Genomic DNA, 56,224 nt, shown 5'->3' with positions numbered 1-56,224 from the left:
TCCGACGATGGCGACGACTTGTCCGCGCTCGATCACGATGGAAGCATCGTTGAGGATGCTTTTTCCGCCGGCGCGGTAGTGGATGTTGTCGGCGCGATACATTTCAGTGACCGAGCAAGCTGCGGTCGCGGCGCAGCAACCAGATGAAGAACGGCGCACCGAGGAAAGCGGTCACGACACCCAGCGGCAATTCGGCCGGTGTCGCGACCGTGCGCGCGAAGATGTCGGACGCCGTGAGAAGTGCCGCACCAAGAAGCGCGCTACCGATCAGCAAACGGCGGTGTGCTGGTCCGGCAGTCAGCCGCAATAAATGCGGCACCACCAGTCCGACGAAACCGATCACGCCTGCCACGGCGACGGCCGCGCCGACACCTGCTGCTACGATCACGATAGCGAAGCGTTTGAGCCGTTCCACATCGATACCGGCGTGGAACGCTTCTGCCTCGCCGAGCGCAAGAGCATCCAGTCCGCGCGCGAGCCGCAACGTGCCGAGAAACAGCAGAATGGCAAACGGCAAGGCCAGCATCACGCGCGTCCAGGTGGAGCCGCCGAGACTGCCTAGTGTCCAGAAGGTGAACTCGCGCAACTGCTGGTCGCTCGCGACGAAGATGATGAGGCCAGTACCCGCGCTCGCCAGTGCACCAAGGGCGATACCTGCGAAGAGCAGGTTCGCAACCGGCGTGCGGCCATTCACAGTCGCCAGACGATGCAGGAGCAATGTCGAAATCAGGCTACCGAGAAAGGCAGCCAGCGGCAGCGCATAGCTGAACAGAACGCCCGGCAGAAACGGCAGCGCGAACGCGCCGAAAACGATCCACGCAACCGCGGCCAGCGCCGCACCGGGTGAAACACCGACGAGGCCGGGATCTGCCAATGGATTGCGGAATATCCCCTGCAACACCGCGCCCGCCATTGCGAGCGTGGCGCCTACGATAGCTGCAAGGATGGTCCGCGGCAGGCGGATGTCGAGGACGACAATCGCGTCGCGCATGTCTATGCCGCTCTGCGCGCGGACACCCCATAGCGCGTCGTAGAGTATGCCGAGGATTCTTTGCGGCGCGATCACGACCGGGCCGATCGCAAGCGAAGCAATCAGCGCGACGAGCAGAAAGCCGGCGCAGCCAAGCAGAACCCATCTGCCGGGTGGCAGCGCGCGACGAGAGTCGCGCAGCGCAATGTCGCCACCGCTCATTGCGTCGTGGTAGCGCCTGTCCAGGACCGTGGCGGCAGCTGCGGCAGTTTGAGTTCGGGATAAACGGCTGCGGCGAGATCGCGCGCGGCGTGCGCAGTACGCGGGCCGAAGCTGAGATAGTAGGACGGCACGGAAACGAGACGCTTGTCTTTCGCGGCCGGCGTTCCGTTGAATGCGGGCAAGGCGAACAGAACTTCAGGGCCGAGGCCGTGCCCGCGCTCCAGCATCGTCACGACAGTCTGCGGGTGCGATGCGAGTGTCGCTTCCACCGTCGCTGGTTTATAGCCGTGCAGACCCTTGATCGCGTTATCGACGCCACCGAGAGCGAAGATGCCTTCCGCGCTGGTATGTTCGCCCGCTACCGTCGGCGTGCCATTGCCGACTGCAAGCACGAAGATCGCGTTGCGGCGTGCAGTAATCTTTGCACGCAAGGCAGTTAGTGCCGCGAAGTCTTCCGCGACCAGTTTCGCAAGTTCTTCGCCTTTTGCGGGAACACCTAGTGCCGCCGCCACGAAGCGGATTTTCTTCAATACGGCTTCCTCAGTGTATCCTTCGGGAACAAGCGCGAACGGCACCGATGCGCGGGTCAGCACTTCGATTGCATCGGGCGGTCCCGAGCCTTCGATCGCGAGGACAACGGTCGGCGCAAGCGACAATACGCCTTCCGGCGAAAGCGCGCGCATATAGCCGACGCTGGGACGCTGCTTCACTTCCGGCGGATACGTGCTGGTTAGATCGATGGCGACAACCTTGTCGCCAAAACCGAGCGCGTAAACGATTTCGGTCACCGCGCCGCCGATCGTCACGATGCGCGAAGTATCCGAGATTTCAACTTGTCTGTTGCTGGCGTCCTTGACGCTCCATCCGCCCGCAAGCGCGGAATGGCTCACCACGCCAATCAATACGGCGGCAAAAACGAGAACGCGCTTCATTTCGTAAGGATCAACTTGTTCAGGGCGGTCAGGCGCAGGCGATACACGTCGCCTTCGTGGCCGATCGTAACTTCTTTCGTGCCGACAAAAATGTCACGGCTTTCAATTCTATTTCCGGATACCGGAATTTTACGCGATGCGGCATCTGTCTCGCTAGAGCGCGCTCCCGCGATTTCTTCCGATTTTCCCGCCATTCCCCGGCCTTCCATGCGCACTCGCTGCCCAGTTTTGAATAATTCTTAGAAGCTGCAGTTTAGAACTGTTTTTATCTAGGAATATCAACAACTTGACCCTAGTACGCCCGAACAGTACGAATAGCAACTAATTCGCGGAACCGGGCTGGTTTTGCGAAATGCCTGCCAGCAAGCTGTCGCGTTCTTCTCTCCGCGTATGCCCGCAAGCTCCGGCAAAAAAAGAAAAAGTGGGGCTTCAAATGGCTGTTAATTCCGCGCAATCACGCGCGCTGTTTCTTGGACTTTCCGTCTCCACGGTTTTGGTTAGCACCGCTTTAATTCCGGCGCGCGCGCAAACCGTTTATCTGGATCCCATCACCATCGTTGCGACGCGAACCGAAGAACTCGCGATCAATTCACTGGCTGCGGTCAGCACGATTCGTGCCGATGAAATCGAACGGACGCGCCCTGATCGCGTATCCGATCTTTTCGTTGCCACGCCTGGCGTGACTTTCCAGGATCGCGCGGACGAACCGGGCAATGCCGTTAACATCCGCGGCTTGCAGGACTTCGGCCGTGTCGCGGTGCTGATCGATGGTGCGCGCCAGAACGCGTCGCGCACGGGTCACTTTGCGCAAGGCTTCTTCTATCTCGAACCGGAAATGATCGGCGGCGTGGACGTGGTCCGCGGTCCGGTCGCCAACATCTATGGTTCCGGCGCGATCGGCGGTGTGGTTTCGATCCGCACCAAGGAAGCAGGCGACATTCTCGCTCCCGGCCAGCGCTGGGTGATCGAAACGCAGGGCACCCTCGGCAACAACACCGGCAGCGGTGTACTTTCGTCATTCGGTGCATACCGTGAAGCGAACTACGAATTCATCGCTGGTGTGGTTCACCGCGATCAGTCGAAGTATGCCGACGGCACCGGCTATGTGATTGCAAATAGCTGGCAGCAATCGACCAGCGGCCTGCTGAAGGCTACGTTCCGACCTGCCGATGGCCACTCCATCACGGCAGGCGTGGTTATGCTCGACACCGAATACAATTTCGGTCAGCCGACCCGTCCCCCGCTTGCGCTCAATCAGGGCACTTCGATTTACGCAACCGACACCAAGAACTACACCACGAACATTCGCTGGAGATACGAGCGGCCGGACGACAACATCTTCAACTGGGATGCCAACGTCTACTGGAACCGCACCGACAGCAACCAGCTTAAGATCGCGCATAACAGCACGACACCGGCGGCTTATTGCGGCGGCCTGGTGCCGGGCAACAACATCACGGGCTGCGTCGGCGATCTTCGCGGCTTCCAGACCGATACGGTCGGTTTCGACGTCAACAACACCAGCCGTTTCCAGACCGGTAACTGGAAGCACGCCTTCACCTACGGCGGCGACTATTTCAACGACAGCGTTTCGACCTTCGACCCGCGTGGCACCGGCGACCTGACGACGCCGGGCGGACGCCGCGAAGTGTTCGGCGGCTTCCTGCAGTGGAAGGGTAACTACCTTAGCTGGCTCGAGGTGATCGGCGCCGTGCGCTACGATCAGTACATCTTCAATGCTGCCGGTCAGGAGAACAACAAAAGCCGCTTCTCGCCGAAGATCACGATTGGCGTGACACCCGTTACGGGCGTGCAGCCCTACGTTAGCTACGCCGAAGGTTATCGTTCGCCGACCCTCACGGAAACGCTGGTTATCGGCGCGCATCCGACCGGCGGCGGCCCGGGCGCTTTCGTCTGCCCGGACGGCAACCCCGGTTTCTTCTGCTTCGCGCAGAACCTGAACCTTCGGCCCGAAATCGGCCGGAACAAGGAAATCGGCGTCAACTTCAAATATGACAGCGTGCTGCGTCCGGGCGATGCGTTCCGCGCGAAGCTCAACGTGTTCCGCAACGACATCGATGACTTCATCGAGCTGACCGGCTTCGGCGCGTTCAACGGAATGTACGGTACGTTCAACTTCTACCAGTACCAGAACATTTCGCAGGCGCGCATCGAAGGTGCCGAGTTCGAGAGCACCTACGATGCAGGCGACTGGTTCGCGGGACTCGCAGCGCAGTACCAGCGCGGCAAGAACCTCGACACCAATGTCGGCCTCGTGAACGTGCAGCCGAATAAGGTCGTCACCACCCTCGGCTTCCGCTTCTTCGAGCGCAAGTTGACGGCATCCATCCGCTGGGCGGCTGTCGCTTCGCATGACGATCTGCCTGCGAACTACATCCCCACGGACAGCTATCACCTCGTGAACGTGTATATGTCCTACAAGGTGAGCGAGTTTGTTCAGCTTGGCTTCAATATCGACAACCTGTTGAACGAGAACTATCACCTCTACCCGATCATCCGTTCGACGCCGACCGACAACCAGAACGACTCGCTTTGGGCGAGCGCGGCGCCGGGAATCACATTCAAGGGTTCGCTGAAGATCCGCTATGGCGACACGAACCCGCCGTTGGGATCGCTGGCCCAGCGTTAAGAAATCAGGGAGCGCGGTTCGCCGCGCTCCCGCCGAGTTTGGCTCTAGCGAGCCGCGAGTTCAGGCCATTCGCTCCGGAGATTTCCGGAGCGGTGGCTGGCGCTTTTGACAAGACCGTCGGAAGTGTGTCCAACCCAGCCAAAATGCGAGGTATTGGCCATGTATATCGCTATGAACCGCTTCAAGGTCACCAAGGGGCAAGAATCGGAGTTCGAGCGCGTTTGGCGCGAACGCGACTCTTACCTGAACACGTTGCCGGGCTTTCTTGAGTTCCATTTGCTGAAAGGTCCTGAGCGCGAAGATCACACGCTCTACTCCAGCCACACAGCCTGGGCGACCAAAGCGGATTTCGAAAACTGGACGAAGTCCGACGCCTTCAAGATTGCCCACGCGCGTGCCAATGAATTGAAACCCGCCGTACCGCTCTATCTCGGTCATCCCGAATTCGAAGGGTTCGAATCCGTGCTGGTGCAACGCATGCCGGGTAAAGCCGCCTAACGCGCGCTATGCAAAGCGCTCCGCAGCCATCGAAACGGCACGACGAGGCGCCGCACAGCGCCGAAATCCTGCCGTTTCCGCTGCGGGCGTCACGCGACGAAAAAGGCGGCGCAAACGACAATCGCGCAGCACCTGAAGTTTCGATTACGCCGCTTCCGTCCGCCAAACGACGCAAAAGCAAGAAGAATTCCGAGCCGGAACTAAGCACGGCCGAACGGCCTTCGCTGGAGCCGCTACGCATCCGCGAATGGCTCAAGCAAGCAGCGATTGCCGCTGTGATCCTTCATCTTGTGGCATTCGCGGCGCTACAGGTTCAGTTTTCAAACGACCTCGAGCGCGCGGCGGCCAATGCCTCCGCTAATGCAGATGGTACCGTAACGCTCGATGTAGAGATCGTTGCCGACAAGATGCTTCCGGTTGCGCCGAAGAAAACCAATATGACGGCGCCGGACGCGAAGACGTTCACCGACACGACGCCGCAGGTCGAACAGCAGAAACAGCAGGCGCAGCCGAAAGCGCCGCCCGCGCCCAAGGAAGGTCCGGTATTCGCGCTCCCGCAGGAGCAATCCGCGCCGCCGCAGAAGAAAGCGGAAGAAGCCAAGGAAGCCCAATCTCCGAACCAGGAAAAGGTCGAGGAGCAAAAGCCCGAGCCGGTGGTTCAGAAAAAGAAAACAGCCGACCCGAAAAAGAACCAGGCCAAGGCGCCGCCGAGCGCCGCTGCTTCACCAAATCGCGCGGCGCCGAACCAGCCGCGTCAGGGTGTCGGAGGTACCGCGAATGCCTCGAGCTATCACGCGCAGGTGCTGGCGCATTTGCAGCGCTTTCGCACTTATCCGCCCGGCGCGCGCGAGCGCGGCATTACGGGTGTCAGTACAGTGACGTTCACTCTTTCCGCTAGCGGTGCCGTGATTTCCGCTTCGCTTAGCGGCAGCAGCGGTCAGGGCATTCTCGACCAGACCGCACTCGCAATCGTGCGCCGCGCCTCGCCGTTTCCGCCGATCCCGCCGGGACTGGGCCGCTCCAGCATGACCTTCGCGGCGCCGCTTCGTTTCAACCTGCGCTAGCTTTACTTACGCTGCTTCCGCTTCGCTTTCGCGCCAGCCGGCCTGCGTTTCGGCGGCAAAGTCCGCGAACGTGCCGTTCGCGATCGCCGCGCGCATTCCCGCCATCAGCGACTGGTAATAAGCAACGTTCGCCCATGACAGGAGCATGGAGCCGAGCAACTCATTCGCTTTGATGAGATGATGCAGATATGCGCGCGAGTAATCCCGTGCAGCCGGACAATCGCTGGCTTCGTCAAGCGGGCGCGTATCCTCGGCGTGACGCGCATTCTTCAGGTTGAGTTTGCCGAAGCGTGTAAACGCCATCGCGTGACGCCCCGCCCGCGTCGGCATCACGCAATCGAACATGTCGATTCCTGCACCGACCGCCTTGAGCAAATCGTCCGGAGTGCCAACACCCATCAGGTAGCGCGGTCTATCCTTCGGCAATTCCGGAATGGTCTCGCCGATCATCGCCAGCATGACTTCCTGTGGCTCGCCGACCGCAAGACCGCCGATGGCGTAGCCGTCGAAGCCGATGCGGCCGAGTTCGCGCGCAGACTCCTTGCGGAGCGCGGACAGCGCGCCGCCTTGCACGATGCCGAACAACGCACGATCCTGCGGCACGCCGAAGGCACGCTTCGAGCGCTCGGCCCAGCGAAGCGAAAGCCGCATGGCGCGTTCCGTATCGGCATCGCTGCATGGCAGCCGGACACATTCGTCGAGCTGCATGGAAATATCCGTGCCGAGCAAGTGCTGGATCTCGATGGCGCGTTCCGGCGTCAGCTCGTACATGGTGCCGTCGATGTGGGAACGGAATTTCACGCCGTTCTCGTTAAGCGTGCGCAGCGAGGCCAGCGACATCACCTGGAAACCGCCGGAGTCAGTCAGGATAGGCCCGTCCCAGTTCATGAATTTGTGCAACCCGCCGAGCTTGGCGATGCGTTCCGCGCCGGGACGCAGCATCAGGTGGTAGACGTTGCCGAGGATGATGTCCGCGCCGGTAGCGCGCACGTCGTCGAGGAACATCGCCTTCACGGTCGCTGCCGTGCCGACCGGCATGAAGGCCGGCGTGCGCACGACGCCGCGCGCGGTTTCAAGCGCGCCGGTACGAGCCGTTCCATCGGAAGCCGATACGGAAAACTTCATGGCCGCGTTCTATCGCGGCTGCTGCGGAAACAGCAAACAGGCATCGCCATACGAATAGAAACGATAGCCGTTCGCAATCGCGTGCGCATAGGCGCGCTTCATGCGCTCAAGCCCGGAAAAAGCGCTGACCAGCATGAACAGGGTCGAACGCGGCAGGTGGAAGTTGGTCATCAATACATCGGCCGCGCGGAAGCGATAACCGGGCGTGATGAAAATGCTGGTCTCGCCCGACCATGGAGCGAACTGGCCGTCTTCGTTTGCCGCGGATTCCAGCAGGCGAAGCGCCGTGGTGCCGACTGCCACGATCCGGCCGCTGCGCGCGCGAGTTTCGTTCAGCGCTGCCGCGGTTTCCGCGCCGATCTCGCCCCATTCGGGATGCATCTTGTGCTCGGCCACGTCCTCGCTTTTCACGGGAAGAAACGTGCCCGCACCGACATGCATGGTCAGCCTGTGCAGCGAAATGTCCGACTGCTTCAGTTTTGCCAGCAATGCATCGGTGAAATGCAAACCGGCTGTGGGTGCAGCGACCGAGCCTTCATGCTTCGCGAACAGGGTCTGATAGTCGGCGCGGTCCTGCTCGTCGTCCTGCCGTTTTGAAGCAATGTAGGGCGGAAGCGGGATGTGACCGAGCGCTTCGATGGCGTCGTCGAGGGTCGGCCCGTGAAAATCGAAACGCAGACCGATTTCTCCGCCCTCGCCTTTACTCTCCACGGTCGCATCCAGCGCGCCGAGCAGACAGACGCGGGACTCGTGACCAAAGCGGATGCGGTCGCCGACCTCGATCCGCTTTCCCGGTTTTGCGAGCGCCTGCCAGCGTTCCGGGCCGGTGCGGCGGATCAGCGTCGCCTCCACGCGCACCTGGTTGCCGTCACGGTCGCGCACGCCGTTCAGCCGCGCAGGGATGACCTTGGTGTCGTTGACGACCAGCGCATCGCCTGCGCGCAGAAACGACGGCAAGCTACCAACGCTGCTGTCTTCGAGTTCCGGCCGCACATCGGGGCGAACGACCAGCAACCGCGCGCTGTCGCGCGGTTGCGCCGGCCGTAACGCGATGGCCTCATGGGGAAGTTCGAAATCGAAGTCGCCGGTTTTCATCGCTGGCGCGCCCGCGCCCGCGGATCACGCCGCCATCTTGGCGGAGATGATCTTGTCGGGGTTCTGCACGGGTTCGCCGCGCTTGATCTTGTCCACGTTCTCCATGCCCGACGTCACCTCGCCCCAGACGGTGTACTGGCCGTCGAGGAAGCGCGCATCGTCGAAGCAGATGAAGAACTGGCTGTCGCCGGAATCCGGGTTCTGTGCGCGCGCCATCGAGACGGTGCCACGCACATGCGGCTGGTTGTTGAACTCGGCCTTGAGCTTCTTGCCGGAGCCGCCGGTGCCGGTGCCGTGCGGGCAACCGGTCTGCGCCATGAAGCCGTCAATCACGCGGTGAAACACTATGCCGTCGTAGAAGCCCGACTTCACCAGTTCCCTGATGCGGGCGACGTGACCCGGCGCAAGATCGGGCCGCATCTTGATCGTGACGGGGCCTTGCGTGGTTTCGAGCAGCAATGTGTTCTCGTCGGACATTTCCGTACTCCTTGTATTTGTTTGTCGGCGCGATCAGTTCGCGATGGCGCGGACGATTTTGTCGGGCGTGCGCGGCGGCTCGCCGCGGTTGATCTTGTCCACCACATCCATGCCCTGCACGACCTCGCCAATCACGGTATACTGACCGTTGAGGCTGGATTGCTCGGCGAACATAATGAAAAACTGGCTGTTGGCGGAATTGTTGTCGCCGCCCTTGCGCGCCATGCCGACGATGCCGCGACGGAACGGAACGTTCGAAAACTCCGCCTTGAGGTCCGGATAACGCGAGCCGCCGGTACCGTTGCCGTTCTGGCCGTCGCCGGTCTGCGCCATGAAGCCTTCGATCACGCGGTGGAACGGCACATTGTTATAGAAGCCTTCGCCGGCAAGCTGCCGCAGGCGCTTGGCATGGCCGGGGGCGAGATCGGTGCGCAGGCGAATGACGATGGTGCCCTTGGTGGTTTCCAGCGTCAGGGTGTTGCTGCCGGCCTGCGCGGTTTTCGTGTTCTTCTTGTCGCCCTTGGTCGCGGCTTTTGCCTTCTGTTCTTCCTTCGAAGGCGTGATGCTCTTCCACGGATCGATGCCCTGCGCAGTCGCCGTAAGCGGCGGGCAAAACGCAAACAGGAACGCGAAGGCTTGAAGGACGCGCATAACTCTCTCCCTAACGGCTTATTTTCGCGGAAACTTCGCCGCGAGTTTTTTTACGATGAAATCCGGCACGAACTTCGAGACATCGCCGCCCATTGCCGCGATTTGCCGTACCAGTGTGCCGGTAACATGGCGCGTTGCAGGCGTCGCGGGAATGAATACGGTCTGGATCGCCGGCGCCATTTCGCCGTTCATTCCGCTCATCTGCATTTCGTAGTCGAAATCGGTGCCGTCGCGCAGCCCGCGGATCAGGAGCGTGGCCTTGGATTTCTTGGCGGCGGCAATCACCAGCCCGTCGAACGTAATCGTCTCGACCTTCACCTTGTAGGCGCGCGAGATCGAGGCGGTCGCCTTTTCGATCATCGCCCTGCGGTCTTCCGTCTCGAAAAGCGGCTTCTTGCCGGGATGAATGCCGATTGCCACCACGACGCGGTCGCACATGCGCGCGGCCGCTTCGAGCACGTCAAGATGCCCGTTCGTGATCGGGTCGAAACTGCCCGCGTAGAGCCCGACACGTTCCACGACATTTGCCATGACGATTGGTACCCCGTCTTTCCTGCGCGCGGCAAGCAGCGCGCTAGCTGCCGTTTCCGGCCTCTTCTTCCTCGCGGATACGCTCGACGGAGACAACCTTCTCGTCTTCGCCGGTATCGAACACGGTCACGCCCTGCGTGGAGCGGCCCGCAATGCGGATGCCCTCGACATGGGTGCGGATCAGCTTGCCGCCGTCGGTGACCAGCATGATCTGATCGCCTTCCTCGACCGGGAACGACGCGACCAGCGGGCCGTTGCGCTTGTTCACGGTCATGGCGACGATGCCTTTGCCGCCGCGGCCGGTGATGCGGTACTCGAACGACGAGGTGCGCTTGCCGTAGCCATGTTCGGTCAGCGTCAGGATGAACTGCTCGGCCGCGCCCATCTCCGCGTAGCGCTGCTGCGAAAGTTCGATCGCGCCGACCTTCTCCTCGTCGTCGCTACTGTCGTCAGCCTCGTCGCCGCGCCGTACCGCATTCGCCATCTTGAGATAAGCGATGCGCTCCTCGCTGCTCGCTTCGATATGGCGGATGATCGCCATGGAAATCAGCTTGTCGTCGTCCAGCTTGATGCCGCGCACGCCGGTAGAGTCGCGGCCCTTGAATACGCGCACGTCGCTGACGGGGAAGCGGATGCACTGTCCGCCCGCGGTGGAGAGCAGGATGTCGTCGGCGTCGGTGCAGAGCGCGACGTCGGCGATGGACTCGCCTTCCGCCAGCTTCATCGCGATGATGCCGGAGCGGCGAATATCGACGAAATCCGAGAGCGCGTTCCGGCGCACGGTGCCGCCGGTGGTCGCGAACATAATGTTGAGCTTGTCGCGCTCCGCGTTGTCGGACGGCATGGTGATGATCGAGGTGATCGCCTCGTCCGGCTGGATCGGCAGCAGGTTCACGAACGCCTTGCCGCGCGCCTGCGGAGCCGCGAGCGGCAGCTTCCAGACTTTCAGCGTGTAGGCGCGGCCTTTCGAGGAGAAGAACAAAACCTCGTCTAACGTGCTCGCGACGAACAGGCGGCTGACGAAATCCTCCTCGCGCGTCTGCATGCCGGCGCGGCCCTTGCCGCCACGGCGCTGCGCGCGATAGGTCGAGAGCGGAACGCGCTTCACGTAGCCGGCGTGCGAGACGGTCACGACCATGTCTTCCGGCGCGATCAGCGCTTCTTCGTCGATCTCGCCCAGTTCCTCGCCGGAGATTTCGGTTTTGCGCGGCGTCGCGAACTCGTTCTTGATCTCGGTCAGTTCGCCCTTGATGATCGACTGGATGCGCGCACGCGAACGCAGGATTTCGAGATAATCCGCGATCTGCTTGCCGAGTTCGTCGAGTTCGGCAGCGATCTCGTCGCGGCCGAGCGCGGTCAGGCGTTGCAGGCGCAGGTCGAGGATGGCGCGGGCCTGTTCTTCCGACAGCTTGTAAGTGCCCTTGGCGGAAACCTTGTGGCGCGGGTCGTCGATCAATTCGACCAGCGCCTTCACGTCCTTCGCCTGCCATTCGCGCGACATGAGTTCGTCGCGCGCGGTCTGTGGGTCCTTCGCGCTACGGATGACCTTGATGACTTCGTCGATGTTGGCGACAGCTATCGCAAGACCGACAAGGATGTGAGCGCGGTCGCGCGCCTTGTTCAGCAGGAACTTGGTGCGCTTGCCGATAACATCTTCGCGGAACGCGACGAAGGACGACACCAGGTCATGCAGGTTCATCGTGGCCGGGCGGCCGCCGGTCAATGCGACGATATTGGCCGGGAACGAAGACTGCAGCGCGGTGAAGCGGTAAAGCTGGTTCAGTACGATGTCGGCAATCGCCTCGCGCTTCAGTTCGACCACGACGCGCATGCCGTCGCGGCTCGACTCGTCGCGGATGTCGCCGATGCCGTCGATCTTCTTGTCGCGCACAAGCTCAGCGATGCGCTCGATCATCGACGACTTGTTCACCTGATATGGAATTTCGCTGACGATGATGGACTCGCGGTCGCGCTTGTCCTTCTCGATGGCGACGCGGCCGCGCACCATGATCGAGCCGCGGCCTGTGTGATAGGCCTGCCGGATACCGTTCTTGCCGAGGATGATGCCGCCGGTCGGGAAATCCGGACCCGGCACGATCTCGGCCAGTTCGTCGAGCGTGATGTCAGGCTTGTCGATCAGCGCGATACAGGCGTCGATCACCTCGCCGAGATTGTGCGGCGGGATGTTCGTCGCCATGCCGACCGCGATGCCGCCCGCACCATTGACCAACAGATTGGGAAAGCGCGCGGGCAACACGACCGGCTCTTTTTCCGAGCCGTCGTAGTTGTCCTGGAAATCGACCGTCTGCTTGTCGAGGTCGTCGACCAGCGCATTCGCGATTTTTTCGAGGCGCACTTCCGTGTAGCGCATCGCCGCCGGAGGATCGCCGTCGACCGAGCCGAAGTTGCCCTGCCCGTCCACCAGTTCGACGCGCATGGAAAAGTCCTGCGCCATGCGAACGAGCGCGTCGTAGACCGACTGGTCGCCGTGCGGGTGGTATTTACCGATGACGTCGCCGACCACGCGCGCGGATTTGCGGTAAGGCTTGTTCCACTCGTAGCCCTGCTCGTGCATCGAATAGAGGATGCGCCGATGCACCGGCTTCAAACCGTCGCGTACGTCCGGCAGCGCGCGCGCCACGATCACGCTCATCGCGTAATCGAGATAGGAGCGGCTCAGCTCGTCGGTGATCGAAACGGGCTTGATGTCCGAGGGCGGCAAATCCCCCGGATTGGGTGTCTTTTCGTCGGCCACTTGGTTCGGATGATCCGGCTGAAATCAGTGCCCTTTTTCTAGCCGATTCCAACATGGAAGGCCAGCAAACAGGGCCTCCGGACGTGGATGATTTAATAGGTATTTCATATACTTAGCAGGGTTCATCCACCGAACAGGACGCCATGCATGATGCGCCCCGGCACAAAGGTGAAAATACCTGCGATCACCAGCGCGCCCGCGAAGAGTCCAAGCATCCACTTGCTATGCAGCCGCACTTGATGACGCCGCGCGAGCCACACCGCAATCGGCAGGTTGATCAGCGTGAAGATGGCGAGCAAATGAATCGGACTCCAGATTCGCCACAGCCTGATGTGATGAATCCAGAACGAGCTGATTGCCACAACCAGCATCAGGATCACCCAGATCCAGCCGAAGGTGCGGTGCGAGAAAATGCCCTTGGGCCGCGCGAACTGCACGAGACCAAGCACGAAGGCCGCCATCGCTGCGAAGGCATGGAGCTGGACCGCCGGAGAAGCGTCCAGTAGCGGCGCGAGTGACAGACAGTTTCTCCGCTATCCAGCCTTGCGGCTTTCCGCGTTGCCTTGTGATGCGACAATCGTCTCCCCAGAGACGTTATCGACGATGACCGGCGTCTCGAACCATTGCACTACCGGCGCAACGCCATAGAGACTGGTTACAAATGCACGCCATTCGTCGTTGTACATCCGCTCCGCATCGGCACGCGATTTCCAGTGATAGATGCCGCCCGCGACCTTGCCGTCCTCCGACACGATGTAGTGTTTCCGGATCAGGCCGGGTTTGTCCTTGTATTTAGGCGCGCTGCCCTGGAACCGCTTCGATGCTTCCGCGCAGGAAATCGCGGAAGGCAGATGAAATTGCACGACCGTGGTGAACATTTCCGCTCCTGTTATTTCTCTATGAAGGCGGCGATCTGGTCTTTCGCCTGTGCGATACCGACGACGCCGTTCAGGTGGCCGTTCGGGCCGTCTAGCTTCACGGTCTGTACCGGCGTGCCGTTGGCCGCGATTTTCTTCGCACCCGCTTCGACTATTTCGGCTGTGAAGACGAGATCGCTTGGTGCGTAGATCATCAAGGTCGGCGCCTTGATCTTCGCCGGATCGACACTGAACGCCTGATTGGCTTTCACGAGATACAGGAAATGATTGGCGTCGGCGGTCTTCGCGCGTGCCGCGCCTGCGACATCCAGCGTTGCCTCAACTTTGTACTTCGCGTTCCAGATCTTCGCTGGATCCTTGCCTTCTTCCGCAACTGCGACACCGAACGCCTTGTCCGCCCACTGCCACTGGTTCGCGTGGAGCGAAACGATCTTGAGCGCGGCAGCAAGGCCTTCATTCGGCGCTTCCTTGCCGTAGTAGTCGCCGCCGTTCCATTTCGGATCGAGCAGGATCGGCTGTGCCCAGACATTCAGCCAGCCGATCAGGAACGCTCCCGGTTCGACGGCCGAGATCACGGGAATGATCCGGTCCACCATTTCGGGATAGCTCGCGGCCCATTCATAGACCTGCAAGCCGCCCATTGAAGCGCCCATCACCACTTTCAGCTTCTTGATGCCGAGGCTTTCGACGAGTGCCTTCTGCACGTTCACGAAGTCCTTGATGGTCACGACAGGAAACGTGAGGCCATATGGTTTGCCGGTATCCGGGTTGATGCTCGCGGGGCCAGTCGTGATTACGTTCGGCGCATTCTGGTTGAGGTTCACCAGCGTATCGACCGAGATCACGTAGTACTTGTTGGTGTCGATGGTCTTGCCGGGACCGATGATCGAGTCCCAGTAACCTGCGACCTTGTCTTCCGGCGTGTATTTTCCGAAAGCATGACTGGTGCCGGAGAAGAAATGCGTAATCAGGATGACGTTGGACTTGTCCGCGTTGAGCGTGCCGGCTGCCTGCCATCCGACCTTCACGTTCTTGATCGTCTGCCCGCCTGCCGTTGTGTAGGACGGCATTTCGAAAACCTGCTTCTTGACGATGAGGTCGTTCGTCTGCGCCACGGAGAATTGTGACAGCAACGCAACGGCAAGGATCGCGGCAAGGCGAAGAACGGATTTCATGGCGTGCTCCCTGATGCCGCTTACGGTGCGGCGTTACCATTGATGCAACGCCAATCCGCGTGGAAGCGCAAGCGCCAACTCACCAAAGTTTGGGACGCGCGATCATCAGCCAAAGAATGAGCATGATCGAAAAGAAGGCAGGAAATCCGAACGCAAACCAGATTCTGTAATACCAATGATACTCCGGCGGCAGTGGCTTCTTTTCGCTCGCCGCCTTCGTTGCGAGGTTGCGCATCTGCATCTGGAAATAGACGACCGGAACCCAGAACGCGCCAATCACCACATAGAGGATTACGGATGCAACGATCCAACTTGCGCTCAGCGCGTAATTTTGCACCTGCGCCAACAGCAATCCGGTTATGGGCTGCACGATCACCGCGCTTGCAGTGAAAACGAAATCCGCGATCACAACGATACGCGCGACCGCAGCGACGGCAGCGGCATCTCTGGTCCGGTGCGCCATCACCATGAAGAAGGCGATGCCCGCGCCGGTGCCGATGAGCACGACCGCGCCAAGGATGTGCAGAAACTTCAGGTCGAGATAGCCCATCAGCGATCGTCGAGGATGGCGAGCGCTGCGGAAGACGCAAGTAAAGCCGGGATAATCTTTGCCAGCGGTCCAAGCGGATCGGCCCATAGCTGCGGCAGCAACAACGAGCCGAGCGCCAGATAGCCTGCCGCGAACGCAATCGTGCCCCACAATGCGAGGCGCGTGGTTTTGCGAAGTGCAATGCCGATGCCGAGCGCAATGTCGAGAAGCGAAGTCGCGACCGTCATTGCCAGCGCCGCGCTGCCTGTCAGTCCCGCTTTCGTCAGCCACAGAACAGCGCTCTCCCGCGCGGGACCGAGTGCGATCAGACCGGAGATGATCCAGAAAAACGCCAGCCCGCCGAGCAGCGCCGGTTTCAAGAGGAAAAGACGCGCGAACCAGCGCTCCTGTACCGAAGCGGGGTCGCGGGCGAGCGCATCCTGCAGACGCGACGGCGTGATGCCGGTGATCGCTGCCCACTCCTTCGCGTCGCCGGTGACGTCGCGCGAAAGCTGGCGAAGTGCGGTGGTGCGCACCGGTGGCCGCCAGCCGAGCAGGCTAATCCAGTCGCCTATGCGAAATAGCGCCGCCTGCAAGGCATCGGGGATGCGTAGCAATCGCGCCGGTTTGAATCCGAGCCAGCGGCGGTAGGTTCCGGCAAGTTCCGTCAGCGTCATGCGATCCGGACCCGCTACTTCCAGCAACCGTTTCGCGGCTCTGTCCGGGTTGATGAAGAACGCCACTGCTTCCGCTACGTCGCTCACCTGTACCGGCTGGAATACGGCGTCTCGCGGCCCTATCGGCAGCACCGGAAGCGCGGCGAGCGCGCGGATCAGCGCCGTGCCGCCGTAAACATTGCGGCCGACCACAATGGAGGGGCGAAGTACGACCCAGTCGAGTCCGCTTTTCATCAGCGCTTCGTCAGCCTGCGCTTTCGTGCGCGCGAAGTCTGTTTCGCCGGTGGCATCCGCGCCGATTGCCGAGACGTGAACCACACGCCGCACGTTCATGCGCTTGCAGGCATCGAACAGCGCAAGCGTGCCGTCGAGATGCACGCCTTTCACGTCGTCGCCGGGCGCGTCCTGCAACACGCCCGCGCAATTCACGACCGCTTCCATGCCTTGCAGATGCGGCAGCCAGTCTTCGGGAGATTTTGCGCGGCCGATGTCGAGTGCGATCCAGCGAATATCGGGGCGCCTTGTTCGCGCTTCCGCGATCCTTCGCCCTACGCCGATGATTTCATGTCCGTCCGCGGATAGCCGTGCCGTCACCGCGGAGCCGATGAAACCATAGGCGCCGGTGACGAGGATTTTCATGAAAGCGCGATGGCGTCAGAACGGAATATCGTCGTCCATGCTAGAGCGTTTGCCGCCGGCGGCGGCCACGCGCGGACGCTGCATCGGGCCGCTCGCGCCGAAGTTTGAGCCGCCATCATCGGACAGACCGGCCCCACCGCTACGGCCATCGAGCATGGTCAGCGTGGAATTGAAATTCTGCAGCACGACTTCAGTGCTGTAGCGGTCCTGCCCGGTTTCCTTGTCCTGCCATTTGCGCGTCTGGAGCTGGCCTTCGATGTAAACCTTGGCGCCCTTCTTCAGATATTGCTCGGCGATCTTCGCGAGGCCCTCGGCAAAAATCACGACACGGTGCCACTCGGTCTTTTCCTTGCGCTCGCCGGTGGCCTTGTCGCGCCAGGATTCCGAGGTCGCGATGCGCAGATTGGCGATCTTGCGGCCGTCGTTGGTGGTCCGGATTTCCGGATCGGCTCCCAGATTGCCGATCAGAATGACCTTGTTGACGCTGCCTGCCATCACCACACCTCTGCCGTTCCCGAAAAATACCGCTTCAAGCGGCCCGCCACCCTACTCGCGATTGCCTTCCCGCGCGCCGCGTTAAGACATTTTCCACAGGGGTGGAGCCGGATAGGGGTAATTCTCATGTTCCTGTTATGTTCTAATGCATGAAAAGCCTTGCCGCAAGGGCACAACCGGCACTTTCCCGCAGATCGTTATGGAGCGTGATGAAGTTCATGCGGAGCCTCAATGTTCCAGCTCCGTTCCTATACTTATCCAGCCCGATTTTTAACAATTATGGCAGCCGGACAACGGTTTAGCTGCGGAGTCTTGCGCTCTGGAGTTTCTGCGCGATGTTCGTGTAACCCTGCGGTTATCGCCCGGCAGCACGCGCTCCCGGCAGCGAAGCGTGTCGATTGCCGGACGATTACTTGCGCTTCTACTTGCGCTTCTTCGCTGCCGCTTTCTTCGCCGTAGTCTTCGGTGCTGCGCGGCCAGTTCGCGGGTTGCGCCGTGGCGACGCTTTCTTTTTGGCGCCGCGCAGACGCTTTACGTCCTTCACGGCCGGTTCGCTGGAAGGCAACTCCACCTTGGCGGAAGCAATCTCGTCCATCGAGCGGCCGGCTTCGATGCCGGTCAGCATGCTCTCGACGAAATCCCCGCCTTCACCGGCACGCGCGTATTCATCCTTCTCCTTCACAAGCAGCCAATTCTCCTTGCCCTGCTTGCGGCCTTCGTCGGAGCGCAAGCGGAGCAACGTGAAGCCGCCGTTGATGCGTTTGCCGCGCAGGAAAAACTTCAGTTTCCCTTCCTTCAAACCCTCGTCGAAATTTTCGAGCGGTTCCCATGTGCCTGTGTCCCACAGCGTCACGGAAGCATCGTCGTGTTCGACCGGGTGATCTTCGGTGCGAACCGCGAGCCGCTTCTCGAACGGGTCCATGCTAGGCCCGCGCGGCACGGCCCAACTCACCAGCACGCCGCCATGCTGCAGACGGAAATCGAAATGCTGATGGCTCGCTTCGTGTTTCTGGAGGAGATAGGCATGACCGTTGCGCGATGTATGTGCGCGGCCTTCCGGTTCGCTCTTATCCGAGAAGTCCCGTTTGGCGCGGTGGGTTTCGAGACGGTCGGCTACCATGATTCACCTGTGCGGCCTTTCCCGCATGCAATCGCGGACAGTTTGTTACCCCGGTTGCATAAACACCCCCGCGGGGATGAAACGCAGCAGGCGCTACTTCGTTCCTTTCATTGCGAAAATTGACGGGACCCCAACTACTTACGCACAACTGGCGGCCATGCGCGGGCGCTACTAGCGCAGCGCACCCGTTCTCACTATGTTCGCTTTCAGCTTTCCCAGATTCAACGTCCGCGCCGCCACGATCTGCGCGCGCCAGCCGGATATTTGCCCCCGCCGATGACCGAAAAATCCGACAGGAAAACCGCGCGTCCCGACAGCCGCTTCATCACCATCCGCGGTGCGCGCGAGCACAACCTCAAGAACGTCGATCTCGAATTGCCGCGCGACAAGCTCGTGGTGTTCACGGGCCTTTCGGGTTCGGGCAAGTCCTCGCTTGCGTTCGATACGATCTATGCCGAAGGCCAGCGGCGCTATGTGGAGTCGCTCTCCGCATATGCGCGGCAATTTTTGGAGATGATGCAGAAGCCTGACGTCGACCAGATCGACGGCTTGTCGCCCGCCATCTCCATCGAGCAGAAGACGACTTCCAAGAACCCGCGCTCGACCGTCGGCACCGTCACCGAGATCTACGACTACATGCGCCTGTTATGGGCGCGCATCGGCATTCCCTATTCGCCGGCGACCGGACTGCCCATCGAAAGCCAGACCGTCTCGCAGATGGTAGACCGCGTACTCGCGCTGCCCGAAGGCACCAAGCTCTATCTGCTCGCGCCTGTCGCGCGCGGCCGCAAGGGTGAGTACAAAAAGGAATTCGCGGAATATCTCAAGAAGGGATTCCAGCGCGTCAAGGTGGACGGCAAGTTCTATGAAATCTCGGATGTACCGCCGCTCGACAAGAAGCTGAACCACGATATCGACGTGGTGGTCGATCGCGTCGTGGTGCGCGAGGAGATCAAGCAGCGGCTCGCGGAGTCTTTCGAGACTGCGCTGAAACTCGCGGAAGGTCTTGCGGTCGCCGAACTCGCTGAGCCGGTCGCGCTTTCGGCGAAAGAAAAGACCGAAGGCATGAAGCGCGGGACGCAGGACGACCCGAACCGCATCCTGTTCTCGGAAAAGTTCGCCTGCCCCGTTTCCGGCTTCACGATTGCCGAAATCGAGCCGCGCCTCTTTTCCTTCAACTCGCCGCATGGCGCGTGCCCGGAATGCGACGGCCTCGGCGTCGAGAAGCAGATCGACGCGGACCTCGTCATTCCCGATCCGAAGAAGTCGTTGCGCGAGGGCGCGGTCGCGCCGTGGTCGCGCTCGTCGTCGCCGTACTACACGCAGACGCTGGAAGCGCTCGCGCGTAAATACAAGTTCTCGATGCAGGCGCCGTGGAAGGAGCTTGCGAAAAAGAACCGCGACATCATCCTGCATGGCTCCGGCGAAGACGAAGTGAAGTTCGTCTATGACGACGGCGCGCGGACCTTCGAGACGCGCAAGCCCTTCGAGGGCGTCGTGAACAACCTGGAGCGCCGCTACCGCGAGACCGACAGCGACTGGGCGCGCGAAGACATCGAGCGTTTCTTCTCGACCGTGCCGTGCGAAGCCTGCCACGGCAATCGCCTGAAGCCCGAAGCGCTCGCCGTCAAAATCTCGAAGAAGCACATCGGCGAAGTCACCGAGCTTTCGGTGCGCGCGGCGCAGGAATGGTTCGAAGCGCTGCCCGCGAAACTCAACAAGAAACAGAACGACATCGCCGTCCGCGTGCTGAAGGAAATCCGCGAGCGGCTGACCTTTCTTGTCGATGTGGGTCTCGATTATCTGACGCTCTCGCGTGCGTCGGGTACGCTCTCCGGCGGCGAGAGCCAGCGCATCCGCCTCGCCTCGCAGATCGGCTCCGGCCTGACCGGCGTGCTCTACGTGCTCGACGAGCCGAGTATCGGCCTGCACCAGCGCGATAACGCGCGGCTGCTCGAAACGCTCAGGCGGCTCCGCGACATCGGCAATACCGTGATCGTGGTCGAGCACGACGAGGACGCGATCCGCACCGCCGACTACCTGATTGACGTCGGCCCCGGCGCAGGCGTGCACGGCGGACGCATTGTCGCGCGCGGCACCACGCAGGACATCGTCGACGAGCCGGAAAGCATCACGGGGAAATACCTCTCCGGCGAACTGAACGTCGAGACACCGCACGAGCGCCGCAAGCCTGAGCGCCGCTCGCTGAAAATCGTCGGCGCGACCGGCAATAATCTCAAGAACGTCTCGGCGGAAATTCCGCTCGGCCTCTTCACCTGCATTACCGGCGTTTCCGGCGGCGGGAAATCGACGTTGCTCATCGACACGCTCTACAAGGCGCTGTCTCGCCGGCTCAACAATTCGTCCGAGCATCCGGCGCCGCACAAGGCCATCGAGGGCGTCGAGCACATCGACAAGATCATCGACATCGACCAGTCGCCGATCGGCCGCACGCCGCGCTCGAACCCCGCGACCTACACGGGCGCGTTCACGCCGATCCGCGACTGGTACGCGGGCCTGCCGGAAGCCAAAGCGCGCGGCTACGGGCCGGGCCGCTTCTCGTTCAACGTCAAGGGCGGCCGCTGCGAGGCGTGCCAGGGCGACGGCGTCATCAAGATCGAGATGCACTTCCTGCCGGACGTCTACGTCACCTGCGAGGAATGCAAGGGTAAGCGCTACAACCGCGAGACGCTCGATGTCCTGTTCAAGGGCAAGTCGATCGCGGACGTGCTTGACATGACGGTCGAGGAAGCGCGCGACCTGTTTCAGGCGGTGCCGACTGTACGGGATAAGCTGGAGACGCTTTCGCGCGTCGGCCTCTCCTACATCAAGGTCGGCCAGCAGGCGACGACGCTATCGGGTGGCGAAGCGCAGCGCGTGAAGCTCGCGAAAGAACTGTCGAAGCGCGCCACGGGCCGCACGCTCTACATTCTCGACGAGCCGACCACGGGCCTGCATTTCCACGACGTCGCGAAGCTGCTCGAAGTGCTGCATGAGCTGGTGGACAGCGGCAACACGGTCGCGGTGATCGAGCACAATCTCGAGGTGATCAAGACCGCCGACTACATCGTGGACATGGGCCCCGAAGGCGGCGACGGCGGCGGCGAAGTGGTCGCGACCGGCACGCCGGAAGAAATCGTGAAAGAGAAGCGCTCTTATACCGGGCAGTTCCTGAAGCCGGTGCTGGAACGCGACAAGGTACTGCGGGCGAAGCGGCCCAAGGTGAAAGCGGCGGAGTAGCTAGCGCGATACACTATGCCGCTCGTGAAAGACTTTCCTCCTGATCTCTATCATTTGCGCCCCGGTGAAAAGCCGCTGTACGGGGACTTTCCCGACCTAAAGACGGGCGTCGAATGGTTTAAGAGCTTAATGAGCGAGGAGGAATGGAAAGCTCGACGAGACGCCCAAGGCAAGAGATTCTATCAGGCTCTTACGGGTGAGCTTCAAGACCCGAGTGGCGTAGGCCGCTTCTTTGAAAATAACGATAGAATGGGCTGGTACCTTTTCTTGGGCGAGTCTTTCACCGACCATCCTTGGAATTATGAAGTAAATTTTGGTTGTCGCGTCCTGCCAGTATTTGCCGCGATAGGAAGGAATCTCGACCTTCTGAAGAAGATCGACGGCTTTCGCGAGCGCTGCATAAAGGTTCTTAAATCCGAGAAGGCCCAGCCGAACGGAATCCTTTTTGAGCTTGTAGTAGCTGCCAGATATGCTCGCGCCGGCGGGACTGTTTCATTTCGAAATGAGAAAGCCGGTTTAGCAAAAAGCTATGATCTTGATGTCGATCTCGATGGAAAGCGTTGGACGGTAGAGTGCAAGCGGATCGAGCTCGGCGAATACGCAGACAAAGAACGAACTCGGATGAGGGAATTGTGGGTCCCTGCTAGTATGCAGCTCGCAATGGCTGATCGCAACGCATTGGCCAACATTACTTTGGACATCGAGTTACAGGATGTTCCCGACGACTATCTCATTTCTAAAGCGCAGCGCTTTTTGAGCGCGAAGAAGGCTTCGATAACATGGTCCGACGAAATTGGGTCGGGAATAATTTCCGACTTGGATTTACGGCCTATCCAAGAAGCTATGGAGAATTCCCATTGGCTTTTTCCGGGCCCGCAATACATGAAACTGCTGACTGGCAAATATATACGCTACGACAACTCATTGGTCATTCAGAAGGTCAAGTACGCTTCGAACCCGCACTACATTGACGACATCGGTCTAGCCGTTGTTGCCAGATGGGAGTGCACTTCAGAGCGATCTATCGAAAAGCGAGCGAGAGATATTTTAAATAAGCTCGCCGAAGCCAATGAACAGCTACCTCACGACGTAGCAGGTGTTGTGCACATTGGGTTCGAAGCGTTGGGTACGGACGTGGTGGAGCAACGCAGGTACGAAAAGATCCTATCGACCGTACAGCAGTTCGACCGGGAGAAAAGCGCTCTCGAGTACGTCTACTGTCATTATTTTGCACCCGAGGCTTCACCAGAAGATACTTGGGCAATAGACGAAACAGTGCAGTGGATCGGTATTAGTCCGACCAAGAGGCCGCTAGATAAAGGACATGTGCTGTTACCAGAGCACGCAATTAGTAGCCGTAGTGGCGTACACTGGATACCTGAACCGGCACAGCAGTAGCTCGCAAGTGGGGAAATTGAATTTTCGTCACACGACTTCCTCCTTAACTTCCAACCACTTCCCCGATTCCTTCAAAAAGTTTCTCCCCACCCCTTCACACGCCCTTATGTTCGGCGCGTCTCGGCCCATGAGGGGCGCGTCGCGAAGCGTACCGATGTCGCGGGCCGGGAGCGGTGGCTGTGTGCGAGGCGTAACGCACCTCGTTATGCGCGAATGGGGCAAGCCCCAAGTGCGTTACACAGCGGCTGAAGTCGCTTGGATTCCGGCGCGCCTGCCGCGCGTCACTGGGCCTTACTTGGCGGCTTTGTCTGGAACGCGTGCCAACGCAAGTACGGCAAAGCCGAGAAAGCCCGCAAGCGGAGGTAGGTCAGTCCTCCGGGGATCGAAGCGAACGAAGCTGAAACCCATCGCGTGAAGTTCTTTACTTGGCACGAATGGGGCAAGCCCCAAGCGTGCTGGGACGCCGGAGGAGAGTCAGCCTTCGCGGTGACGACAATTCATCTGCACTTTTTCCTACTCGTGCAGATGGCCGTGGAGGACGGAAATCCTCCGGCGTCCCCGCCGCCCTTCTCAATTTCAGGGCGGATGCTAGCGCGCTTGACCTTCGAGTCATTCGCGCAAAAACAAAAGGAAACTCCGGCTCGACCGAGCGCGGCATCGCACACGCTCGTCCACATTCCCTCAAAATTTCACCAATCTGTTCTCAATTATGAAATAGCCCGCTGCTAGGCAGAATGGCCGCATTGCCGCGGCCCCGGAGCTTCGCATGTCCGTGCAACGTGTCGCGCTCGTTCGAACGCTGGTGGGCCTGCTGCAGGGCGTGATCCTCTACCGGCTCTACCTCGCCTTCGCGGAACGGCTCTGGCCCGCGACCGATGGCCTGGTGTTCGCGCCGCTGGTGCTGGCCGCGTTCTTAGTCCCGCTCGTCTTCATCGCCGGGATCGGCAATCTCAAGCTGCGCACGCTCGCGCTCTGGACCGCAGGCGCGCTGCTGCTCTCGCTGGCGCTCGGCTATTATGACCTGTGGCGCGAGCCGTTCGAGCAATACAGCCCGCGCCCGCGCCTCACTCCCTCGCCGTGGATCTGGGTGGTGCTGCCCGCGATCCTGTTCATCCTGCACGCGCTGGTCGCGGCCGGAGACGGCGACCGCAAATATCTCGCCTCCTACCTCTCCTATTTCGAGCAGTCGTGGAAACAGGGCGTGCAGCTTCTGTTGACCATCCTGTTCGTCGGCGTGTTGTGGCTGCTCCTGTGGCTCGGCGCTTCGCTGTTCGGGCTGATCCGTATCAGCTTCTTCGCGCAACTGTTGTGGAAGCCATGGTTCTCGATTCCCGTGACCGCGCTGGCCACCGCCTGCGCCGTCCACATTACCGATGTGCGCACTGCGCTGATCAGCGGCGCGCGCACGGTGAAGCTCACGCTGCTGAGCTGGCTGCTGCCGGTAATTGCCTTCTTCGTGGTGCTGTTCCTGCTCGCGCTGTTCACGACCGGGCTGGAACCGCTCTGGAGCACCCGGCGCGCAGGCACCATCCTGCTTTCCACCGCGGCGGCACTCGTATTCCTCATTAACGCGGCCTATCACGATGGCCTGCCGGAAACGCATGTACCGCTCCTGCTGCGGCAGACGCGCTTCATCGCAGCACTGACGATCCTGCCAGTCGTCGCCCTCGCCGCCTATGCGCTGTGGCTACGCATCGGACAATACGGCCTCACGCCGCCGCGCGTATTTGCCAGCGCGGCGACGATCATCATGTCTTTCTATGCGGTGGGCTATGCCTATGCCGCGATGCGCGCCCGGCTTTCGTTGAAGCCGCTGGAAGTCACCAATGTAGTGACGGCTTATGCCATCGTCGCAACGGCGGTGGCGCTGTTCTCTCCGATTGCCGATCCATGGAAGATCGCGGCCAACAATCAGGTACATCGCCTCGCCACCGGCGTCATTCCGCCGGAGAAATTCGATTTCACTTTCCTGCGTTTCGACGCCGGGCGTTACGGACGTGAAGCGCTCGCACAGCTCGCGAGCAAAACGCAAGGTCCACAGGCGGAAGCAATCATGGAGCGCGCAAAGAAGGCGCTCGCCGCCAAGTCACGATACCAGACCACGCCGCAGGCCGTGACACCGCCACCCACGCCCGCAGCAAAAGAAGCGAACATCACGCTCCTCGCGGCCGGCACGAAGACGCTGCCAAAGGATTTCCTGGAGCAGACCTGGGAGAAACATCCGCGTCAATATCAAATCCCGCGCTGCCTTTACGCCGACACGAAATGCGAAGCCATCCTGATCGATGCGGATGGCGACGGCACGGAGGAGATCGTGGTCTGGCAGGTGCCGAGAGGATTTGCCGCCGTGTTCGGCAAGGAAGACAACCAGTGGATCTTCCTCGGACAACTCGAAAACTCGGGCTGCCCCGGCGTTCGTGAATCGCTTCGCGAGGGCCAGTTCAGGTACGCCGCGCCGCGCTACCGCGAGCTTACGGTCGGCGAAAACCGGATGCGCATTGTCACGCAACGCAGTTGCGCGCCGCAGGTCAAGCGCGAGCAGAAGAAAGAGTAAGCACGATGACCCTTCAGATCATCGGCATGCTCGTCATGCTTTCCGTGCCGGGATATTTCGTCCTGCAATACTGGACGTTCCGGAACTGGGATGGCGGCTGGCAGGTCGCGGCGCTGGTGCCGCTCGCGCTCATGGTACCCGTCGTGTTGTTCACGATCGGCGCCTTCGCCGCGCAATCCAACCTCTGGCCGATGGTACTGATCCTTACCTCGCCAATCGCCTGCCTGTATTTCCTCGGCGCGGGTCTGGTGAAGTCGCTACGCTAAAGACCGCGGCGCTTGCGCTCCGCGTCATCCCATGCGGTCAGTGCCTGATAGTCCGGCACGAAGCCGAGGCCCTTTTGCGCGTCGGATGAGATCACGGTCTGCGAAGTGACGACATCGACCAGCGCGGGCGCGTTCTTCAATGCGCGCTCGATGGCGGGTTTCAGTTCCTCCGGCTTGGTCACGCGCTCGGCATGCAGGCCTAGCGCTTTCGCCATGGCTGCATAATCGGAATGGCGCAGCGTGGTGCCGACGACACGGCCGCCGTAGTTCATCTCCTGATCGAGCCGTTCGATATTCCACGCGGCATTGTTAGAGACGATGAACACGCATTTCGCGCCGTGGCGCACGGCAGTGTCGATTTCCATGGCGTTGATGCCATAGGCGCCATCGCCGTTCACGGAAATTACCTGCCGCTCCGGCATCGCCAGCGCAGCCGCGATGGCAAATGGCACGCCGACGCCAAGGCAGCCAAACGCGCCTGCATCCATATAGGTTCGCGCCTGCAAGCCCGTACGCGCGAAGCTGAGCAGGTCGCCGCCATCGGCGATTGCGATGTAATCCGGGTCTGCCAGTTCGGCGAGCGCATCGAAGATCACCTGCGGGTGGATTTTTCCGTCATCGCCGGTTTGCGGACCTTTGTTAGCCTTCGCCTTGGCGACGCGATCCTTGTGCTTGTTGCGCAGTCCGTCCGCCCATTGCTTGTCGATGGAAGACTCGCGGTTGCCGGCGATGTCGCACATTGCTTTCAACGCAAGCGGAACACTCGCAAGGATTTCCGGCTGGCCGCGGCGGTTGTCGATCAGTTCGCCAGCGGCATCGGACAGGCGAATAAACCGCGCATGTGGGAACACCGCAGGCGAGCCGTAACCGGTCTGGTAGTCCAGCTTACGGCCGATCAGCAGCACGACGTCGGCATCCTGCATTGCCTGTGCGCGCACTGCAGCGGCCGTGGAAGGATGATCGGCGGGAACAAGACCACGGCTCTCCTGCGTGTCGAGGTAGAGCGCACCCGTTGCGTCGAGCAATCGCACCAATTCCTTGTCCGCGCCGCGCGCGCCGCGGCCCGTGAAGACCAGCGGACGTTTTGCGCCCCAGAGAACGTCAACGGCCTCTTTGATCGCGTTCGGATCGGGAACGATGGTGCGCGGTTTCTTCGCTGCCATCCATTCATCCAGCACAAGGTTCTTAGGCACGCTGGTACGCAGGACATCGGTGGGGATTTCGAGATAGACCGGTCCTGGTTCGCCGTTGTCGCCCATCGCGCGCGCGACGCCCTCGTCGAACTCGCGGATCACCTGATCGGCCACGCGCAATGTGCGCGCCGTACGGCAGACAGGCTTCAACAGATCGACGTGCGGAATGTCCTGCAACGGCCCCATGTTCGCCTGTGGGCGCGATGTGCAGCCGCCGATCAGAAGCACTGGGATACGCGCGAGGTGAGCGTTGCACATCGCCGTCACGGTGTTGGTGACGCCCGGCCCTGCCGTCACCATGGCGACGCCAAAGCCACCCATCAGCTCTGCATGGGCATGCGCCATGTGCACGGCGGCCCCTTCGTCGCGCACGTCGATGATGCGGATACCCTGCCGCGCCACATGATCCCAGATCGGCTGGATATGGCCGCCCTGCAAACCGAAGATACGGTCGATGCCGCGCGTTTTCAGGAAACGCGCAATCCAGGCGGCGCAAGCGTTATCGTCGGCGTTGAGATCGAGCGTCGGCGTCTTGTTGTTCATGTTCGCTCCTTAAACCTTGCCGGAGAACCGCTCGCGCAAAACGCGATGCAGAATCTTGCCGGTAGCCGTGCGCGGCATTTCGTTATCGCCGATGACACTGATCGAGCGCGGGCGTTTGTAACCCGCGATCTTGTCACGGCTCCATTCGATGATCTCTGTTTCCGTCAGCGTCGCACCATCATGCGCGATGACTACTGCATGAACGCGCTCGCCCCACTTCGGATCGGCAACGCCAATGACCGCAACATCCTTTACCTTGGGATGGCCGCCAAGCATGGCCTCGACCTCCGACGGATAGACGTTCTCGCCGCCGGAAATCACCATGTTGCTCTTGCGGTCGACCAGATGAATGAACCCGTCCTCGTCGCGGCGCGCAAGATCGCCGACCGTGCAGTAGTCCCCGCGAAACGCTTCGCTGGTTTTTTCGGGCAGCTTCCAGTAGCCGTCGAAGGTCTGCGCATTGCAGGAATAAAGTTCGCCCGGCTCGCCGTCCGGCACTTCGTTGCCCTGCGGGTCGAGGATCCTGATCCGCTGCGAACCTACCGTTTCGCGCCCGACCGAACCGAGCTTCGAGAATTGCTCCTCCGGATGCAGCATCGTTACCCAGCCGCATTCCGTCGAGCCGTAAAGTTCGAACAACCCGGTATTGCGGAAATACTCCATGACCTCGCGCTTGGTGTCGGCACGCGCGGGAGCGGACGAGATCATCATTTTGGTGAGCGCGTCGACGTTGTATTTGGCGCGAACCGCTACCGGCAGTCCGAGCATCATGATGTAATGCGTCGGCACCAGCGAGGTGAAGGTCGAACCGTTCTCGGAGAGCGTGCGAACCAGTTCCTCAGGGTCTATGCTTTTCCGGTTGTAGACGGTCACGCGCGCACCACAGCCCTGAAACGCGCCGAAGAAAAACAGCGAGTTCGCGTGGCACATCGGCATGACGAGCAGCGCAGAATCGTCGGTGCGCACGCTCAATTCGGATTGCGTGACCAGCGCTATCATGGTGCTTGCGCGGTGTGAGCGGATCGCACCCTTGGGCTTTCCGGTGGTGCCCGAGGTATACATGAAGGCCCACGGGTCGGTGACGGCAACCTTCACGTCCGGAATGCTGTCGCGCGAGCCAGCGATCAAGTCTTCGTACTCGCGGTAATTTCCCTCGGCCTTGCGGCTACCGAATTTGATGAAATTCGCGGCCGGAATATCGAGTTCGAAACGTACGGACTCGATCACGCCCGTCAGTTCGTCCTGCACGATGAAGGCGCGCGCTTCGCAATTCTCGGCGATATATCTGATCTCGGAACCGACGAGCCGGAAATTGACCGGAACCATGACCAGTCCTGAGAAGGCCATGGCTGCGTAAATCTCCAGCCACTCGACGCAGTTATAAGCGAGAACGCAGACACGATCGCCCTTCTTCAATCCGAAACCGAGAAGGACATTCGCGAGCCGCGCAGAACGATCGCGCCACTGGCGGAATGTCATCGCGCGATCTAGGTCGCGCGCGCCGATCTTGTCCGGAAATATGCTGGCGTAGAGACGCAGGGCGTCGCCAACGTTCGCGAGCTGGTTCACGCGCGCTTCCTTGCGTACATTCCTTCCGGATACGCCGCCGGTTTACCCGACTTGTCCCGCATCCGCTCCCGCTACGATACTGCCCGCCGCAACGAATCCTGACAATATCGGCAAATGCATGAACCCAGAGGTTGCCATGAGTGAAGTTCGCGACAATCCGGAAAAGCATCAGTTCGAGATGATCGTCGACGACCACACCGCACTCGCCGCCTACCGGCTGAAGCCCGGTGTCATCACTTTCACGCATACGGAAGTGCCAAAAGAACTGGGCGGCCGCGGTATCGGCTCGCAGCTTGCCAAGGGAGCGCTCGATCAGGCGCGCGCGCGCAGCCTGAAAGTGATACCGCTCTGTCCGTTCATCAAGGCATATATCGAGAAGCATCCCGAATACGCCGATCTCGTAACCGGCAATTAGCGGCGCAATGCTGCCATTCCGTCGCAGCCTTGCTTTACGCTACAGAATACCGACATTGTCTGCATGTCATTGATCCGCGACAATAAGGCCCTGAGCCGCTACGAGTTCGATGTCGAAGGCGGCACCGCTTTCGCCAATTACCGGCTGTCACCCGGCGTCGTGACCGTAACCTATACGGAAGTGCCGGTAGCGCTTCGCGGGCGCGGCATTGGGGCAAAACTTTCCACCGCCGTGCTTGAACATATCCGCGTACAAGGAATGAAAGTCATTCCACGTTGCGGATATTTCGCCGGCTTCATCCGCGATCATCCCGAATATCACGATCTGCTCGCCCAATGATCCCCTTCTCGGTTCTTGACCTTGCACCCGTTACCGAAGGCGGCACGGCAGCCGACGCCTTCCGCAACTCGCTCGATCTTGCGCGGCATGTGGAGGCGCTCGACTACAAGCGCTACTGGCTGGCCGAACATCATAACATGCCGGGTATTGCGAGCGCCGCCACCTCGGTCGTGATCGGACATATCGCGGGCGGCACGAAGTCCATTCGCGTTGGCGCGGGCGGCGTCATGCTGCCGAACCATTCGCCGCTGGTCATCGCCGAACAGTTCGGCACACTGGCCTCGCTCTATCCGGATCGCATCGATCTGGGCCTTGGACGTGCACCCGGCACGGACCAGCGCACCATGCACGCGCTACGGCGCAACAAGACCGACGAAGATACTTTTCCGGACGATGTCGTCGAACTTGCGCACTATTTCATGCCGCCACAACCGGGCCAGACCGTGCATGCCTATCCCGGCGCGGGGCTGAAAGTGCCGCTATGGATTCTCGGATCGAGTGCATATGGCGCGCAGCTCGCGGCCCTGCTCGGCCTGCCTTATGCCTTCGCTTCGCATTTCGCGCCTGACTACCTGATGACTGCAATCGAGCTGTACCGGAAGAACTTCCGGCCTTCGCAATTTCTGGACAAGCCCTACTTCATGCCTTGCATCGGCGTGTTCGCCGCCGATAGCGACGAAGAGGCGAAGATGCTGTTCACTTCGCAGCAACGCCAGTTCGTCAACCTGCGCCGCGGCTCGCCGGGTCTTTTGCAACCGCCGGCCAGCCTCGAAAACTACTGGTCGCCCGCGGAGAAAGCGGGCGTCGAACACGCGCTGCAATATGCCGTCGTCGGCTCGAAGAAAACCGTACGCGACGGAATCAATCGCTTCATTGAGATGACGGGCGCGGACGAATTGATGATTGCGGCACAAATCTACGACCACGTAGCGCGGAAACGGTCCTACGCAATCCTGGCCGAAATCCGCGCCTGACTATTTGACGCCGAAGCGCTCCGGCTGGGACTTCTTCTCCGCAATAAGCTGTTTGATTTGTTCGATTGCTCTCGCCTGCGGCGATTCAGGTTTCAGTTCGGAAACCGGCAAGCCAGCAAGCCGCGCCGACGATTGCTCGAAACGGCCGAGATTGCGTTCCAGTTCGGCGGCGACAATTGCCGCGGTCCACCAGCGTGTATCGTGGTTCTTGTTGTCCTTCAGAAACGCATCGAAACGTGCAATCGCCAGTTCGCGATAAAGGCTGATGCGATCCGGGCTAGCGTCGTGCTCAACCTGCCATGACGCGCGAAGATAGACATGCGCAAGCTGATATGGCTCGACGCCGTTCTTCTCCATAAGCAGGGCCGCCAGATAATAGGTGCTGTGCTGCTTCCGTGCCGCCTGATATTCAGGCGACAGCAGCACCGGGGTCAGCGCCGCGACCTCGTCCTGCGTGAACCTCTGCTTGAACATAACGAAGCCGTTGGGACAGACCGGAAGCGGATGCGGCGCCGCCAGCGCTCCAACAGGCTTCAGGTCCAAACGCTGCCCGAAACGCGTCTCGCTCGCGACGACTTTCGACTTGAACCGCTCGCCGCCAATCGGGCAGACGAATTCCTGTTCTGCAAAGGTAAGCGCTACGGCGTTATGCGGTAGCGTGGAAGCCATCAGGGCCAGTGCCGCAAGCCTCGTAAAAACACGCATCCGGATTCCCTCCATACCGCTTCTGGCCGCTAAATCGCGGCCAGAATACGGCTGGCGGGTCACAAGCCCTTGAGGAGTGCCGGAATGACGATGTCTTCCTCGTCTTCGAGATGCCGCGTCAGGATACGGTCCAGCTTGCGCGCGTCTTCGAGCACGGCTGTGATCTCGTCACGCCCCGCTTTCTCGGCGAAGAGCGTGCGGACGTGCCCTTCGACAGCGTCCAGGGTCTCCTCGAGCACGCGATGATCGCAATCGAGCAAATCGATGGGCTTGCCGAGTTGGGGGAACACTTCCTTGAAACGCGGAAAGTAATGATCGTCCTCGACGTGATGGTGCACATGCGCGTGGCCCACGAGATGCCCGCCGAGATGGCGCATGTCCGCCAACCGAAGCGCGGTATCCATTTCGCTTTTCGGCATATCGAGCAGCTTTTCCAGCCCACTCACGAACAGGCCGGACTCGTGGAGCAATGAGCGGTGGATGCCCTGCCACATATCGGCACCGCGCCAGTAATTGTTGTGACTGCCCCACTGCTCTTTCGGCGTGTCGAACAAAAGCTTGCGCAGCTCTCCGGTAAGTCCGGGGCGCTTCGCGAGATGGTGCTCTGGCGAGTCGTAATTCGGAAACATCGTTCCACTCGTTTTCGGAGGATATGTCGCATATAGGGCGGCGGCGGCACTTCGCAAGCGCCCCATAGAGTCATCGCCCGGCCATTACCTGCGGTCGATCAGGACGTCGGAAGACTCCGGCAGCAGCCAGTTTCTCAGGTCTGCAAGCACATTCGAGCGATCCGGCTCTCGCTCGTTATATATTTCGTGCCAAAGCCCTTCGTAGATCTTCAAGGTGCAGAGCTTCGGCTTCATGCGTTCCGCAAACAATCTCGCGCCTTTGACATCCACCAGTTGGTCGGCACCAGCTGCCTGAACCAGAACAGGAATGTCGAGGCTTCCGGCGTCGCGTATGGCGCGCTCGCCTGCGTCGAGAATGAAGGCCGCGAGGCGTGGTGTAATCTGCGCATGGTTCAGCGGATCGGCTTTGGCATCCGCCAGCACGGCTTCGTCGTGCGAAATTTTGTCGAGCGGCAAGCCGTGCGGGATCGCGAGGTTCGGCAGAACCATCGCCGCAGCGCGCGTGAAAACTTGCATGAACCCGCCAAGCCGGGAGAGCAATCCCGGCGAAGAAAGGATCAAGGCGCCCGGAGAAACCCATCCGCCGGTCGCGGCGCGCGCCACGATAGCACCGCCCATACTGTGACCCAGTAACAGCGGCCTTCTCGCCTCACCTTGGACGCGTTGTTCTTCAGTCAGCGCTTCGAATACGAGTTTCAGATCATCCAGAAGCGCATCCGTATGAGGGATCGCTGCACGCTTCCCGCCGGACAGACCGAAGCCACGATGATCGTAGGCCCAGACATCGAAACCGATTTCAGTTAGCAGCTTCGCGACGTGAGTATAGCGGCCGCCATGCTCGCCAAGACCATGAACGAGCAGGATCGAGTGCCTGATGATCTGGCTTTCCTTGCGCAACCACTTGCGCAGGTGGAGCAGAGTACCGTCTGCAGCCTTGATTTCCATCGGGCTTACCCTTCAGCGCCGTTAGTTCCGCGTAAGGAACCCGACTCAAGGGTTCCGCGTTTAGGTACCGAACCCGATGCCTTTTCCTATTCCGCGCAGACATCGTGCTGCCGGTATGAGTGATTTCCAGTTTGTCCGCTAGCGGACCGACGGCAATTCTTCGTGCCCGCTAGTATTTCCCTGTCTTCACGGATTCGAAGACAGCCCTGCCCGCTTCAAACGAAGGGGCACCCCGGGACGGTCGGTCATCACTCAGGGTCAAGGCTCAACGCGACACGAGTCAGGAACCCATTGATGCTGAAATCCCGCGCTGAAGCGCGAAACTATTTGCTCGAAAGTATTCCGCAACAGGAATACGCGCTGCTTGAACCGCATTTGAAGGAAGTCCCGCTCAAACAGGGACTGATCCTCCATGAGCAAGGCGACGAGATCGAGCAGGTCTATTTCCCGAACAGCGGTATGGTTTCGGTCGTTATCGTGCTGGCCGACGGCGAACAAAGTGTCGAGACGGCGACCGTAGGCCGCGAAGGCGCGGTCGGCGCAATTGCCGGCCTAGGACCGCGCAAGTCTACCGCCCGCGCCATCGTACAGGTCGCTGGCAACGCGGTGCGTTTGCCGGCGCGGCAATTGCAGAATGCGGTTACGCGCAGTCCTTTCCTCCGCGATTTCATCGTACGCTATCAGGAAATGCTGCTGCATCAGGCGCAGCAATCGACGGCCTGCAACGCATTGCACGAAGCGCGGCCGCGTCTTTGCCGCTGGCTGCTGCAGACCCATGACCGTCTGGACAGCGACGTGATCGCGCTTACCCAGGAGTTCCTCGCACAAATGCTCGGCGTGCGCCGCACGACCGTAACCGAGTTGGCGAGAGGACTGCAAAAGAACGGACTGGTCCGCTACAAGCGCGGGAAGATCGAGGTGCTCGACCGCGATGGGCTGGAGGAATGTGCCTGCGAATGCTACGGCGCGATCCGCAAGCAAACCGCGCATTACTTTCCGCGCGTACCGCAGGGCTAAATCCCTTTCCGTAACGTCACGCTTCCGCACCGCCATACCTGCGGTGTAGGAAGCAATCATGTTCGATGCCATCTGTTTCGCCGGGGGCGGCAATCGCTGCTACTGGCAGGGCGGCTTTTACGAGGCCGCCAGCGAGAAGATCGACCTCAAGGCACCGTTGGCGACCGCGGCCAGCGCCGGCTCGTTTGCGCTATGTTATTCGCTGCTCGGTCTAGGCCCGAAAGTGCGCGAGCTGATCGTTGCCGGTTGCGGACCGCATGTGAAAACCATCGACTTCCGCAACTGGCGTGTGGGCAAGCCGCTGTTCTCGGTCGGCCCGATGTATCTCGATCTTTTGCGTAGCGTGCTGGACGATGCCGTGCTCGCAAGATTGCAGGAAATCTCCGACATCCGGATCGCGGTGGCGCGTCTCCCGCGCGGCGTGCCGCCTATCCTCGGCGCCATGGCAGGAATTGGCGCCTACCAGATCGAGAAGAAGCTGTTTCACCCCGTACACCCGACCTTCGGGCGCAAGCTCGGCATCCGGCAGGAGTTCGTCGCGGTCCGCAACCTGAAACGCGCCAGCGAATTGCACGACCTCATCATCGCCAGCGGCGGCGTGCCGCCGTTCATGCCGGTGACCAAGATTGGAGAGCGCCCCGCGTTCGACGGCGGGCTGGTCGACAACGTCCCGGTACTGCCGCTCGGACCGGTCGAATCTGCGGGCGGCAAGACGCTCGTGCTGTTGACGCGGCAATATAAAACGCTGCCGCAGGTGAAGGGCCGCCGTTACGTGCAGCCGTCGGAGCCGATCAAGGTCAAGCAGTTCGACGTCCGCAATCCCCGCGGCATCCTTGCCGCCTACGAACTCGGTCGCAAGGATGGCGCAGCGTTCGCCGCGTCGCTCTAGACTTTCACGATCTTCAAGGAGAGATCAGGCAAGCCCGCAATCCGCGCGGTGAGCGTATCGCCTGGCACCACTGCGCCGACATTCTCCGGCGTGCCTGACAGCAGCAGGTCGCCCGGCATCAACTCGAAATACTCGGAGAGCTTCGCGATCTGTTCCGCTACGCTCCAGGTCATTTGCGAAAGATCGGCGCGCTGCTTCACCTCGCCATTCACGCTCAGCGAGATTTCACCCTTGAGAAACGGACCGGTTTCGCTTGCCGGATGGATCGGGCCGATAGGCGCGCCAAAATCGAAGCCCTTGCCGATGTCCCACGGCTTCTTCTGGTCCTTCATGTCGCTTTGCAGGTCGCGCCGCGTCATGTCGAGGCCGACCGCGTAGCCGAACACGCAATCGAGCGCTTTCTCAGCAGGGATATTCTTGCCGCCCTTGTGGAGTGCTGCGACGAGTTCGACCTCGTAGTGATAGTTCTTCGTCAGCGTCGGGTACGGGTGGTCCGCCACCTGCCCCGGCATCACGACCTGTACGGCATCGCTCGGCTTCTGGAAAAAGAACGGTGGTTCCCGATTTGGGTCCGATCCCATTTCGCGGGCATGAGCCGCGTAATTCCGGCCGATGCAGTAGATGCGGCGAACGGGGAAAAATTCAGCACGGCCTGCGACCGGCACGGCCGGGCGCGGAATATCGAACAGAAACTTGGACATAGAGGAATAATCCGGTGCGTTGCGCTGCCTGCCTATCGCGCTATCGCGCCGGACACCAGCCAGCGCCGCATCGCAGCCTTGCTGTTTTCACATTTCGGTAATGATGGCATGCAGTTATCGCATTGCAGCAATGAACAGGTTCCTCTTACGCAGGTGCAGCAATCGCATTAGCTTCTTTTCACGAACAGACGCGATTCACCTGCGCAAATGCACAGGAACGGGTCGTGAATAGGAGACCATCATGCTGCTCGGTTATCTTCTTCGCCAATACCGCCGCTGGCGGGAATACCGCCGCGCTTACAACGAGCTGGCTTCGCTCGACGACCGTATGCTGCGCGACATTCACATCAACCGCAGCGAAATTCCGGGCATCGCCCGTCAGGCCGCGCTGACCATCAACTAAGCGCCACCTAAGCCTACTCTCTCAAGACAATGATGCCCCGGCGTTCCTCCCCGCCGGGGCTTTTCTTTTGCCCCCATCAGATCGTCTCGAACCGCGCGGTACGCCACAGCACGAACTGCTTCCGCAACTGGGAAAGCTCGATGCGTGACGTGAAGGGTTCATAACCGGGCTTTTCCATCTGGCGCAGATAAAGCGGAATGAAAGGCGCGCGCAGCAACGCTGCGCGAACGGGACCGCGAACGAATTCGAGTTTCAGCGCATCGTAATCCGTCGAGATTTTCTTTCGTAGCGCAGCGAGCGCGTTTTTGATCGCGTCCGTGCCATTCCCGGCGAGAACGTCGGCGACTGCGCCGCCATTCCTTTCAAGGATATCAACCGGAATGAAGACACGGCCCTGCGATGCGTCCTTGGCCACCGTGCGAAGCTTTTGCATCAGGCCGCTGGCACGACCGAACAGGAAGGCGGCGCGGGCTTCTCTTGCGGCGGCCTGTGCATCAAGAATCCGCATAGCGAGACCAGCGATAGCGCCAGTAGTCGCATCGAGAAACTGATCGAGCGCCGAGAGAGACGGCATCGGCTCTCCCGAAAGATCGAATTCGTGCGCATCGACAAAACTGGCCAGCACGTCGCGCGGCAAGCTGTGTTTTTCGATTGCCGCTGTAAGCGCCTCCAGCACCGGATGCTCGGCAGGTGCGTTCTTTCCTTCGAGCGCATCTCGCCACCATTGCAGCCGGATCTGTCCCACCATCGGCTCGCTGACGGCATCGGCGACGTGACCAATCTCTTCGGCGAAAGCATACAACGCGAACAAATGCGGACGCGCTTCCGCGGGTACGAACAGGGTTGCCAGAAACAGGTCGTGGTCGCGCTGGCGGATGACTTCTTCGCAGAAAGCGAACGGGCCGTTCATCGCCTAATGAGCCGCGATCAAAGCGGCGGCAACACGGCGGCCTTCGTCGAGCAGAACGTTATACGTCGAGGCCGCGCCGCCGGTCGGCTGCATGTCTACGGAAATCTTCGCTTCGTTCAGCCGCAAACGCAGCGCCGGCGAAAGGAACGCGGGGTCGCGGCCGGAACCGATCATCAGGAGGTCGATCTCGTCCTGCTCGGCGAATAGGCGGGCGAGGCTCGCGGCGTCGATTTGTGCCGCATCCGTTACCGGCCAGGCGTAGATGCCACTGGGCACGATCAGCAGCGAACCGCGATGCGACATTCCGGCAAAGCGGAAGCCGCCCTGCCCGTAGGCGTCGATGGGCGCACGGCCCGGATAGTGCGGTTGGTCGCGGCTGACGCTCACGGGCGCGCGGGCGCGCCCGCAACAGAGGGAGACGCAACCTTGTCGCCCGCTTCCCGGCCATGCCCAACGCCGAGGTACATCAGCATCGGCGCAGCAATGAAGATCGACGTATAGGTGCCGACCAGCACGACGCCAAAGGTCATCACGGCAGCGAAGCCGTGGATCGCGCGCCCGCCCCAGATCAGCAGCGCGATCAGCGCGAGCGTCACGGTGACGTGGGTGATGACGGAGCGCGAAAGCGTCTGGTTGACACCTTCGTTGATGAGTTGCGCGATCGGCATGCGCTTATACTTGCGCAGCAATTCGCGGATGCGGTCGTAGATCACGACGGTATCGTTCAGCGAGTAGCCGAGAATGGTCAGCAGCGCGGCCATCGAGGTCAGGTCGAAGTCGATCTGCGTCACCGCCATGAAGCCGATGGTGAGTGCAATGTCGTGCACGTTTGCGATCATCGCGCCGAGCGCGAACTGCCATTCGAACCGGAACCAGAGATAAATCAGGATGCCAATGATCGCGACGCCGAGGCCGACGATACCGTAGCCGAGCAACTCGCCGGATACGCGGGGACCGACCACCTCGACGCGGCGATATTCGACAGTATCGCCGAGCGCGGCGCGCACCTTTTGCACTACGGCCTGCTGGGCTTCGTCGCCGCCGGGTTGCTGGGCAACACGGATCAGCGCTTCGTTATCGCCGAACTGCTGGATCTGCACTTCGCCGATGCCGAGCTTTTCCAGCGTAGCGCGCATCGGCGCGATATCGACCTTGCCGGACTTCGCCTGCACCTCGATCAGCGTGCCGCCCTTGAAGTCGATGCCCAGATTGAGGCCGTAGTGGAAATAGGCCAGCACAGCCAAGATCGACAGCAGCGCCGAAATCGGAAAGCTGAAGCGGCGGAACTGAAAGAAGTTGAACTTGGTGTCGTCCGGAACGAGACGAAGCAGCGGAATGCGCACGAGTTTTTCTCCGCCTAGATCGGCAGCGTCTTCGGCCGCCACCAGTGATACCACAGGGCGACGAGCAGACGGGTAAAGGTGAAAGCGGTGAACAGCGTGGTCAGGATGCCAAGACCGAAGGTGACGGCGAAGCCGCGCACCGGGCCGGTGCCGATCATGAACAGCACCACCGCGGCGATGAAGGTAGTGATGTTCGAGTCGAGAATGGTCGCGAGCGCGCGATCAAACCCAGCGTTCAGTGCGGCCAGCGCGGTTCTTCCCGCGCGCACTTCTTCGCGGATGCGCTCGTAGATCAGAACGTTGGAGTCGACCGCGATGCCGACGGTCAGCACGATGCCCGCGATGCCGGGCAATGTCAGCGTCGCGCCAAGCAGCGAAAGGATACCGATGATCATGCCGACGTTGATGGCAACCGCGATGTTCGCAAAGATACCGAACAGGCCATAAGTCGCGAGCATGAACACGATGACCGCGATCGAGCCGATCCATGACGCGGTAATGCCCGCGCTGATCGAGTCCTGACCGAGACCCGGACCCACGGTGCGTTCCTCGATCACGGTCAGCGGCGCCGGCAGCGCGCCGGAGCGCAACAGGATGGCAAGGTCGCTCGCCGACTGCGCGTTGAAGCTGCCGGAAATCTGGCCCTGCCCGCCGGGAATGTGCTGGCGGATCACGGGAGCCGAAACAACCTTGTTATCGAGCACGATGGCGAACGGACGGCCGACGTTGTCGCGCGTCGCGTTACCGAAGCGGCGTGCGCCGTTCGAGTTGAATCGGAAGTTGACGACCCACTCGCTGGTCTGCGGATCGCGGCCCGGCTGCGCATCGACCAGATCATCGCCGGTCACGATGACACGGCGTTCGATGACGTAAGCCTGCGGCGGGTTATCGGTGGAGAGCAGCACTTCGGCATCCGGCGGCGGGTTTTGCTGCGCCTGTTCCGGCGAAGTAGTGACGTCCACCATCCGGAATTGCAGCTTCGCGGTACGGCCGATCAGATCGATCAGGCGCTTCGGGTTATCGAGGCCCGGCACCTGCACGAGAATACGGTCGAGGCCCTGACGCTGGATCGACGGCTCGACGGTACCGACTTCGTCGACGCGCTTGCGAACGATCTCGATGGAGCGCTCGACGGCAGTGCCGATGTATTGCTTGATGCCCGCATCCGTCACGGTCAGGCGGATCAGGCCGCCGTTTTCGGCGACTTCGATATCCTGCACGTTGCTGCCGGCAAACACGCCAGTCAGCGGCGACGCGAGTTCGCGCAGTTTCTTCAGCGCTTCCGGAACGTCCTTCGGCTCGCGGATGCGAACCGAGACGACCATGTTCTGGAACGCGAGGTTGCTGTAGCCGATCTTGGCTTCGCGCAGCACGCGGCGGGTTTCGTTGTAGAGGTTCTCGACCTTTTCCTTGCGCACGCTGTCGGAGTCGACCTGCATCAGCAGATGCGAGCCGCCCTGCAGGTCGAGGCCCAGCACCATCTTGTGCTGGAGGATTTTCGGCAGCGCGTTGTAAGCCGCGGGCGAAAGCAGGTTCGGGATCGTGAGCGCGCAAATCGCGAGCGACAGCACGATGATCGCGAAGGCGCGCGTTCTAGAAAAATGCATCGGCGTTTCCCGAACTTATTTCGTCTGCGGCTAAGCTGCCGCAAATTATCTCAAGCGTCGTTGGCCGCAGGCTCGCCCTTGGCGCGCACTTCCGCGATCATCTGCTTGATCTGGCGAATCTTGGTGCCCTCGGCGATCTGGATTTCGACTTCGAAGTTGTCGACCACCTTGGTCACTTTGCCGATGATACCGCCATTGGTGACGATGGTGTCGCCGCGGCGGACGTTGTTGACCATTTCCTGATGCTGCTTGGCGCGCTTCTGCTGCGGGCGGATCAGCAGGAAATAAAAGATGATGAGAATGCCAATGAACGGCAGGAACTGGAGGATCGCATCGCTGCCGGAAGGGGCAGCGGCCTGGGCGTAAGCGGGGGTAATGAACATGGTTCCTCGGCGGTGAAAGGGAGCGGACCGTCAGGAGGAGGCCGCCAAATCGGGCGGGACTATACTTGCGAAAGCCCGGATTGCAACGGAATCAGCCCCTTTCCCGGCATTTCCGGCCTCCCAGAGCGAGGTATTTCCGGTTCTTGCCCGCGGCAAAGCCGCCCGCTATGCCGCCCGGAAAGGAAACAGCCCATGAACCGCCCCGCCTCCTCTGACACCGTCCTCGGCATGCTGGCAGACGCCCTCAGCAGAATTGCGGAGGCCGTGGAACGCTGGGCGCCGCCGGCCCCGTATAAACCCGATTTCGACGCCGCCGAGGCCTTCGTCTGGAACGCCGCGGCGAAGCGGCTGGATCCGGTGGCGAAGATCAACCGGGTGCAGATGAACCTGCTCAAGGGAATCGACCGGATGCGCGACACGCTGGTCGAGAATACCGAGCGTTTCGCCAAGGGCCTGCCCGCCAACAACGCCCTGCTCTGGGGCGCGCGCGGCATGGGCAAGTCCTCGCTGGTGAAGGCAGTCCATGCAGGCGTGAACGCGGAAACCAAGAACCTCAAGCTGATCGAGATTCACCGCGAGGATATCGAGTCACTGCCCTACCTGATGAACCTGCTTCGCGGCGCGAAAGAGCGCTTCATCGTGTTCTGCGACGACCTCTCCTTCGACGCCGACGACACCTCGTACAAATCGCTGAAGGCCGTGCTCGAAGGCGGCATCGAGGGACGACCCGACAACGTCATTCTTTATGCCACCTCGAACCGCCGCCACCTGCTCGCGCGCGAGATGGTGGAGAACGAGCGCTCGACAGCAATCAATCCCGGCGAAGCGGTGGAAGAAAAGGTTTCGCTCTCCGACCGTTTCGGCCTGTGGCTTGGCTTCCATCGCTGCTCGCAGGACGAATTCCTCGCGATGGTGAACGGCTACGTCTCGCATTTCAAAATCCCAATCGAGCCGGAAACCTTGCGCAGCGAGGCGCTGGAATGGTCGACTACGCGCGGTTCGCGTTCGGGGCGCGTGGCGTGGCAGTTTGTGCAGGATCTTGCCGGCCGTCTCGGCGTGAAAATCGGGTGACGCAATGACCAATCGCCAAATCCTTCTCGCCGAGACGCCGAAAGGCAAACTCGGCAGCGAACATTTCAAGCTGCAGAACGGCACAGTGCCGACGCCGAAGGACGGCGAAGTGCTGCTGAAAATTCGCCTGATCTCGCTCGATGCCGCGAACCGCGCATGGATGCAGGGCGCGACCTATCGCGAAGCAGTCGGCGCCGGCACGGTCATGGCTGGCGGCGCAATCGCGGAAGTGGTCGAGAGCAATGCGCCCGGCTTTTCGCACGGCGATCTCGTGTTCGCGGATACGGGCTGGCAGGAATATGCCGCCCTGCCCGCGAAGAAACTGCTCAAGGTCCCGAACATCCATCCGATGTCGCATCTCCTGAGCGTCTATGGCGTCGCCGGCCTTACCGCTTATTTCGGGCTACTCGACATCGGCAAGCCGAAAGAAGGCGAAACCGTCGTCGTCTCTGCAGCCGCCGGTTCGGTCGGATCGCTGGTCGGGCAGATCGCGAAGATCAAGGGCTGCAAGGTCATCGGCATCGCGGGCGGCAAGGAGAAGTGCGACTGGGTGAAGTCGCATCTCGGTTTCGACGAATGCGTCGATTACAAATCCGGTCCTGTGTTCAAGGCGCTGAAAACCGCCGCGCCGGACGGCATCGACGTCTATTTCGATAACGTCGGCGGCGAGATTTTCGAAGCCTGCCTTTCGCAGATGAAGTTGCACGGACGCATCGCCTGCTGTGGCGCGGTGTCGGCCTATGATGGCGCCGCTCCGGCGAGCGGCCCGCGGGGCATCCCCGGCCTGATCGTCGTCAAGCGGCTGCGCATCGAAGGCTTCATCGTGATGGATTATTATTCGCAGGCGATGAAAGCGATCGGGGAATTGCAAGGCTGGGTCGCGAGCGGAAAGCTCAAGGTCTACGAGGACATCCTCGAAGGCATCGAGAACACACCCAAAGCGCTGATCGGTTTGCTCGCGGGCGACAATCTCGGCAAGCGCATGGTGCGCGTGTCGTAAGCGAGGCCCCTACTTTTAAAACAGTCTAAAAAAGCAAGCGCGATAAGTCGCACTTCCGAACTTCGTCATTGCTACGGCTGCACGGCGGTATAAAAATGCCGTTACAGCCAGCCACGCCCGTCGTCGCCAGCAATAACAAATACCAAACGGGGGCGATGATGGGGCTCATCGGCTACCGCAAGCTGATGCTTGCGGGATGTACGGCTATATTTTCGGTACTGGCGATTCCCGCGCATGCGCAGATTGCGCTGCCTGAAATCACGATTTTCGGTGAAAAAGTCGATCGTCCGAGTATCGACGTCACGACCAGCGTCGGCGTGATCACCAGCGAACGCATCCAGCAAGAACAGATATTCGATTTTCACGACGCGCTGAATGCCGCAGCGAATACGCTTTCAACCCGCGCGAGCAGCAACAATGGCGGCATCACAATTCGCGGAGTCAATTCGGAAGGGCTATCGGGCAACCAGAACGCGGGCGCGGCTCCCGTCATCGCCGTCGTCGTAGACGGCGCTTTGCAAAACGCGGAAGCCGTTCGTCGTGGTCTGCGTTCCGTATGGGACGTCGAACAGGTCGAGGTGCTTCGTGGTCCGCAGTCAACGCTGCAAGGACGCAATGCAACCGCTGGCGCCGTTTTCATCAAGACGAAAGACCCGACCTTCAATTATGAAGCCATGATGGAACTGACTGCCGGCTCGCATAGCCTGTTCACGACCGGCTTCATGTGGTCCGGCCCGATCCTTCCGAACGAGCTGGCGTTTCGTGTTGCGGGGCAGCTCTATCGCTCGAATAACGACATCGACTATGTCGACCCCGCCAACAACGTGCTCGGCCAGGATCGCTTCGGCAACATTCGTGGCAAGCTGTTGTGGACACCATCCTCGCTGCCGGGCTTCCGCGCCCTATTCACGGTGGCGCATACCAACGACAAGCCGAGCGTGAATACGGTTTCAGGTCCCGACTATTTCGCGCGTATTTACGACACTCCCTCCACGCTACTCGATTATCGCTCCATCAAGACCAACAACTACATCTCAGATCTGTCGTACTCTTTCGGCCTGAACTACAAGCTGCGCAGCATCACGTCCTTCGCAGCGACCGACACGACGATAAACTCCGCGCCGGGCAACGCCTTTTATCTGCGCGACGATCTTCGCAAAGGCGGCGATTTTACCCAGGACTTCCGCCTGGAAATCGACAACAACGGAAACGGTCTCTCCGGCGTGCTCGGCCTGTTCTACGGGAAGTTCACGACCAAGCTGGACTCGCGCATCGAAATTGATCCGGCGCTGCTCGGCGGGCCGCCGCTCGGTCTTATCCCCTACCAGAACCTTGTCAGCGACTACGAAACGAAGAGCCTCGCCGCTTATGCCGATCTCCGTTACCGGATCGACCGGTGGGTTGTGATCGCAGGCGGACGCGCGCTCCGCGACGAAGTCGTGAGCACCGCAACGGGCGCACAGCTCGACCCGATCGGCTTCACCTACGTTCCCATCAACACGACCACCGACGACACCTTTAACGCATTCCTTCCTAAGGCTGGCCTTACCTATGACCTTACGCCGAAACAGACGATCGGCTTTACGTATTCGCCAGGCTATCGTGCGGGCTTCAGCGACGTGTTCATCTTTACGCCCGGGGCGCGCTACAACGTTCTGCCTGAAAGACTACACGCTTACGAAATCAGCTATCGCTCGCAATGGCTGAACGACCGCCTCGCATTCAATGCGAACTTTTTCTACTACGATTACAAGAACCAGCAGTTTGCATACGAACCCGGCCCACTTCCTGGCCTTGCGGTCATAACAAATGCGAACAGGTCTCACGCCTATGGTGCCGAGTTCGAAACGCGGTTCAAGGCAACTGACCGGATTACGGTCTATTCCTCGCTCGGCCTGCTGTTTACGCGCTTCGACGACTTCACGGTCCCGGCAATTGGTGGCGTCTATACCGGCAATCAATTCCCGGAAGCGCCCAGCTTCACACTCAACCTTGGCGGTCTTTATAAAGACCCGAACGGCTTCTTCACCGGCGCGAACGTCCGCTTTATCGACGGCTATTACAGCAACACCGACGTCGCCAATTCACCGCTTCGTTATGTCGGCAGCGCAACCATTCTTGACGCACGGCTGGGCTGGGAGTTCGCCAACAAGAGCACATTCACGCTGTTCGCGAAGAACCTGCTTAACGAGCGGTATTTGACCTACCTCTCGACCGGAGGGACGAACGCAGGCGTCGGTGACTCGCGCCAATTCGGCGTCTCCTGGGCGCTGAGGTACTGAGAGGCCGTGAATTTTCTCACACGCCTGATCTGGGGCACTCGCGGCGGCTGGCGCAGGCTGCTGCGGGTAACTCTGGTTCTATTGCTGACGGCGGCGCTTACCTACGGAACGCTATTCGCGATCAGTTGGTCACGGCTCCAGCACATCTTTGCGGCCAACAACGCTGCGATGCTGTGCGCCGGTATCTTCATCAGCGGACGTAGCGCGGAAGAAGTCGACCGGCAGTCGATCATCAAGGAAGGCTTCCGGAAGCGCATCTATGACGCCTTCAGCGTAAACATAGACAGGCAGAATGGTACGGTTACAGTCGGCGGTTCGCTGATCGCGCCGATTGTTGCAAGTTATCAAGGTGAACGCGGCTGCATACTTTCGCAGAAGGCCTTTCCTCCGGTAAAATTGCCGGTGCTTCAGCCTAAGCGCTTCGACAGCTTCACGGTCATCACGCGCGCAGAGCTTCCTGATGAAGCGGCGAATAAGCTCGACGCGGAGGTAGCGCGAAACTTTGCCGATCCCACGCACGCAACTCATGCGCTTCTCATCTACAAGAACAATATCCTGCTACGCGAGGCTTATGCGGCTGGGGGCGGCCCCGATTATCTTGCGGAGAACTGGTCGTTCGGGAAAACGCTGGTTGGCACGCTGGTCGGCCGCCTCATCGCGGAAGGAAAGCTTTCACTCGACGAGCCTATTGCAATCCAGCAATGGCCTGCAGGCAATCCGCGCCGTGGCATTCGGGTTCGCGATGCGATGGGCATGGCGGGCGGCCTGCGATTTACAACCGGCTACAAAACTTTCCCGTTGTTCGTGCAGGCCGATCACGGACTCGTCTACACCGATCTGGAAGATGCAGTGCGTTTCGTTGTCGATCGTCCGTTGCAACATAAGCCGAGCACGGCCGGAAGCTACAACAACGCCGACCCGCTTCTGCTTCTCGAATTCATCCGCCAGAAGCTAAACCTTTCGAATGACGGTTTACGCGAACTGATCCGTGAGAAAGTGTTTGCGCCAGTCGGCATGAACGTCGCGGTATCGACCGACCCAAAGGGTTTTCCCATCATCACCGGCTACGTCTTCGGTACGGCGCGTTCCTGGGGCAACCTCGGCCTTCTCTACGCCAACAAGGGGCGCCTGAACGGCCAGCAATACCTCGCCGAAGGTTTCGTGGACTTCGTCGGCACGCCCTCGCCCGGCTATCCCGGCGAGGCTTATGGCGGCATGGTCTGGCTCAACCGGCATGGCTTCTACAAATTTCCAAAGGAAGCACTCGTCATTTCCGGCGCAGGCGACCAGATCGTGATGATCCTTCCGGCGGATGGAATCGTGATCGTGCGGTTAGGCCATCGCAACAAATCCGCCACGACCCGTCAGACCTTCGACGACAGCTTCAAGAACATCGTCGAAATTCTTAAATCCTATTGAGCAAAGAAAAAGCGCCGGAAGTTTCCTTCCGGCGCTTCGTCATGAAAACGAAAAGTCAGCTTAACCGCCGACCGAGTCCTTCACGCACTTGTTGGTGAAGCTGGTCTTGGCTGCGCCAGCAAGCTTCTTGTCGGTCGCCTGCTTGTCGCACGACGTCTTGGCGTCGGTTTCGCACTTCTTGAGGAAGCTGGCTTTGGCGGCGCCGACGAGCTTCTTGTTCGCTACTTCAGCGCTGCAGCTGGCCTGCGCATTGGCGGCAGTCGCAGCGAGGGTCAGCGCGAACGCAAGGGCAAGGGTCTTCATTGCAGTTCTCTCCCGAGGCCCCCGGAACGATTCCGGGGTTGTCTCCATCCTAGCGGATTGCAGGATTTGGACAGGAAAAAGGCTGAGGAAAACTGTCCGCTTTTCTACTTATGAGAACGTCTTTTTCGGCCGGCCGGCAATCACGACGAGGGCCGCGATCAGATCAATACCCGCCGCCAGCCATAGCGCCTGTGCGTAGCCACCAAAGTAATCGTAGAGCCAGCCGAACAGTGCAGGCCCAAACGCCGAGGCAAAACCTATGGTCATCCAGGCGACGCCATAGATCGAGCCAAAGACCGCCGCGCCGAATTCACGGCGCACAATAATCGGTGACAACGTCGTGACGTTCCCCGTCGTCAAACCGTAAAGAATGCTCGCACCAATCAGCATCCAAGCCGAAGGCCACGCTGCTATCGCTGCGAGCGAGACGGATGCGACGAGCAGTACCGCGCAACTCGTTACGCGCAGATCGACCTGGTCTGCCCAACGCGCAAGCGCTACCCGGCCGAAAAACGCCGCAACCGCGGTGAGTGAAACGATGAACGCAGCACCATTTGTGCCAAGTGAAGGCACAGCAAGCGTAACGTGATGTGTCAGGAAACCAACCTGTACGCCAAGGCCTAATGCGAAAGCGATTGCCACGCTGATGAAAGCCGGAGTGCGCAATGCTTCCGCCCTGCTCCAGACACGCGCTGGCTTTTCCTTACCGGTTTCGCGGGGCGGCTCGCCATCGGGATAAAGACCCATATCCGCCGGGCTTTTGCGAAGCACGATAACGGCAAGTGGCAAAACGACGAGAAGGACCGAAAGCGCGCTGCAGATCATCGCCTGCGTCAGCCCGAGCCGCTCGATTGCAAAGATCAGGATGGGTGTGGAGGTCATGCCGCCGATGCTGGCACCCAGCATGGCACTCGACATGGCCCGTCCCTGATGCCGTTCGAACCACGGCGATAGCGTCGCGGTGATTGCCGTCACCGAAAGACACGAATAGCCGAGTCCGTTCAGAACGAACGCGGCATAGACGTGCCACTTCTCGCTGACGAAACCGAGGAAAGAGAGTCCGGCCGCCATCAACAACCCGCCGAACGTCATCACGATGCGCGGGCCATAGCGGCCGATGGCGGGGCCTACGAACAGCGCCGCAACCGACGAGAGCAAGACCGCGACCGTAATTGCCGAGGAGATCGAACCCACCGACCAGCCCCGGCTCTGGCTGATGGCATGCAAAAACACGCCAAGGCCGAAGATGCCAAAGCCCCAACTGAAGATTGCGATGACGAGACAGGCGGCAACAATGCGCCAGCCGTAAAAAATCGGGGAGTTCATGCCGGGATTAAGGTCCGCGATTCAGGTTGCGAACCATCGACCGGCCGGGACAGCCACGCAATACGTGCCGTGACGTCAGGCTAATGCCGACAGTTTTGACTAATTCAATGCAGGGTTTCGTTTAAACGCCGCACGGCAGGCTTCTGCGCTTTTGTCGGCGCATCCCCGCTCAGGTCGTAATGGCAGGAGATATCCCGCCAGACCTTCGAGATCCGGGCCCACTCCACGCGTGCCTCCAGGCTAAGCGAGGGGTCATTCGCTTTTCCTGCCGCCTCGATGGCACTGGCACGGCAATATCGATTTACACGCATATCGTTCAAACGCGCTGCCTACGGCTAGGTTCCACGTGCTCAGCGCCAGCGGCGCTGGTGGTGATAGGGGCGGACATGAAGCGGGTTCGCGGGGAACGGGTACAGGTTGCGCGTGCCGAGGAAATTCGGGTGGCGTGTGTCGTTGAAGATGTAAGTGTAAGGGTTGATGTGGCTCGCCTTTGCCGGAACGGAAAGAAGAACCGCCGAAGCGGCCAGCATCGCCAGAACCAAAGTTTTTCGCATGGCATTTCCTCCTGCGTGACTGGCATTCATTGAACCAATCAATAGCGGCGGAGTTCCGGCACTCAATTCACGGAGCAGTGCTTCACCGGAATGTTACCTGTGGTTCCCGCGCGCTGCGTATGCTCTGGAAAACAGGAATCAGCACATGCTCACGCCCGGCCCCGACCATCCAATTACCATCACAACCAACGGCAAAAGTGTTCGGGTCACCCTTGGGGGACAGGTCATCGCGGGAAGCACAAAGGCACTCCGCCTTCAGGAGAGTGACTACCCGGTAGTGTTCTACTTTCCGCGAGAGGACGTACGGACGGAGCTTCTGATCCCTACGCCTCACGTCACGCGCTGCCCGTATAAAGGGCAGGCCACTCATTTTACGGTCAGGGTGGATGTAAGCGAGAACGAGAACGCAGTTTGGTCTTATGAGAAGCCCTTTCCCGCGGTGCAGGAGATCGCCGGGCACCTCGCCTTCTATCGAAGCCGCGTAGACTCCATCTCGGAATTTTGAAGTCAAATTCTCTCGCGCTTTTTTCGCCGGTCGGCTACGCTCGCCGGGTTAACCCTCCCGTTTCACTAAAGGACTTCCAAATGAAACGTGCTTTGTTTGCTGCGCTCGTTCTTTCGGTCAGCGCCTTCGCTTCCGCCCCGGCCATGGCCGAAGGTGCGATCGCGGTCGGCATTCTCGATAACAACGCGGCCCGCGGTTATTCCGCCGGTTGGGCCGTCAATCAGCCGAACGCCGAAGCCGCCCGCAACCTCGCACTTCAGCGCTGCCGCGAAGAACAGAACGCGCCGGCGAACGTGAAGGCGCAGTGCCGCATCGTCAGCACCTTCCGCAACGAGTGCGTTTCGGTCGCCCTCGACCCGAAGGACGGCACGCCGGGCGCAGGCTGGGCGGTCGAACCGTCCCGTCAGTCGTCGGATCGTGCTGCGGCTTCCGCTTGCGAGCGCGTCGCGGGACGTGACCGCCAGGGCCAGTGCACGCTGGTGCGCGGCGCTTGCGACGGTGACGCGAAGTAAGTCCGGATAAAAACATGAATCGCAAACGCGGAAGCATCGTGCGTCACGGCATTTTTGCCGTGTCCATCGTTGCGTCCGCGTTTGCTTTTTCCGGCACGGCGCGGGCGGAGGGCGCACTTGCTCTCGGCCTGATCAAGGAAGACCTCTCCCGCGGCTTTGCGGCGGGATGGGGCACCAACTATCCGACCGCAGAACGCGCGAGTTCGGAAGCACTCACGCGGTGCCAAAACGAACAGACGGCGCCTCCGAATATCCGCGCGCTGTGCAGGATCATCGGCACCTTCCGGGACCAGTGCGTGAGCATTGCAATCGACCCTGAGGCCGGGGAAACCGGGACCGGTTGGGCTATTGCGCCTACCCGTAGCGACGCCGACGCACAGGCGCTTGCAGACTGCCGTAAAACCGCTGGACAGGGCCGCGAGCAATATTGCCGGATTGCGACCGGCGGATGCGACGGCAACGCCCGGTAAGGCCTGTTCATTCACTCACATGCAGGCGGCTTTGCCGCCTTTTTTATTGTCCGGCCGGAACTTCACGCCCTGCCCTTGCGTTACGGCTGCGATGCCAACGTGGGAGCGGTCGCTATGCGCGATGTGCTGGTGCTCTATCCAAAGTTTTCAGTTGGAGCGGCGCTGATGGCTGCCCTGCTGCTCGTGCTGCTGGGATTGACCTTGCTGCGCGCCGACGCAACAACGATTCCAAATGCTGCAGTGATGACAAACGACAGCACATCGAACACAGACTGCCGCGCCGATCACTGGCCCTATGCAGCGACCTGCGTGATGAACGGCCGCAAAATCCGCGTCATCAAATACTGACGGCAGCCGATAGGAGCGACTACGTTCCGCTCAGATGCTTTTCGGGATCGACCGGGTTCGAACCCTTGCGGATTTCGAAGTGCAACTGCGGCGAAGTCACGCCGCCGGTCTGTCCGGCTTTCGCGATGATGTCGCCGCGACGCACCTTCTGATCCTTTTTCACGTCGATCGTGCCGAGATGCGCGTAAGCGGTCACCCAGTTGTCGGCGTGACGGATCAGCACAAGGTTGCCGAAGCCCTTCAGCTCATTGCCTGCATAGGCGACCACGCCATCTTCGGAAGCATGAATCGGCGTTCCTTCCGGTACTGAAAGATTGATGCCGTCATTCTGCTGTCCGTTCGGCTTGCGGCCGAAGGCGGAGATGATGCGGCCACGAACCGGCCAACGGAAACCGGGGCCTTTATCGTTGTCTGCGCGCGGCGCTTCCGGGTTGCGTTGCGGGACCACGTTCGGACGAACGATGCCGACCGTCTCCGGCGCCGGGGGTGCTTCGTTATTCTGGATCGTCTGCACATTGGCGCGGCGCTGCGGCTGCACAACCGGCGGTGGCGGCGTCTGCGGAACATTGTTCACGACGGTATTGCTACCGCCCGGAATACGGACCTGCTGGCCGATGCGAAGCTGCGTGGCGAGCGTGAGATTGTTCGCGTTCGCGATCGCCTGCGGCGTAACCCTGTAACGGCGCGAGAGCGAATAGATGGTCTCGCCCGCACCAACCGTATGCAAAGAGGCGTTCTGCTGCACGGCCGGGGCCTGCGGCGCATTCGCAGCCTTGCGGCGCGGAATGACGAGGCGCTGACCCGGCTGGATCATGCTCGCGTTCTGAAGATTGTTGGCACGAAGGATGACGTCCGCAGGCACGTTGTGCTTGCGAGCGATGGAATAGACGGTTTCACCCGGCTGTACGGTGACGGCGGTGCCGCCATCCCAGCTCCAGCCGTTCTGAACAGCGGCCGTGTTCTGCGGCGCGTTGAGCTGCTGCTTCTTCGCCTGCGGCGGCGGCGCTGCTGGAACGGTAGCCGGACGGTAATTGCCCGGCGGCGGATTCAGCGGCTGCTGCTCGACCTGCGTACGCGGCGGCAGTTGATGACCGGGCACTTGCGCCTGGTTCGTATTGTTCTGCGGAACGGAGTTCGTAACTTCATTCCGTCCTTGAAACGGATTGGCGTCGAAACGGGTCACATCCGAACTGCACGCAGCGGCGGACACGCCAACCGCGGCGACGGCAGCAAAACGGACGAGCGAAGCTCGCCTTACGCGCGACACAACAGAACGCATGTTCACTCACACAGGACGCAACAACACGCCTGACGATTACGCCGTTAAGCGTAAATGCCGACTTAAGAAAAACCGTACAGGGAAGAAATTTCGCTGCCGCTACCAGCGGTTAACCATGTCAGAGCGCGGCCGCAACGCCCGGCATCAGCGGCACGAAACGCACCGCCATCAGGTCTTCGGTGGCGATATTGCCGCCTTGTTTCGCGAACAGCCGCAGCATCTGCACGCCACCTTCGGGACCGACCGGCGCGATCAGCCGGCCACCTTCGGCCAACTGGTCGAACAGCGCCTTCGGCACTTCGGGCGCGGCGGCGGTGACGCAAATGCGGTCGAACGGAGCTTCATCGGGCACGCCAAGGGCGCCGTCGCCGATCCGCACCGAGACGTTTTTCAGGTTCAGCACGCGCAGCCGGGCGGACGCCAGATCCGCCAGCGTGCGAAAGCGCTCCACGGTGACGACAGATTTCGCCAGCATGCCGAGGATCGCGGCCTGATAGCCGGAGCCGGTGCCGATTTCGAGCACCCTGTGGGCAGGCTCGACGTCAAGGGCCTCGGTCATCGAAGCCACGACATAGGGCTGGCTGATGGTCTGGCCGCAATCAATTGGCAGCGCCTGATCGGCATAGGCGAGATGCGCCTGTGGCGCCTCGACGAAAATCTCGCGCGGCACCTGTTCGAGCGCGCGTAGTACCTTCACGTCGCGAATGCCCCGGCGCCGTAGCGACAGGAGAAACTCCATCCGCGCTTCGGCGTTCTTCCGCTCCAGTTCTGCTTCGCGCCGGTTCCGGTCCGCCATCGGATTCCGTTATTGAGGTTCGTCTAGGTTGTAAGTTTGCTCTCGTCGAACATCGCCGCGAGTTTGGTCATGAACGGCTTGTCGGTGAGATCGATCCGCAGCGGCGTCACCGAGATCATCTTGCGCTCGACGGCGGCAAGATCGCTGCCGTCGGCATAGGTGCGCTTGATGCGCTGGAAACCGATCCAGTAATACGGGAAACCGCGTCCGTCGTGGCGTTTATCGACCAGCAGGAGTTCCGCATCGCGGCGGCCCTGCGTCGTGATCGAAACGCCTTTGACATCCTCCGGCGCGCAATCGGGAAAGTTGATGTTGAGCAGTACGCCGGTCGGCAGGCCCTGCGCCAGAATCTTCCGGAGCAGGTCGGGCGCAAGCGTTTCAGCGGTGTCGTAGCTGAGCTTGTCGCGGGTGTTCGGGCCGTATGCCTGGCTCATCGCGATGGCCTGAATGCCAAGGATAGTGCCTTCCATCGCGCCCGCGACGGTGCCGGAATAGATCACGTCCTCGGCGAGGTTCTGCCCGCGATTGAGACCGGAGAGCACCAGATCGGGCCGCTTGTCGCCGAGCACATGGCGCACGCCCATGATGACGCAATCGGTCGGCGTGCCTTTCACGGCGAAGCGCTTTTCGTCGACCTTACGCAACCGCAGGGGGTCGCTCAGCGAGAGCGAATGCGATACGCCGGACTGGTCGAACTCCGGCGCGACCACCCAGACATCGTCCGAGAGTTTTTCCGCGATACGCACCAGCGCATCGAGGCCGGGCGAGTGGATGCCGTCGTCGTTGGTGACGAGAATACGCAAATCAGTTCGCCTTCGTGATCTTGGTGAGGCCGCCCATATAGGGGCGCAACGTCTCCGGAATTGTGACCGAGCCGTCCTCGTTCTGATAGTTTTCGAGGACCGCGATCAGCGCACGGCCCACGGCGACGCCGGAACCATTCAGCGTGTGAACGTAACGCGGGCTTTTTGCATCCTTCGCGCGGTAGCGCGCGTTCATGCGCCGCGCCTGGAAATCACCGCAGTTCGAACAGGAAGAAATCTCGCGATAGGTATTTTCGCCGGGTAGCCAGACCTCGATGTCGTAGGTCTTGGTCGAGGCAAAGCCCATGTCGCCGGTGCAGAGTGTCATCACGCGATAATGCAGGCCGAGCTTTTGCAGCACCTTTTCCGCCGACTGCAACATGCGCTCGTGTTCGGCGGCGCTTTGTTCCGGCGTCGTAATCGAAACCAGTTCGACCTTAATGAACTGGTGCTGGCGGATCATGCCCCGCGTGTCCTTGCCGGCAGCACCGGCTTCCGCGCGGAAACACGGCGTGCATGCGGTCATGCGCATCGGCAGCTTTGCTTCATCAGTGATGTCGCCGGAAGCAAGATTGGTGAGCGGCACTTCAGCGGTCGGGATGAGCCAGAAGTCTTCGCCGGCACGAAACTGATCCTCCCTGAACTTGGGAAGCTGTGCCGTACCGAACATGGCAGCATCTTTAACGAGCACCGGCGGATTCACTTCCATATAGCCGTGCTCGCCTGTGTGCGTGTCGAGGAATAGCTGCGCGAGCGCGCGCTCCAGCCGCGCCAGCGCGCCTTTCAGCACCACGAAACGCGCACCGGAAATCTTCGACGCGGCCTCGAAGTCCATCAGGCCGAGCGCTTCGCCGATCTCGAAATGCAGCTTCGGCTTGAATGCGATATTTGGGATCGCACCGTGGCGGCGATATTCGACATTGCCGTCGGCATCCTTGCCGTCCGGCACGTCGGCGGCCGGCAAGTTCGGGATCGAGGCAAGCACTTCATCGAGCTTCTTCTCGATTTCAGTCTGTTCGGCTTCCAGCTTCGGCATCTCATCCTTGATGGAGCCGACCTCGGCCATCAACTTCGACGCGCGCGCTTCGTCTTTCGCTTTCTTCGCTTCGCCGACTTCCTTGGAGACGGCGTTACGGCGCTCCTGCATGGTCTGGAGCTTGGCGATTACCGCGCGGCGCTGCTCATCGAGTGCCAGCACGGTTTTCGACTCGCCTGACAAACCGCGGCGCGCGAGCGCCTTGTCGAAAGCGTCCGGGTTGTCGCGAATCCATTTAATGTCATGCATGGCTTATTCTGCGTAACCCTATAAAATTACGCACCATTTTCTACTTAAAGTGAAACTTGAACTAGGCCGACGGCGTACTGGCCGGGGGAACCGTGAGGTCCGTGGACGGCTGCGCGGCATCATCAGCCGCTTGTGCCGCCGCCCGCTTCTTCTCCGCTGCCGCCACCAGCCAGATCGAGGCTTCGTAAAGCAGCAGAGTCGGCGCGGCAAGCGCAAGCTGTGAAATCACGTCGGGCGGCGTCAGAACTGCAGCGATCACGAACACTGCAACAATCGCATAGCGGCGCATCTGGCGCAGCCAGGCCGCAGTGACGATGCCGATGCGCGCCAGCAACGTGAGAATGACCGGCAACTGGAAGCAGATGCCGAAGGCGAAGATCAGCCCCATGATCAGCGACAGATATTCGGAAACGCGCGGGAGCAGCTTGATCTCCGGCCCGCTTCCCAACTGCTGCATGCCGATGAAGAAGCCCATCGCAAGCGGCATCGCAACGAAATAGACGAAGGCCGCGCCGAGCAGGAAGCAAAACGGTGTCGCAACCAGATACGGAAGGAAAGCGCCCTTCTCGTGCTTATAAAGTCCCGGCGCGACGAACATATAAATCTGCGTCGCGATCACGGGGAACGCGAGAAACGCCGCGCCGAAAATCGCGAGCTTGATCTGCGTGATCAGAAACTCCTGAGGCGCGGTGTAGATCAGCTCGATCTTCGCCCCCGCCCCGGCAGCAAGCTGATACGGAAACAGCAGGATGTTGTAGATATACTTCGCGCCGGCGAAGCAGATAATCAGCATCACGAAGAACGCCAGCAGCGACTTGATCAGCCGCGAGCGCAACTCGATCAGGTGCTCCATCAACGGCGCCTTGGAGGCGTCAATTTCGGTTTCTTCGGTGCTCATGCGCCGGTGCCTTGCTTCGGAGCCGGGTCGGCGGGAGCAATCGGCGCCGGATCGACGTTCGCGGTTTCCAACGGTGGCGGTGACGCGGGCGCGGCAGCGGGAGGAGTTTCGGCGGGTGTTGTGGCTGCTGTTTCGATCGAAGGCGGCGTTGCCGCGTCGAGCGTGCTCTGCACCTCGCTCGTGATCGACTGCAACGGATTCTGGATCGTGTTCTTCGCGTCGCTGGCGAGTTTCTCGGCCTGCGCTTTCAGATCCGCGACTTCAGCCTCGCGCATCGCCTCGTTGAATTGACCCTGAAACTCGGAGGCCATCGAGCGCAGCTTGCTCGTCATCTTGCCGAGCGCACGCAGCACTTTCGGCAAGTCCTTCGGCCCGATCACGACCAGCGCGACGATGCCGATGACGAGAAGCTCACCCCAACCGATGTCGAACATGGAACACTATCCGGCCGCTCGTCGCGATCCGCGCCCGGAACCGCGTCTCGCGGGATTAGACCTTCTGGTCGTCGGTGCGCCGGACGACCTGCGGATTCTGATCGATGGTCTTGGGGGGCGTATTCGTGGCCGCAGGCTCGTCGTCCTGCATGCCCTTCTTGAACGCCTTGATGCCCTTGGCCGCGTCGCCCATCAGCTCGGAAATCTTGCCGCGCCCGAACAGGAGCAACACGACGACCGCAACCACAAGCCAGTGCCAGATACTCAAACCACCCATGAATTCCTCCGCTGGCAGGCAGGCGAACCGCCCAAACCAGCCAATTTTCGTTTGCTTTGAACGAACCTAGGCCCTGGAAGGGGCGAAAACAAGAACTTCGGACGGGTCAATCTCGACCCTGACATCGTCTTCTTCGCCGCGGCTGCCCGTATCCCG

At 60.7% G+C, this 56,224-nt stretch carries 60 protein-coding genes (2 of these 60 running past the window's edge); 21 read left to right on the top strand and 39 right to left on the bottom strand.

The features are described 5' to 3' along the window. The 4 genes in view from KF794_06725 to KF794_06710 are tightly spaced (at most 1 nt apart) and all read right to left on the bottom strand, a layout consistent with a single transcriptional unit that may run on beyond the window. Positions 1-102, bottom strand: partial view of a heme ABC transporter ATP-binding protein gene (locus KF794_06725; GenBank protein ID QYK46362.1) — the start only. The gene continues 687 nt to the left of window position 1, outside the view; the window shows 102 of its 789 coding nt (coding positions 1-102); its start codon is at positions 100-102; its stop codon lies beyond the left edge, outside the window. 1 nt (position 103) lies between these two features. Continuing rightward, a complete protein-coding gene (locus tag KF794_06720) occupies positions 104-1,192 on the bottom strand; it encodes an iron chelate uptake ABC transporter family permease subunit (GenBank protein ID QYK46361.1) in 1,089 nt (362 codons plus the stop codon). Continuing rightward, positions 1,189-2,124, bottom strand: coding sequence for an ABC transporter substrate-binding protein (locus KF794_06715; GenBank protein QYK46360.1), 936 nt, complete (start codon positions 2,122-2,124; stop codon positions 1,189-1,191). Before KF794_06715 ends, KF794_06720 begins: the two co-directional genes overlap by 4 nt. Continuing rightward, entirely contained in the window at positions 2,121-2,318 is a 198-nt protein-coding gene (locus KF794_06710) for a hemin uptake protein HemP (protein ID QYK46359.1), read from the bottom strand. Before KF794_06710 ends, KF794_06715 begins: the two co-directional genes overlap by 4 nt. Before the next feature lie 239 nt (positions 2,319-2,557). Here KF794_06710 and KF794_06705 point away from each other — a divergent pair, with 239 nt between their 5' ends. The 3 genes from KF794_06705 (at position 2,558) to KF794_06695 (ending at position 6,336) form a co-directional block, all read left to right on the top strand. Continuing rightward, positions 2,558-4,774 carry a TonB-dependent hemoglobin/transferrin/lactoferrin family receptor gene (locus KF794_06705; GenBank protein ID QYK46358.1) on the top strand — a complete coding sequence of 739 codons (2,217 nt, stop codon included), beginning with the start codon at positions 2,558-2,560 and terminating at the stop codon, positions 4,772-4,774. A gap of 159 nt (positions 4,775-4,933) precedes the next feature. Continuing rightward, entirely contained in the window at positions 4,934-5,272 is a 339-nt protein-coding gene (locus KF794_06700; protein QYK46357.1) for an antibiotic biosynthesis monooxygenase, read from the top strand. Between the two features lie 8 nt (positions 5,273-5,280). Then, entirely contained in the window at positions 5,281-6,336 is a 1,056-nt protein-coding gene (locus tag KF794_06695) for an energy transducer TonB (GenBank protein QYK46356.1), read from the top strand. A gap of 6 nt (positions 6,337-6,342) precedes the next feature. Here KF794_06695 and tgt read toward each other — a convergent pair whose 3' ends face one another. From tgt to KF794_06630, 13 genes are all read right to left on the bottom strand, one after another. Beyond that, positions 6,343-7,461, bottom strand: a complete 1,119-nt coding sequence (gene tgt / locus KF794_06690; GenBank protein ID QYK46355.1) for a tRNA guanosine(34) transglycosylase Tgt — start codon at positions 7,459-7,461, stop codon at positions 6,343-6,345. A gap of 9 nt (positions 7,462-7,470) precedes the next feature. Continuing rightward, a complete protein-coding gene (queA, locus tag KF794_06685) occupies positions 7,471-8,556 on the bottom strand; it encodes a tRNA preQ1(34) S-adenosylmethionine ribosyltransferase-isomerase QueA (protein QYK46354.1) in 1,086 nt (361 codons plus the stop codon). Positions 8,557-8,580: 24 nt separating this feature from the next. Beyond that, on the bottom strand, positions 8,581-9,033 hold the full coding sequence (locus KF794_06680) for a peptidylprolyl isomerase (GenBank protein ID QYK46353.1): 453 nt from the start codon (positions 9,031-9,033) through the stop codon (positions 8,581-8,583). A gap of 33 nt (positions 9,034-9,066) precedes the next feature. Then, a complete protein-coding gene (locus KF794_06675; GenBank protein QYK46352.1) occupies positions 9,067-9,684 on the bottom strand; it encodes a peptidylprolyl isomerase in 618 nt (205 codons plus the stop codon). A gap of 18 nt (positions 9,685-9,702) precedes the next feature. Continuing rightward, on the bottom strand, positions 9,703-10,215 hold the full coding sequence (coaD, locus tag KF794_06670; GenBank protein QYK46351.1) for a pantetheine-phosphate adenylyltransferase: 513 nt from the start codon (positions 10,213-10,215) through the stop codon (positions 9,703-9,705). Between the two features lie 43 nt (positions 10,216-10,258). Then, complete coding sequence (gene gyrA, locus KF794_06665; GenBank protein ID QYK46350.1) at positions 10,259-12,970, bottom strand: DNA gyrase subunit A; 2,712 nt, start codon at positions 12,968-12,970, stop codon at positions 10,259-10,261. 122 nt (positions 12,971-13,092) lie between these two features. Continuing rightward, positions 13,093-13,491: a DUF2306 domain-containing protein gene (locus KF794_06660; GenBank protein ID QYK46623.1), complete on the bottom strand. Its 399-nt coding sequence runs from the start codon at positions 13,489-13,491 to the stop codon at positions 13,093-13,095. A 12-nt stretch (positions 13,492-13,503) separates the two neighbouring features. Then, the gene (locus tag KF794_06655) at positions 13,504-13,848 is read right to left on the bottom strand and encodes a YdhR family protein (protein QYK46349.1); all 345 of its coding nucleotides are present in this window, start codon (positions 13,846-13,848) and stop codon (positions 13,504-13,506) included. An 11-nt stretch (positions 13,849-13,859) separates the two neighbouring features. After that, positions 13,860-15,023: a homoserine O-acetyltransferase gene (locus KF794_06650; protein ID QYK46348.1), complete on the bottom strand. Its 1,164-nt coding sequence runs from the start codon at positions 15,021-15,023 to the stop codon at positions 13,860-13,862. 79 nt (positions 15,024-15,102) lie between these two features. Further along, positions 15,103-15,573: a DUF2269 domain-containing protein gene (locus KF794_06645; GenBank protein ID QYK46347.1), complete on the bottom strand. Its 471-nt coding sequence runs from the start codon at positions 15,571-15,573 to the stop codon at positions 15,103-15,105. After that, complete coding sequence (locus tag KF794_06640) at positions 15,573-16,868, bottom strand: NAD(P)H-binding protein (protein ID QYK46346.1); 1,296 nt, start codon at positions 16,866-16,868, stop codon at positions 15,573-15,575. Before KF794_06640 ends, KF794_06645 begins: the two co-directional genes overlap by 1 nt. Positions 16,869-16,883: 15 nt before the next feature. Continuing rightward, a complete protein-coding gene (locus KF794_06635; protein ID QYK46345.1) occupies positions 16,884-17,366 on the bottom strand; it encodes a single-stranded DNA-binding protein in 483 nt (160 codons plus the stop codon). A gap of 418 nt (positions 17,367-17,784) precedes the next feature. Then, the gene (locus KF794_06630) at positions 17,785-18,483 is read right to left on the bottom strand and encodes a hypothetical protein (protein QYK46344.1); all 699 of its coding nucleotides are present in this window, start codon (positions 18,481-18,483) and stop codon (positions 17,785-17,787) included. A 276-nt stretch (positions 18,484-18,759) separates the two neighbouring features. Here KF794_06630 and uvrA point away from each other — a divergent pair, with 276 nt between their 5' ends. The 4 genes from uvrA to KF794_06610 all read left to right on the top strand — a co-directional run bounded on the left by uvrA (position 18,760) and on the right by KF794_06610 (position 25,941). Next, positions 18,760-21,723, top strand: a complete 2,964-nt coding sequence (gene uvrA / locus KF794_06625; GenBank protein QYK46343.1) for an excinuclease ABC subunit UvrA — start codon at positions 18,760-18,762, stop codon at positions 21,721-21,723. Between the two features lie 15 nt (positions 21,724-21,738). Then, positions 21,739-23,121 (top strand): transposase, encoded by a 1,383-nt coding sequence (locus KF794_06620; GenBank protein ID QYK46342.1) that lies wholly within the window; start codon positions 21,739-21,741, stop codon positions 23,119-23,121. Between the two features lie 766 nt (positions 23,122-23,887). Then, entirely contained in the window at positions 23,888-25,675 is a 1,788-nt protein-coding gene (locus tag KF794_06615) for a DUF4153 domain-containing protein (protein QYK46341.1), read from the top strand. A gap of 5 nt (positions 25,676-25,680) precedes the next feature. After that, a complete protein-coding gene (locus KF794_06610) occupies positions 25,681-25,941 on the top strand; it encodes a hypothetical protein (protein QYK46340.1) in 261 nt (86 codons plus the stop codon). Here KF794_06610 and KF794_06605 read toward each other — a convergent pair. Both KF794_06605 and KF794_06600 read right to left on the bottom strand, forming a co-directional pair. Further along, positions 25,938-27,677, bottom strand: a complete 1,740-nt coding sequence (locus KF794_06605) for a thiamine pyrophosphate-binding protein (protein QYK46339.1) — start codon at positions 27,675-27,677, stop codon at positions 25,938-25,940. The two genes, KF794_06610 and KF794_06605, sit on opposite strands and share 4 nt — an antisense overlap. Before the next feature lie 9 nt (positions 27,678-27,686). Then, on the bottom strand, positions 27,687-29,156 hold the full coding sequence (locus tag KF794_06600; GenBank protein QYK46622.1) for an AMP-binding protein: 1,470 nt from the start codon (positions 29,154-29,156) through the stop codon (positions 27,687-27,689). Positions 29,157-29,382: 226 nt separating this feature from the next. Here KF794_06600 and KF794_06595 point away from each other — a divergent pair, with 226 nt between their 5' ends. The 3 genes from KF794_06595 to KF794_06585 all read left to right on the top strand — a co-directional run bounded on the left by KF794_06595 (position 29,383) and on the right by KF794_06585 (position 30,974). Beyond that, positions 29,383-29,661: an N-acetyltransferase gene (locus tag KF794_06595; protein ID QYK46338.1), complete on the top strand. Its 279-nt coding sequence runs from the start codon at positions 29,383-29,385 to the stop codon at positions 29,659-29,661. 63 nt (positions 29,662-29,724) lie between these two features. Then, on the top strand, positions 29,725-30,000 hold the full coding sequence (locus KF794_06590) for an N-acetyltransferase (GenBank protein ID QYK46337.1): 276 nt from the start codon (positions 29,725-29,727) through the stop codon (positions 29,998-30,000). Next, the gene (locus KF794_06585; GenBank protein ID QYK46336.1) at positions 29,997-30,974 is read left to right on the top strand and encodes an LLM class flavin-dependent oxidoreductase; all 978 of its coding nucleotides are present in this window, start codon (positions 29,997-29,999) and stop codon (positions 30,972-30,974) included. The genes KF794_06590 and KF794_06585 overlap by 4 nt, the downstream gene beginning before the upstream one ends. On the opposite strand, the gene KF794_06580 is transcribed toward KF794_06585, so the two are convergent. The 3 genes from KF794_06580 to KF794_06570 all read right to left on the bottom strand — a co-directional run bounded on the left by KF794_06580 (position 30,975) and on the right by KF794_06570 (position 33,253). After that, positions 30,975-31,679, bottom strand: coding sequence for a hypothetical protein (locus tag KF794_06580; GenBank protein QYK46335.1), 705 nt, complete (start codon positions 31,677-31,679; stop codon positions 30,975-30,977). A 59-nt stretch (positions 31,680-31,738) separates the two neighbouring features. After that, positions 31,739-32,308, bottom strand: coding sequence for a hemerythrin domain-containing protein (locus tag KF794_06575; GenBank protein ID QYK46334.1), 570 nt, complete (start codon positions 32,306-32,308; stop codon positions 31,739-31,741). Between the two features lie 84 nt (positions 32,309-32,392). Continuing rightward, a complete protein-coding gene (locus KF794_06570; GenBank protein QYK46333.1) occupies positions 32,393-33,253 on the bottom strand; it encodes a lysophospholipase in 861 nt (286 codons plus the stop codon). Between the two features lie 294 nt (positions 33,254-33,547). Between KF794_06570 and KF794_06565 the strand changes: the two genes are divergently transcribed. Together KF794_06565 and KF794_06560 are read left to right on the top strand one after the other, a co-directional pair. Next, positions 33,548-34,270: a Crp/Fnr family transcriptional regulator gene (locus KF794_06565; GenBank protein ID QYK46332.1), complete on the top strand. Its 723-nt coding sequence runs from the start codon at positions 33,548-33,550 to the stop codon at positions 34,268-34,270. A gap of 58 nt (positions 34,271-34,328) precedes the next feature. Continuing rightward, positions 34,329-35,159, top strand: a complete 831-nt coding sequence (locus tag KF794_06560; protein QYK46331.1) for a patatin-like phospholipase family protein — start codon at positions 34,329-34,331, stop codon at positions 35,157-35,159. On the opposite strand, the gene KF794_06555 is transcribed toward KF794_06560, so the two are convergent. After that, entirely contained in the window at positions 35,156-35,860 is a 705-nt protein-coding gene (locus KF794_06555) for a fumarylacetoacetate hydrolase family protein (GenBank protein QYK46330.1), read from the bottom strand. The two genes, KF794_06560 and KF794_06555, sit on opposite strands and share 4 nt — an antisense overlap. A gap of 241 nt (positions 35,861-36,101) precedes the next feature. Here KF794_06555 and KF794_06550 point away from each other — a divergent pair, with 241 nt between their 5' ends. Then, positions 36,102-36,263 carry a DUF1127 domain-containing protein gene (locus tag KF794_06550; protein QYK46329.1) on the top strand — a complete coding sequence of 54 codons (162 nt, stop codon included), beginning with the start codon at positions 36,102-36,104 and terminating at the stop codon, positions 36,261-36,263. A 76-nt stretch (positions 36,264-36,339) separates the two neighbouring features. On the opposite strand, the gene KF794_06545 is transcribed toward KF794_06550, so the two are convergent. From KF794_06545 to yajC, 5 genes are read right to left on the bottom strand one after another with little or no spacing between them, the layout of a single operon-like run. Continuing rightward, positions 36,340-37,173, bottom strand: a complete 834-nt coding sequence (locus KF794_06545) for a squalene/phytoene synthase family protein (GenBank protein QYK46328.1) — start codon at positions 37,171-37,173, stop codon at positions 36,340-36,342. A gap of 3 nt (positions 37,174-37,176) precedes the next feature. Continuing rightward, positions 37,177-37,560, bottom strand: coding sequence for a hypothetical protein (locus KF794_06540; protein ID QYK46327.1), 384 nt, complete (start codon positions 37,558-37,560; stop codon positions 37,177-37,179). Beyond that, on the bottom strand, positions 37,557-38,570 hold the full coding sequence (gene secF / locus KF794_06535) for a protein translocase subunit SecF (GenBank protein QYK46326.1): 1,014 nt from the start codon (positions 38,568-38,570) through the stop codon (positions 37,557-37,559). The genes KF794_06540 and secF overlap by 4 nt, the downstream gene beginning before the upstream one ends. Continuing rightward, a complete protein-coding gene (gene secD, locus KF794_06530) occupies positions 38,531-40,123 on the bottom strand; it encodes a protein translocase subunit SecD (GenBank protein ID QYK46325.1) in 1,593 nt (530 codons plus the stop codon). Before secD ends, secF begins: the two co-directional genes overlap by 40 nt. A 50-nt stretch (positions 40,124-40,173) precedes the next feature. Then, positions 40,174-40,506, bottom strand: a complete 333-nt coding sequence (gene yajC, locus KF794_06525; GenBank protein ID QYK46324.1) for a preprotein translocase subunit YajC — start codon at positions 40,504-40,506, stop codon at positions 40,174-40,176. 192 nt (positions 40,507-40,698) lie between these two features. Between yajC and KF794_06520 the strand changes: the two genes are divergently transcribed. The 4 genes from KF794_06520 to KF794_06505 all read left to right on the top strand — a co-directional run bounded on the left by KF794_06520 (position 40,699) and on the right by KF794_06505 (position 46,278). Continuing rightward, positions 40,699-41,577, top strand: coding sequence for an ATP-binding protein (locus KF794_06520; protein ID QYK46323.1), 879 nt, complete (start codon positions 40,699-40,701; stop codon positions 41,575-41,577). A gap of 4 nt (positions 41,578-41,581) precedes the next feature. Next, positions 41,582-42,577, top strand: a complete 996-nt coding sequence (locus tag KF794_06515) for an NADP-dependent oxidoreductase (GenBank protein QYK46322.1) — start codon at positions 41,582-41,584, stop codon at positions 42,575-42,577. A 155-nt stretch (positions 42,578-42,732) separates the two neighbouring features. Beyond that, positions 42,733-44,859, top strand: a complete 2,127-nt coding sequence (locus tag KF794_06510) for a TonB-dependent receptor (GenBank protein ID QYK46321.1) — start codon at positions 42,733-42,735, stop codon at positions 44,857-44,859. 6 nt (positions 44,860-44,865) lie between these two features. Then, positions 44,866-46,278, top strand: a complete 1,413-nt coding sequence (locus tag KF794_06505; GenBank protein ID QYK46320.1) for a serine hydrolase — start codon at positions 44,866-44,868, stop codon at positions 46,276-46,278. Between the two features lie 60 nt (positions 46,279-46,338). On the opposite strand, the gene KF794_06500 is transcribed toward KF794_06505, so the two are convergent. From KF794_06500 to KF794_06490, 3 genes are all read right to left on the bottom strand, one after another. Further along, positions 46,339-46,581, bottom strand: a complete 243-nt coding sequence (locus KF794_06500) for a hypothetical protein (GenBank protein ID QYK46319.1) — start codon at positions 46,579-46,581, stop codon at positions 46,339-46,341. 108 nt (positions 46,582-46,689) lie between these two features. Next, on the bottom strand, positions 46,690-47,907 hold the full coding sequence (locus KF794_06495) for an MFS transporter (protein QYK46318.1): 1,218 nt from the start codon (positions 47,905-47,907) through the stop codon (positions 46,690-46,692). 350 nt (positions 47,908-48,257) lie between these two features. Beyond that, a complete protein-coding gene (locus KF794_06490; GenBank protein ID QYK46317.1) occupies positions 48,258-48,461 on the bottom strand; it encodes a hypothetical protein in 204 nt (67 codons plus the stop codon). 145 nt (positions 48,462-48,606) lie between these two features. Here KF794_06490 and KF794_06485 point away from each other — a divergent pair, with 145 nt between their 5' ends. From KF794_06485 to KF794_06470, 4 genes are all read left to right on the top strand, one after another. Next, positions 48,607-48,966 carry a DUF427 domain-containing protein gene (locus KF794_06485; GenBank protein QYK46316.1) on the top strand — a complete coding sequence of 120 codons (360 nt, stop codon included), beginning with the start codon at positions 48,607-48,609 and terminating at the stop codon, positions 48,964-48,966. Between the two features lie 80 nt (positions 48,967-49,046). Beyond that, entirely contained in the window at positions 49,047-49,478 is a 432-nt protein-coding gene (locus tag KF794_06480) for a DUF4189 domain-containing protein (GenBank protein ID QYK46315.1), read from the top strand. A 14-nt stretch (positions 49,479-49,492) separates the two neighbouring features. Next, positions 49,493-49,948, top strand: coding sequence for a DUF4189 domain-containing protein (locus KF794_06475; protein QYK46314.1), 456 nt, complete (start codon positions 49,493-49,495; stop codon positions 49,946-49,948). Between the two features lie 114 nt (positions 49,949-50,062). After that, a complete protein-coding gene (locus KF794_06470) occupies positions 50,063-50,296 on the top strand; it encodes a hypothetical protein (protein QYK46313.1) in 234 nt (77 codons plus the stop codon). 19 nt (positions 50,297-50,315) lie between these two features. Here KF794_06470 and KF794_06465 read toward each other — a convergent pair whose 3' ends face one another. The 8 genes from KF794_06465 to KF794_06430 all read right to left on the bottom strand — a co-directional run. Beyond that, positions 50,316-51,479 (bottom strand): LysM peptidoglycan-binding domain-containing M23 family metallopeptidase, encoded by a 1,164-nt coding sequence (locus tag KF794_06465; GenBank protein QYK46312.1) that lies wholly within the window; start codon positions 51,477-51,479, stop codon positions 50,316-50,318. A 214-nt stretch (positions 51,480-51,693) separates the two neighbouring features. Continuing rightward, entirely contained in the window at positions 51,694-52,371 is a 678-nt protein-coding gene (locus tag KF794_06460) for a protein-L-isoaspartate(D-aspartate) O-methyltransferase (GenBank protein QYK46311.1), read from the bottom strand. A 23-nt stretch (positions 52,372-52,394) separates the two neighbouring features. After that, complete coding sequence (gene surE, locus KF794_06455) at positions 52,395-53,174, bottom strand: 5'/3'-nucleotidase SurE (GenBank protein QYK46310.1); 780 nt, start codon at positions 53,172-53,174, stop codon at positions 52,395-52,397. 1 nt (position 53,175) lies between these two features. Further along, the gene (gene serS, locus KF794_06450; GenBank protein ID QYK46309.1) at positions 53,176-54,459 is read right to left on the bottom strand and encodes a serine--tRNA ligase; all 1,284 of its coding nucleotides are present in this window, start codon (positions 54,457-54,459) and stop codon (positions 53,176-53,178) included. 61 nt (positions 54,460-54,520) lie between these two features. Then, a complete protein-coding gene (gene tatC, locus KF794_06445; GenBank protein ID QYK46308.1) occupies positions 54,521-55,357 on the bottom strand; it encodes a twin-arginine translocase subunit TatC in 837 nt (278 codons plus the stop codon). Continuing rightward, on the bottom strand, positions 55,354-55,791 hold the full coding sequence (gene tatB / locus KF794_06440; protein QYK46307.1) for a Sec-independent protein translocase protein TatB: 438 nt from the start codon (positions 55,789-55,791) through the stop codon (positions 55,354-55,356). Before tatB ends, tatC begins: the two co-directional genes overlap by 4 nt. Before the next feature lie 55 nt (positions 55,792-55,846). Next, a complete protein-coding gene (locus KF794_06435; protein ID QYK46306.1) occupies positions 55,847-56,068 on the bottom strand; it encodes a twin-arginine translocase TatA/TatE family subunit in 222 nt (73 codons plus the stop codon). A 66-nt stretch (positions 56,069-56,134) separates the two neighbouring features. Then, positions 56,135-56,224, bottom strand: partial view of an ABC transporter ATP-binding protein gene (locus KF794_06430; GenBank protein ID QYK46305.1) — the 3' end only. Its footprint extends 996 nt past the window's final position; 90 of the gene's 1,086 nt are visible here — the last part of the coding sequence; its start codon lies off the right edge, out of view; its stop codon occupies positions 56,135-56,137.

The organism is Xanthobacteraceae bacterium, assembly GCA_019454205.1.
Taxonomy (GTDB): Bacteria; Pseudomonadota; Alphaproteobacteria; order Rhizobiales; family Xanthobacteraceae.
The sequence above is the reverse complement of the archived record's forward strand: the minus strand, read 5'-3'. Positions and strand labels throughout refer to the sequence as shown.

Bases quoted from the DNA above. Each gene is read 5' to 3' on its own strand.
- KF794_06720 (QYK46361.1), bottom strand. From the start codon at position 1,192: ATGAGCGGTGGCGACATTGCGCTGCGCGACTCTCGTCGCGCGCTGCCA.
- KF794_06715 (QYK46360.1), bottom strand. From the start codon at position 2,124: ATGAAGCGCGTTCTCGTTTTTGCCGCCGTATTGATTGGCGTGGTGAGC.
- KF794_06710 (QYK46359.1), bottom strand. From the start codon at position 2,318: ATGGCGGGAAAATCGGAAGAAATCGCGGGAGCGCGCTCTAGCGAGACA.
- KF794_06705 (QYK46358.1), top strand. From the start codon at position 2,558: ATGGCTGTTAATTCCGCGCAATCACGCGCGCTGTTTCTTGGACTTTCC.
- KF794_06700 (QYK46357.1), top strand. From the start codon at position 4,934: ATGTATATCGCTATGAACCGCTTCAAGGTCACCAAGGGGCAAGAATCG.
- KF794_06695 (QYK46356.1), top strand. From the start codon at position 5,281: ATGCAAAGCGCTCCGCAGCCATCGAAACGGCACGACGAGGCGCCGCAC.
- tgt (QYK46355.1), bottom strand. From the start codon at position 7,461: ATGAAGTTTTCCGTATCGGCTTCCGATGGAACGGCTCGTACCGGCGCG.
- queA (QYK46354.1), bottom strand. From the start codon at position 8,556: ATGAAAACCGGCGACTTCGATTTCGAACTTCCCCATGAGGCCATCGCG.
- KF794_06680 (QYK46353.1), bottom strand. From the start codon at position 9,033: ATGTCCGACGAGAACACATTGCTGCTCGAAACCACGCAAGGCCCCGTC.
- KF794_06675 (QYK46352.1), bottom strand. From the start codon at position 9,684: ATGCGCGTCCTTCAAGCCTTCGCGTTCCTGTTTGCGTTTTGCCCGCCG.
- coaD (QYK46351.1), bottom strand. From the start codon at position 10,215: ATGGCAAATGTCGTGGAACGTGTCGGGCTCTACGCGGGCAGTTTCGAC.
- KF794_06655 (QYK46349.1), bottom strand. From the start codon at position 13,848: ATGTTCACCACGGTCGTGCAATTTCATCTGCCTTCCGCGATTTCCTGC.
- KF794_06650 (QYK46348.1), bottom strand. From the start codon at position 15,023: ATGAAATCCGTTCTTCGCCTTGCCGCGATCCTTGCCGTTGCGTTGCTG.
- KF794_06645 (QYK46347.1), bottom strand. From the start codon at position 15,573: ATGGGCTATCTCGACCTGAAGTTTCTGCACATCCTTGGCGCGGTCGTG.
- KF794_06640 (QYK46346.1), bottom strand. From the start codon at position 16,868: ATGAAAATCCTCGTCACCGGCGCCTATGGTTTCATCGGCTCCGCGGTG.
- KF794_06630 (QYK46344.1), bottom strand. From the start codon at position 18,483: ATGGTAGCCGACCGTCTCGAAACCCACCGCGCCAAACGGGACTTCTCG.
- uvrA (QYK46343.1), top strand. From the start codon at position 18,760: ATGACCGAAAAATCCGACAGGAAAACCGCGCGTCCCGACAGCCGCTTC.
- KF794_06620 (QYK46342.1), top strand. From the start codon at position 21,739: ATGCCGCTCGTGAAAGACTTTCCTCCTGATCTCTATCATTTGCGCCCC.
- KF794_06615 (QYK46341.1), top strand. From the start codon at position 23,888: ATGTCCGTGCAACGTGTCGCGCTCGTTCGAACGCTGGTGGGCCTGCTG.
- KF794_06610 (QYK46340.1), top strand. From the start codon at position 25,681: ATGACCCTTCAGATCATCGGCATGCTCGTCATGCTTTCCGTGCCGGGA.
- KF794_06605 (QYK46339.1), bottom strand. From the start codon at position 27,677: ATGAACAACAAGACGCCGACGCTCGATCTCAACGCCGACGATAACGCT.
- KF794_06600 (QYK46622.1), bottom strand. From the start codon at position 29,156: ATGACATTCCGCCAGTGGCGCGATCGTTCTGCGCGGCTCGCGAATGTC.
- KF794_06595 (QYK46338.1), top strand. From the start codon at position 29,383: ATGAGTGAAGTTCGCGACAATCCGGAAAAGCATCAGTTCGAGATGATC.
- KF794_06590 (QYK46337.1), top strand. From the start codon at position 29,725: ATGTCATTGATCCGCGACAATAAGGCCCTGAGCCGCTACGAGTTCGAT.
- KF794_06585 (QYK46336.1), top strand. From the start codon at position 29,997: ATGATCCCCTTCTCGGTTCTTGACCTTGCACCCGTTACCGAAGGCGGC.
- KF794_06580 (QYK46335.1), bottom strand. From the start codon at position 31,679: ATGCGTGTTTTTACGAGGCTTGCGGCACTGGCCCTGATGGCTTCCACG.
- KF794_06575 (QYK46334.1), bottom strand. From the start codon at position 32,308: ATGTTTCCGAATTACGACTCGCCAGAGCACCATCTCGCGAAGCGCCCC.
- KF794_06570 (QYK46333.1), bottom strand. From the start codon at position 33,253: ATGGAAATCAAGGCTGCAGACGGTACTCTGCTCCACCTGCGCAAGTGG.
- KF794_06565 (QYK46332.1), top strand. From the start codon at position 33,548: ATGCTGAAATCCCGCGCTGAAGCGCGAAACTATTTGCTCGAAAGTATT.
- KF794_06560 (QYK46331.1), top strand. From the start codon at position 34,329: ATGTTCGATGCCATCTGTTTCGCCGGGGGCGGCAATCGCTGCTACTGG.
- KF794_06555 (QYK46330.1), bottom strand. From the start codon at position 35,860: ATGTCCAAGTTTCTGTTCGATATTCCGCGCCCGGCCGTGCCGGTCGCA.
- KF794_06550 (QYK46329.1), top strand. From the start codon at position 36,102: ATGCTGCTCGGTTATCTTCTTCGCCAATACCGCCGCTGGCGGGAATAC.
- KF794_06545 (QYK46328.1), bottom strand. From the start codon at position 37,173: ATGAACGGCCCGTTCGCTTTCTGCGAAGAAGTCATCCGCCAGCGCGAC.
- secD (QYK46325.1), bottom strand. From the start codon at position 40,123: ATGCATTTTTCTAGAACGCGCGCCTTCGCGATCATCGTGCTGTCGCTC.
- yajC (QYK46324.1), bottom strand. From the start codon at position 40,506: ATGTTCATTACCCCCGCTTACGCCCAGGCCGCTGCCCCTTCCGGCAGC.
- KF794_06520 (QYK46323.1), top strand. From the start codon at position 40,699: ATGAACCGCCCCGCCTCCTCTGACACCGTCCTCGGCATGCTGGCAGAC.
- KF794_06515 (QYK46322.1), top strand. From the start codon at position 41,582: ATGACCAATCGCCAAATCCTTCTCGCCGAGACGCCGAAAGGCAAACTC.
- KF794_06510 (QYK46321.1), top strand. From the start codon at position 42,733: ATGATGGGGCTCATCGGCTACCGCAAGCTGATGCTTGCGGGATGTACG.
- KF794_06500 (QYK46319.1), bottom strand. From the start codon at position 46,581: ATGAAGACCCTTGCCCTTGCGTTCGCGCTGACCCTCGCTGCGACTGCC.
- KF794_06495 (QYK46318.1), bottom strand. From the start codon at position 47,907: ATGAACTCCCCGATTTTTTACGGCTGGCGCATTGTTGCCGCCTGTCTC.
- KF794_06490 (QYK46317.1), bottom strand. From the start codon at position 48,461: ATGCGAAAAACTTTGGTTCTGGCGATGCTGGCCGCTTCGGCGGTTCTT.
- KF794_06485 (QYK46316.1), top strand. From the start codon at position 48,607: ATGCTCACGCCCGGCCCCGACCATCCAATTACCATCACAACCAACGGC.
- KF794_06480 (QYK46315.1), top strand. From the start codon at position 49,047: ATGAAACGTGCTTTGTTTGCTGCGCTCGTTCTTTCGGTCAGCGCCTTC.
- KF794_06475 (QYK46314.1), top strand. From the start codon at position 49,493: ATGAATCGCAAACGCGGAAGCATCGTGCGTCACGGCATTTTTGCCGTG.
- KF794_06470 (QYK46313.1), top strand. From the start codon at position 50,063: ATGCGCGATGTGCTGGTGCTCTATCCAAAGTTTTCAGTTGGAGCGGCG.
- KF794_06460 (QYK46311.1), bottom strand. From the start codon at position 52,371: ATGGCGGACCGGAACCGGCGCGAAGCAGAACTGGAGCGGAAGAACGCC.
- serS (QYK46309.1), bottom strand. From the start codon at position 54,459: ATGCATGACATTAAATGGATTCGCGACAACCCGGACGCTTTCGACAAG.
- tatC (QYK46308.1), bottom strand. From the start codon at position 55,357: ATGAGCACCGAAGAAACCGAAATTGACGCCTCCAAGGCGCCGTTGATG.
- tatB (QYK46307.1), bottom strand. From the start codon at position 55,791: ATGTTCGACATCGGTTGGGGTGAGCTTCTCGTCATCGGCATCGTCGCG.
- KF794_06435 (QYK46306.1), bottom strand. From the start codon at position 56,068: ATGGGTGGTTTGAGTATCTGGCACTGGCTTGTGGTTGCGGTCGTCGTG.